At 53.1% G+C, this 57,671-nt stretch carries 53 protein-coding genes (2 of these 53 running past the window's edge); 27 read left to right on the plus strand and 26 right to left on the minus strand.

Annotation, left to right across the window (positions count from 1 at the left end):
* On the minus strand, window positions 1–1,193 hold the start of the coding sequence (locus E1162_RS16155; protein WP_155133274.1) for an SH3 domain-containing protein. Its footprint begins 1,525 nt before the window's first position; the window shows 1,193 of its 2,718 coding nt (coding positions 1–1,193); its start codon is at window positions 1,191–1,193; the stop codon falls past the left edge of the window.
* A 286-nt stretch (window positions 1,194–1,479) separates the two neighbouring features.
* Between E1162_RS16155 and E1162_RS16160 the strand changes: the two genes are divergently transcribed.
* On the plus strand, window positions 1,480–2,289 hold the full coding sequence (locus E1162_RS16160) for an ion transporter (RefSeq protein ID WP_155133277.1): 810 nt from the start codon (window positions 1,480–1,482) through the stop codon (window positions 2,287–2,289).
* 118 nt (window positions 2,290–2,407) lie between these two features.
* A complete protein-coding gene (locus tag E1162_RS16165) occupies window positions 2,408–3,025 on the plus strand; it encodes a CDP-alcohol phosphatidyltransferase family protein (RefSeq protein WP_155133280.1) in 618 nt (205 codons plus the stop codon).
* On the opposite strand, the gene E1162_RS16170 is transcribed toward E1162_RS16165, so the two are convergent.
* Window positions 3,015–4,388 (minus strand): MFS transporter, encoded by a 1,374-nt coding sequence (locus tag E1162_RS16170; protein WP_257099056.1) that lies wholly within the window; start codon window positions 4,386–4,388, stop codon window positions 3,015–3,017. The genes E1162_RS16165 and E1162_RS16170 overlap by 11 nt on opposite strands.
* Window positions 4,389–4,582: 194 nt before the next feature.
* On the opposite strand from E1162_RS16170, the gene apaG reads away from it, so the two are divergent.
* A complete protein-coding gene (apaG, locus tag E1162_RS16175) occupies window positions 4,583–4,975 on the plus strand; it encodes a Co2+/Mg2+ efflux facilitator ApaG/CorD (protein ID WP_155133287.1) in 393 nt (130 codons plus the stop codon).
* A 111-nt stretch (window positions 4,976–5,086) separates the two neighbouring features.
* The gene (locus E1162_RS16180) at window positions 5,087–6,058 is read left to right on the plus strand and encodes a phosphotransferase family protein (RefSeq protein WP_155133290.1); all 972 of its coding nucleotides are present in this window, start codon (window positions 5,087–5,089) and stop codon (window positions 6,056–6,058) included.
* A 43-nt stretch (window positions 6,059–6,101) separates the two neighbouring features.
* Here E1162_RS16180 and E1162_RS16185 read toward each other — a convergent pair whose 3' ends face one another.
* Window positions 6,102–6,533, minus strand: a complete 432-nt coding sequence (locus E1162_RS16185) for a tellurite resistance TerB family protein (RefSeq protein WP_155133293.1) — start codon at window positions 6,531–6,533, stop codon at window positions 6,102–6,104.
* A 221-nt stretch (window positions 6,534–6,754) separates the two neighbouring features.
* Between E1162_RS16185 and E1162_RS16190 the strand changes: the two genes are divergently transcribed.
* The 4 genes from E1162_RS16190 to E1162_RS16205 all read left to right on the plus strand — a co-directional run bounded on the left by E1162_RS16190 (window position 6,755) and on the right by E1162_RS16205 (window position 10,263).
* Window positions 6,755–8,413 (plus strand): lysine--tRNA ligase, encoded by a 1,659-nt coding sequence (locus E1162_RS16190; protein ID WP_155133296.1) that lies wholly within the window; start codon window positions 6,755–6,757, stop codon window positions 8,411–8,413.
* Between the two features lie 38 nt (window positions 8,414–8,451).
* Entirely contained in the window at window positions 8,452–9,210 is a 759-nt protein-coding gene (locus E1162_RS16195) for an SGNH/GDSL hydrolase family protein (protein WP_155133299.1), read from the plus strand.
* Window positions 9,211–9,498: 288 nt separating this feature from the next.
* Complete coding sequence (locus E1162_RS16200; protein WP_155133301.1) at window positions 9,499–9,798, plus strand: hypothetical protein; 300 nt, start codon at window positions 9,499–9,501, stop codon at window positions 9,796–9,798.
* A gap of 21 nt (window positions 9,799–9,819) precedes the next feature.
* Window positions 9,820–10,263 carry a cysteine rich repeat-containing protein gene (locus E1162_RS16205; RefSeq protein WP_155133304.1) on the plus strand — a complete coding sequence of 148 codons (444 nt, stop codon included), beginning with the start codon at window positions 9,820–9,822 and terminating at the stop codon, window positions 10,261–10,263.
* Between the two features lie 76 nt (window positions 10,264–10,339).
* Here the strand turns inward: E1162_RS16205 and E1162_RS16210 are convergent, their stop codons facing one another.
* Genes E1162_RS16210 through E1162_RS16225 form a run of 4 tightly spaced genes read right to left on the minus strand, consistent with a single transcriptional unit; the run spans window position 10,340 to window position 13,575 of the window.
* A complete protein-coding gene (locus E1162_RS16210; protein ID WP_155133307.1) occupies window positions 10,340–10,831 on the minus strand; it encodes an FUSC family protein in 492 nt (163 codons plus the stop codon).
* A 16-nt stretch (window positions 10,832–10,847) separates the two neighbouring features.
* On the minus strand, window positions 10,848–12,017 hold the full coding sequence (locus E1162_RS16215; RefSeq protein WP_155133310.1) for a calcium:cation antiporter: 1,170 nt from the start codon (window positions 12,015–12,017) through the stop codon (window positions 10,848–10,850).
* A gap of 19 nt (window positions 12,018–12,036) precedes the next feature.
* Window positions 12,037–12,864 (minus strand): thermonuclease family protein, encoded by an 828-nt coding sequence (locus E1162_RS16220; RefSeq protein WP_155133313.1) that lies wholly within the window; start codon window positions 12,862–12,864, stop codon window positions 12,037–12,039.
* A 30-nt stretch (window positions 12,865–12,894) separates the two neighbouring features.
* Window positions 12,895–13,575, minus strand: coding sequence for a S24 family peptidase (locus E1162_RS16225; RefSeq protein ID WP_155133317.1), 681 nt, complete (start codon window positions 13,573–13,575; stop codon window positions 12,895–12,897).
* Between the two features lie 87 nt (window positions 13,576–13,662).
* On the opposite strand from E1162_RS16225, the gene E1162_RS16230 reads away from it, so the two are divergent.
* Both E1162_RS16230 and E1162_RS16235 read left to right on the plus strand, forming a co-directional pair.
* Window positions 13,663–14,004: a DUF952 domain-containing protein gene (locus E1162_RS16230; protein WP_155133319.1), complete on the plus strand. Its 342-nt coding sequence runs from the start codon at window positions 13,663–13,665 to the stop codon at window positions 14,002–14,004.
* Window positions 14,005–15,108, plus strand: a complete 1,104-nt coding sequence (locus E1162_RS16235; RefSeq protein WP_155133323.1) for a quinone-dependent dihydroorotate dehydrogenase — start codon at window positions 14,005–14,007, stop codon at window positions 15,106–15,108.
* Window positions 15,109–15,126: 18 nt separating this feature from the next.
* Here E1162_RS16235 and E1162_RS16240 read toward each other — a convergent pair whose 3' ends face one another.
* The gene (locus tag E1162_RS16240) at window positions 15,127–16,407 is read right to left on the minus strand and encodes an MATE family efflux transporter (RefSeq protein WP_155133326.1); all 1,281 of its coding nucleotides are present in this window, start codon (window positions 16,405–16,407) and stop codon (window positions 15,127–15,129) included.
* Window positions 16,408–16,606: 199 nt separating this feature from the next.
* Between E1162_RS16240 and E1162_RS16245 the strand changes: the two genes are divergently transcribed.
* Window positions 16,607–17,542, plus strand: a complete 936-nt coding sequence (locus tag E1162_RS16245; RefSeq protein ID WP_155133329.1) for a histone deacetylase family protein — start codon at window positions 16,607–16,609, stop codon at window positions 17,540–17,542.
* Here the strand turns inward: E1162_RS16245 and E1162_RS16250 are convergent.
* From E1162_RS16250 to E1162_RS16285, 8 genes are all read right to left on the minus strand, one after another.
* Complete coding sequence (locus E1162_RS16250; protein ID WP_155133332.1) at window positions 17,529–18,041, minus strand: cytochrome b; 513 nt, start codon at window positions 18,039–18,041, stop codon at window positions 17,529–17,531. The genes E1162_RS16245 and E1162_RS16250 overlap by 14 nt on opposite strands.
* An 82-nt stretch (window positions 18,042–18,123) precedes the next feature.
* Window positions 18,124–18,396 (minus strand): DUF6460 domain-containing protein, encoded by a 273-nt coding sequence (locus E1162_RS16255; protein WP_155133335.1) that lies wholly within the window; start codon window positions 18,394–18,396, stop codon window positions 18,124–18,126.
* Window positions 18,397–18,601: 205 nt separating this feature from the next.
* Window positions 18,602–20,818, minus strand: a complete 2,217-nt coding sequence (locus E1162_RS16260) for a 3-hydroxyacyl-CoA dehydrogenase NAD-binding domain-containing protein (protein WP_155133338.1) — start codon at window positions 20,816–20,818, stop codon at window positions 18,602–18,604.
* 8 nt (window positions 20,819–20,826) lie between these two features.
* Window positions 20,827–22,035 (minus strand): acetyl-CoA C-acetyltransferase, encoded by a 1,209-nt coding sequence (locus E1162_RS16265; RefSeq protein WP_155133341.1) that lies wholly within the window; start codon window positions 22,033–22,035, stop codon window positions 20,827–20,829.
* A 24-nt stretch (window positions 22,036–22,059) separates the two neighbouring features.
* Complete coding sequence (locus tag E1162_RS16270) at window positions 22,060–22,698, minus strand: glutathione S-transferase family protein (protein WP_371311988.1); 639 nt, start codon at window positions 22,696–22,698, stop codon at window positions 22,060–22,062.
* Between the two features lie 111 nt (window positions 22,699–22,809).
* Window positions 22,810–24,606, minus strand: a complete 1,797-nt coding sequence (locus E1162_RS16275) for an acyl-CoA dehydrogenase C-terminal domain-containing protein (RefSeq protein ID WP_155133344.1) — start codon at window positions 24,604–24,606, stop codon at window positions 22,810–22,812.
* Window positions 24,607–24,875: 269 nt separating this feature from the next.
* On the minus strand, window positions 24,876–25,550 hold the full coding sequence (locus E1162_RS16280) for an SDR family oxidoreductase (protein ID WP_155133347.1): 675 nt from the start codon (window positions 25,548–25,550) through the stop codon (window positions 24,876–24,878).
* Window positions 25,551–25,665: 115 nt separating this feature from the next.
* Window positions 25,666–26,124, minus strand: coding sequence for a MerR family transcriptional regulator (locus tag E1162_RS16285; protein ID WP_155133350.1), 459 nt, complete (start codon window positions 26,122–26,124; stop codon window positions 25,666–25,668).
* Window positions 26,125–26,580: 456 nt separating this feature from the next.
* Here E1162_RS16285 and E1162_RS16290 point away from each other — a divergent pair, with 456 nt between their 5' ends.
* The 3 genes from E1162_RS16290 to E1162_RS16300 all read left to right on the plus strand — a co-directional run bounded on the left by E1162_RS16290 (window position 26,581) and on the right by E1162_RS16300 (window position 32,573).
* Entirely contained in the window at window positions 26,581–30,735 is a 4,155-nt protein-coding gene (locus tag E1162_RS16290) for a peptidoglycan-binding protein (RefSeq protein ID WP_155133353.1), read from the plus strand.
* 126 nt (window positions 30,736–30,861) lie between these two features.
* Window positions 30,862–31,791, plus strand: coding sequence for a sulfite exporter TauE/SafE family protein (locus E1162_RS16295; RefSeq protein ID WP_155133356.1), 930 nt, complete (start codon window positions 30,862–30,864; stop codon window positions 31,789–31,791).
* The gene (locus tag E1162_RS16300; RefSeq protein WP_155133359.1) at window positions 31,788–32,573 is read left to right on the plus strand and encodes a TIGR02186 family protein; all 786 of its coding nucleotides are present in this window, start codon (window positions 31,788–31,790) and stop codon (window positions 32,571–32,573) included. The genes E1162_RS16295 and E1162_RS16300 overlap by 4 nt, the downstream gene beginning before the upstream one ends.
* Window positions 32,574–32,638: 65 nt before the next feature.
* Here the strand turns inward: E1162_RS16300 and pdeM are convergent, their stop codons facing one another.
* Both pdeM and E1162_RS16310 read right to left on the minus strand, forming a co-directional pair.
* Window positions 32,639–33,385: a ligase-associated DNA damage response endonuclease PdeM gene (gene pdeM / locus E1162_RS16305; RefSeq protein WP_371311989.1), complete on the minus strand. Its 747-nt coding sequence runs from the start codon at window positions 33,383–33,385 to the stop codon at window positions 32,639–32,641.
* Window positions 33,382–35,928 carry a ligase-associated DNA damage response DEXH box helicase gene (locus E1162_RS16310; protein ID WP_155133362.1) on the minus strand — a complete coding sequence of 849 codons (2,547 nt, stop codon included), beginning with the start codon at window positions 35,926–35,928 and terminating at the stop codon, window positions 33,382–33,384. The genes pdeM and E1162_RS16310 overlap by 4 nt, the downstream gene beginning before the upstream one ends.
* Before the next feature lie 102 nt (window positions 35,929–36,030).
* Here E1162_RS16310 and E1162_RS16315 point away from each other — a divergent pair, with 102 nt between their 5' ends.
* From E1162_RS16315 to E1162_RS16335, 5 genes are all read left to right on the plus strand, one after another.
* Entirely contained in the window at window positions 36,031–37,026 is a 996-nt protein-coding gene (locus E1162_RS16315; RefSeq protein ID WP_155133365.1) for a ligase-associated DNA damage response exonuclease, read from the plus strand.
* Between the two features lie 135 nt (window positions 37,027–37,161).
* A complete protein-coding gene (locus E1162_RS16320; RefSeq protein WP_257099057.1) occupies window positions 37,162–37,572 on the plus strand; it encodes a YybH family protein in 411 nt (136 codons plus the stop codon).
* Window positions 37,573–37,593: 21 nt separating this feature from the next.
* Window positions 37,594–39,177 carry a DNA ligase-like domain-containing protein gene (locus E1162_RS16325; protein ID WP_155133368.1) on the plus strand — a complete coding sequence of 528 codons (1,584 nt, stop codon included), beginning with the start codon at window positions 37,594–37,596 and terminating at the stop codon, window positions 39,175–39,177.
* 73 nt (window positions 39,178–39,250) lie between these two features.
* Window positions 39,251–39,871 (plus strand): 2-hydroxychromene-2-carboxylate isomerase, encoded by a 621-nt coding sequence (locus E1162_RS16330; RefSeq protein ID WP_155133371.1) that lies wholly within the window; start codon window positions 39,251–39,253, stop codon window positions 39,869–39,871.
* 64 nt (window positions 39,872–39,935) lie between these two features.
* The gene (locus E1162_RS16335) at window positions 39,936–40,445 is read left to right on the plus strand and encodes a hypothetical protein (protein ID WP_155133374.1); all 510 of its coding nucleotides are present in this window, start codon (window positions 39,936–39,938) and stop codon (window positions 40,443–40,445) included.
* Between the two features lie 77 nt (window positions 40,446–40,522).
* Here E1162_RS16335 and E1162_RS16340 read toward each other — a convergent pair whose 3' ends face one another.
* Together E1162_RS16340 and E1162_RS16345 are read right to left on the minus strand one after the other, a co-directional pair.
* The gene (locus tag E1162_RS16340) at window positions 40,523–41,278 is read right to left on the minus strand and encodes an acyl-CoA thioesterase family protein (RefSeq protein ID WP_257099058.1); all 756 of its coding nucleotides are present in this window, start codon (window positions 41,276–41,278) and stop codon (window positions 40,523–40,525) included.
* A 185-nt stretch (window positions 41,279–41,463) separates the two neighbouring features.
* On the minus strand, window positions 41,464–42,438 hold the full coding sequence (locus tag E1162_RS16345; protein WP_257099059.1) for an alpha/beta hydrolase: 975 nt from the start codon (window positions 42,436–42,438) through the stop codon (window positions 41,464–41,466).
* A gap of 134 nt (window positions 42,439–42,572) precedes the next feature.
* Between E1162_RS16345 and E1162_RS16350 the strand changes: the two genes are divergently transcribed.
* Window positions 42,573–43,055, plus strand: a complete 483-nt coding sequence (locus E1162_RS16350) for a secondary thiamine-phosphate synthase enzyme YjbQ (protein ID WP_371311990.1) — start codon at window positions 42,573–42,575, stop codon at window positions 43,053–43,055.
* Window positions 43,056–43,120: 65 nt separating this feature from the next.
* Here E1162_RS16350 and pip read toward each other — a convergent pair whose 3' ends face one another.
* From pip to E1162_RS16375, 5 genes are all read right to left on the minus strand, one after another.
* Window positions 43,121–44,065, minus strand: a complete 945-nt coding sequence (gene pip, locus E1162_RS16355; protein ID WP_371311991.1) for a prolyl aminopeptidase — start codon at window positions 44,063–44,065, stop codon at window positions 43,121–43,123.
* Between the two features lie 69 nt (window positions 44,066–44,134).
* A complete protein-coding gene (locus E1162_RS16360; protein ID WP_155133379.1) occupies window positions 44,135–44,500 on the minus strand; it encodes a hypothetical protein in 366 nt (121 codons plus the stop codon).
* Between the two features lie 140 nt (window positions 44,501–44,640).
* Window positions 44,641–45,600: a lysophospholipid acyltransferase family protein gene (locus tag E1162_RS16365; RefSeq protein ID WP_155133382.1), complete on the minus strand. Its 960-nt coding sequence runs from the start codon at window positions 45,598–45,600 to the stop codon at window positions 44,641–44,643.
* A 102-nt stretch (window positions 45,601–45,702) separates the two neighbouring features.
* Window positions 45,703–47,526: a VC_2705 family sodium/solute symporter gene (locus E1162_RS16370; RefSeq protein ID WP_155133385.1), complete on the minus strand. Its 1,824-nt coding sequence runs from the start codon at window positions 47,524–47,526 to the stop codon at window positions 45,703–45,705.
* Window positions 47,526–47,804: a DUF4212 domain-containing protein gene (locus tag E1162_RS16375; protein ID WP_371311992.1), complete on the minus strand. Its 279-nt coding sequence runs from the start codon at window positions 47,802–47,804 to the stop codon at window positions 47,526–47,528. Before E1162_RS16375 ends, E1162_RS16370 begins: the two co-directional genes overlap by 1 nt.
* Window positions 47,805–48,305: 501 nt before the next feature.
* Between E1162_RS16375 and E1162_RS16380 the strand changes: the two genes are divergently transcribed.
* On the plus strand, window positions 48,306–48,968 hold the full coding sequence (locus E1162_RS16380) for a response regulator (RefSeq protein WP_371311993.1): 663 nt from the start codon (window positions 48,306–48,308) through the stop codon (window positions 48,966–48,968).
* A 107-nt stretch (window positions 48,969–49,075) separates the two neighbouring features.
* Here the strand turns inward: E1162_RS16380 and E1162_RS16385 are convergent, their stop codons facing one another.
* Complete coding sequence (locus tag E1162_RS16385) at window positions 49,076–52,600, minus strand: PAS domain-containing hybrid sensor histidine kinase/response regulator (protein ID WP_155133391.1); 3,525 nt, start codon at window positions 52,598–52,600, stop codon at window positions 49,076–49,078.
* A 148-nt stretch (window positions 52,601–52,748) separates the two neighbouring features.
* Between E1162_RS16385 and E1162_RS16390 the strand changes: the two genes are divergently transcribed.
* From E1162_RS16390 to E1162_RS16415, 6 genes are all read left to right on the plus strand, one after another.
* Window positions 52,749–53,477: a hypothetical protein gene (locus E1162_RS16390; protein WP_155133394.1), complete on the plus strand. Its 729-nt coding sequence runs from the start codon at window positions 52,749–52,751 to the stop codon at window positions 53,475–53,477.
* Window positions 53,478–53,612: 135 nt separating this feature from the next.
* Window positions 53,613–54,791: a pyridoxal phosphate-dependent aminotransferase gene (locus E1162_RS16395; RefSeq protein ID WP_155133397.1), complete on the plus strand. Its 1,179-nt coding sequence runs from the start codon at window positions 53,613–53,615 to the stop codon at window positions 54,789–54,791.
* Between the two features lie 105 nt (window positions 54,792–54,896).
* Entirely contained in the window at window positions 54,897–56,018 is a 1,122-nt protein-coding gene (locus tag E1162_RS16400) for a two-component system sensor histidine kinase NtrB (RefSeq protein WP_155133400.1), read from the plus strand.
* A 28-nt stretch (window positions 56,019–56,046) separates the two neighbouring features.
* On the plus strand, window positions 56,047–56,649 hold the full coding sequence (locus E1162_RS16405; RefSeq protein ID WP_155133403.1) for a response regulator transcription factor: 603 nt from the start codon (window positions 56,047–56,049) through the stop codon (window positions 56,647–56,649).
* 154 nt (window positions 56,650–56,803) lie between these two features.
* Window positions 56,804–57,151: a response regulator gene (locus tag E1162_RS16410; RefSeq protein ID WP_155133406.1), complete on the plus strand. Its 348-nt coding sequence runs from the start codon at window positions 56,804–56,806 to the stop codon at window positions 57,149–57,151.
* A 206-nt stretch (window positions 57,152–57,357) separates the two neighbouring features.
* Window positions 57,358–57,671, plus strand: partial view of a Crp/Fnr family transcriptional regulator gene (locus E1162_RS16415; RefSeq protein ID WP_155133409.1) — the start only. Its footprint extends 406 nt past the window's final position; only the first 314 of its 720 coding nucleotides appear in the window; it begins with the start codon at window positions 57,358–57,360; its stop codon lies beyond the right edge, outside the window.

Raw genomic sequence — 57,671 nt, forward strand, 5'->3', positions numbered from 1 at the left:
ATTTGCAGGAAGTCCTGCGGCAGGTCAGTCGTTGCAAAGGTCCAAGGACCATCAAGGGAGGCGGAAGAGAACCAGCGGCCTGATGTCAAGATAAACCACTTGTTCTCGTCCGTATGGAAAAACACATCGCTGTCAGAGTTGGAAGCCCATTGCAGCTTGGTGTTTGGCACATCCTCAAGCTTAGGTTCGCCGTCAAACAACAACAGTTCCGACGGGCGGTCCGCATAAAGAACCTCAGGAACCGGCCGGTCCCCAAACCCCTTGTTGGGGACAGCTTCACGCGCTGCATTCAGGCTCTCGTCCTGTGGCAGCTTGGAAAAGACGGTAGGCAATTCTTTCGCCGCAGACCATGGGCCTTTAAGGTCACTAGCGCTCAGCCAAGCGCCGTCATCCAGAAGGTAATAGGTGTTGGTGCTTTCATCTCTAAACAGATCCCAGTTGGTGTTCACGATGAAAAACAGCCCGTCTGCACCTGTCACCGGCGCTTCAATAGCTTCGCCATCGGTTTGCAACAGAACGGTAGGTTTGCTTGCATGGTAGATCGGCGGCGGATCCGCTTTAATGCCTGCAACGTTCACCATCTGCTCAGTGTCGGCAAGGCTTGCTGCAAGTGTTGACTTAGAAAGGGTAATCGCCTCCACTGGCAGAAGTTTTCCAACTTCCAAAGACAGCTTTGCCAGCTCATCCTTTGAAAGCGTAGAGAAGTTCAATCCCGCAAGCTTTACATCCGTGACCATAACTTCATCGGAATCGGCATTGCTGAAGGTTTTGCCTTCAACGTCCAGTATTCCAAATATGGGAGCAGCTTTCGCATCGCTCCGGTACTCGGTTGCTACCAGAGCTTTCAGCGTGCTGTAGTCTGTCCACTCGCTTATCTGCGGTTCGTAAAGAACGAGAACCGCGCCATCCTGCGTTTGGAAGGTCCGCGGCCAGCCGCCTTCTTCCTCACTCATTGTCAGGTATTCGCCGCTGATAAAACCGTTGGCCCCTTCGTGGGAGATCGCACACCAGCTTCCACTCTCGTCACAGTTGTCGACGCTGACCTGTGTTCCTTGAGGGATGGTGTTGACGACCGGATAGGTGGTTCCCGGTCCCTGTCGCAGGTTCACATTGGCTGTCACACTACCGGTGTAGGCAAGTGCGCTGGGGGAGGTAAGCACAGTGCAGATAAACAGGCTGGCAAGTTTGTTCATGCCGTATTGGCTCCTTACTGGAGTGCCCACTTCATCCGGCGCACCAAAGGCGGCGCTGCCAGTCGTGGATCTTGCGGCATACTATAAACTACATATCTGAGATTTTCTAAGAATTGACCTATATAGTTTTCGTCGGTGCGGCTAAAACGTTGGCAAGGGTAAAGAAAACTCTGAATTCTCGGTAAAAATCTTTGTTTCTGCCAAACATTCGCGCCACATTCTAAAACATATTGAACTTGGTCGCTTCCGTCTTAATTACGAAAGTCATCGCACTACAGGAACTACTATGCGTGAACAGTTGCGTACGCTTATTGAAAGCCGCGAGTGGGAATACACAATTGTTGCAATTATCATTCTCAATGCCGTAACGCTCGGTCTTGAAACGAGTAATTCTATGATGGCCGCCTATGGCGGACTGCTGACAACAATTGATCGGGTGATCCTCGCCATTTTTGTGGTTGAGCTGACAGTGCGTATCTACGCGTTTGGTCCAAGCTTCTTCAAAGGCCCGTGGAATATTTTTGACTCGGTGATTATCGGCATTGCACTGGTACCAGCTGCTGGCCCTGCCGCCGTTCTCCGTTCCCTACGTATCTTGCGTGTTCTGCGCCTTATCTCGGTCGTTCCTTCGCTGCGACGGGTTATCGGCGGCTTGATTGCAGCACTTCCGGGGATGGGATCAATCGTCCTGCTGATGACATTGGTCTTCTACATCTTCTCGGTTATGGCAACAAAGCTATATGGCGAGGCGTTCCCTGAGTGGTTCGGCAATATTTTCTCCTCAGCTTACACGCTCTTCCAGGTGATGACCCTTGAAAGCTGGAGCATGGGTATTGTGCGTCCTGTTATGGATGTTTACCCACTGGCTTGGATGTTCTTCCTACCGTTCATCCTCTGCACCGCTTTCACGGTATTGAACCTGTTTATTGGTATCATCGTTTCTGCCATGCAGCAGGAGCATGAAGAAACCGCTGAAGCTGATCGTCAGGCGATCCATTCAGAAACAGAGCAGGTGCTGCTGGAGGTAAAGGCAATGCGTGAGGAAATCTCCGCACTGCGCCAGCAGCTTAGCTCCAAAGAAGGCGCAGGCTCCTAACGCAGATAGGGCAGATACCTCCCGTACACAAAAAGTTGCAGGGACTTTCTGACCAAATTCTGGAATTGTCTTCCCGTTGGCTTCATGATGCCAGCGGGAGATAATTGAGGACGCTGCGATGTTTGACGCTCAGGCGCGCAAACTTATAGACCCACCGCTCAACGCTATTGGAAAACAGCTTGCCAATCTTGGAATTCGCGCCAACTGGGTGACGGTTATTGGCTTGGGGTTTGGCCTGTGCGCAGCGGTTTGTATCGGCTATGGAGCGTTCGTTGCCGCACTGGGGTTTGTTGCTCTCAACCGCTTGTGTGATGGGTTGGACGGCGCGGTCGCACGGGCGACCTCTGCAAGTGACCTCGGCGGCTTTCTGGATATCATCTTCGACTTTGTATTCTACGGCTCTATTCCGCTTGCCTTTGCCATTTACGCGCCGCAGGAAAACGCTCTACCTGCAGCTCTTCTCCTTTTCAGCTTCTACCTCACAGGCGCAAGCTTTCTCGCCTTTGCAATCCTTGCGCAAAAGCTCAATCTGACAACGGAAAAGCAAGGCAAGAAGTCTTTCTTCTACCTCAGAGGGCTAGCAGAGGGCGGAGAGACAATAGCCGTCTTTGTGCTGTTTTGCCTGTTCCCACAATGGTTCGCAGTTATCGCCATATCCTTCGCCGCCCTGTGCCTTGTGTCTGCAGCGGTGAGGGTCGTCGATGTTTATTCGATACTAAGCGAAATCAGGAAGTAGCTTGTTCTGTCTTGGGTATCCAACGAAGCCCAAGAAGAATGATCACAATCGGTATGATGCAGGTACTCAGGAACAACGCACCGTAGCTGTTGGTCTGGGCAAGGATCGTTGACGCAAAGCTGGTGTAAATCGTTCCGCCAAGTAGCTGCATAGCCTGACATATTCCACTTGCTTGCCCATGCTTGCTTGGGTCGACAGCCGTCGTTATCGCTCGTCTTACCGGCACATAATAAAACGGAAGCGTGAAACCCCATACGAACATGGGTAGCACAAGCACCCAATAGGTGCCCAACTGCGTTCCAAGCGCGATAGCTGCCGCCGCGCCGCAACCAACTGCAAGGGCGGTAAGCGATAGCCGCCGTGCGCTATACTTGTCCGCAAGTGTGCCGCACCAAAGGGATGTGAGGCTGAGATGAATGACGGCAGGCAGCATTGCAATGCCCGTCATAAGGGGCGAAAGCTTGAGTACTTGCTGCATGTAGAGCGGCAGAAACACTGTGAAGGCGATATTGATCATCTGACCGCCAAAGACCATGAGGTTTAAAGCGGTAAAGCTGCGACTTTTGAAAAGATCGACTTCGAGAAATGCTCGGGGGTTGCCAAGACCATCCTTGATGAACCACCAGACAAGCAAAATGCCGATAACAAGAAACGGCAGGGAGAGCGAATAGCCCCACTCAGGCACTTGCATCACAGCAAACACAAACGCGCCCATGCCGAAGGTGAACAGCGCCATACCTTTTGCATCCAGATAGCTGGCATCTGATCCTTTTTCTGGGCGTGCATCATCACCGGTTTTTGCGCCCGTAATGATAACAATCGCCGCGATTACCAGAACAATGGGAATGTTGATCCAGAAGATCGCACGCCATGTAATCAACTCGGAAAAAGCACCTCCAACGAAGGGGCCAAGAGCCATCGCGGTTCCGCCCGTTGCGGTCTGGATACCATAGGCAAGGCCACGCTGCTCTGGAGCGAACGTATTGGCAATAATGGCCATGCAGCAGGGAAAAATGAGAGCAGCCCCAAACCCTTGCAGCAGGCGAGCGGCGATGATGGTGGTCTCGTCAAAGGCTAAACCGCAGCCAGCTGATGCAACGCCAAAGCAAATAAGCCCGATATGGAAGAGCCGCATTCGGCCAAACACATCGGCAAGTCTGCCGCCAATTGCAACGCCAACGGCGATAACGAAGAAGTAGGCGTTGATGACCCAGTGGGCCTCGATTGTCGTGAGCGAGAGGTCTTTTTGTATCGTCGGCAGGGCAACGCCAACAACAGTCTGATCGAGAACGATGAGCGAAAGAACTCCGCCCATAGCGCCCAAAACCCACCAGCGTTTTGTATCTTCAGACTGTGCTGCCATTTGTGCTCCTCGGCCCGTCGTTCTATGGCGACGATAGTTGAGTGGCGCGAACCTGCTTATCTGCGATATTCTACTTATAAGTTCGGTTTGCTTTACCAGTTGGTACTGAAGCACTTGCCGGTAAAGGCAAAACTGGAATAGCATATAAGTATTAAGTAGTCCTTTGAGGCGAGCCTAGCGCAGAGGAATGCAAGATGTATCGGTTAACGACACGATCTATAGAAGTCACTGTTGAGCCATTTTACATGGCTGAGGAATCCCATCCTGAAGAGGACCAGTATTTTTGGGCCTACACTGTCGCTATCCATAATAAAGGCAGTGACCGCGTACAGCTGCGCTATCGTCATTGGAAGATTATCGATGGCACGGGCAACACTCAGGAAGTGCGCGGCGCAGGCGTTGTGGGTGAAGAGCCGGTCATCGAGCCGGGAGGTTCGTTCCAGTACACCTCTGGCTGCCCGCTAAACACCCCCTCTGGCATTATGTCCGGTGACTATAAGATGCAAAAGGACGATGGTGAGTATTTCGAAGTCGAAATTCCGGCCTTCTCACTAGACCTTCCCAATGCCAAGCGTACACTGAACTAGCCAGCCAAGGTTCGTGCAAAGTCGTGAACCGCGCTGAATGGCAGCTTTCAGCCAGCAATTGCTTCAGGTTATAGTGTCTGCTGTTACAAAGCAGGCATTGACTTATCAGGCATGGTTTACCGTTTATCCAGCAAGCAGCTTTCGCAAATTCTGGCGGAACATCACCCCGTTTCCAGAGGTGCGATCAATAACATCTACAGCGTAGAGATTGACGGGCGGCATTGCTGTTTACGCGTTCGGGCACGGCCGGAAATTTTCGCCTATGAGCACGATATGCTCAAAGAGCCTGTCCTGCTGCACTTCTGGCAGGCAATTGGTGATGAAATCGACGCCGAAGCTGCCCTTGATCTAGCACTCCTAAATCGCACTTCAAGCCTGCCTAATCTTCAGAACAGCATAATGCCGACGCTTCATGTGGCCGATGAAACCAAACAGGCCATTGAGCACCTTTACACCATAAGCGATTGGGTAGAGGGGCAGGGGCTTGCTAGAGCCAACGAGCTAAACAACTATCGGCAAGCCGGTACTTATCTCGCCCGCTTGCATGACGTTAGCTTCAAGCGTTTCCGCAATCGGTTCAACGAACCGTGGTTGGAAGCTCCTGCTTGGAAAGACACCATGCTCGCCTCCCTAAAGCTGGTTCCCAATGTCGATATGGCGAAGGTCGAGGCAGCAGCAGACTATCTTGAGGAAGTGCCGAGCAGCTTCACACTGGTGCACAACGACTTTCACCCTATGAACCTCATCGTGGGTGAACAAGGCTTGAGTGTTGTTGATTGGGATAATGCCGTCATCAGCGTGCCAGAAATGGATCTGGTAAAGATGAAGTATTGGACATGCGCAGGTGACGATGGCGTGTTCAAGCCTTGTGCAGAGCGCTACAACGCTTTCTTGAATGCATACCGAGACAGTGGCGGCTTTTGTGATGCAAAGCGCCTGCGCTTTTGTGAAATCATCTGGCTCTTGCGAATTATCGCCTTTGACGGCACCCGCAAAGCGCAAGGGGCAAATCTCTTCCCATTCCCAGACCCGCAAATCTATGTTGAGGCGCTGGGCGCTCTCATGGCGCAGGAAGCAGCTTGATAGGGCAGGGTGAGAGCGGCGCACAGCGGCGCCGCAATTTCTTTTAGATCGTGCGGTAACGAGCCTGCACGCCGCGTTCAATCGCAGCAATTGTCAGGCGGTCCAGCTTTAGACGGTCGCGCAGCATTTGCAGCATGCGTAGCTCTTCCTGCTTCAAGGAGAGGTCAGAAGCTGCAACTTCCACACCCAGTGCATAGGCAGTATCGTGCAGTTTTTCAGGAAGGGACGCTGCGATCAGGTCAAGCGTATCGCTCAGGCCGTTGTCCGCGCCCATACGCTCGGCGCATTCCTGACTCACGGTTACAAGGCGGTCCTTGTCAAAGTTACGGAACACTGGAAGTGTTTTAACAATCTCGCCAATGGCTAGGAGTTCAGCATCGTTCATACGGCTGTCAGATGCGGAAACCATAACCATAACGTGGATGAGCGCCTCGGTGGCGGGTAGCTGCTTGGACATCATAAAACTATCTTTCATTTCAAGCGCAAAACGTTTTTGTCCGGTAAAAACGCCCCATTGGAGCACGGGTAGTTTTCCAGCGACAACCATTCAATTCGCAGAATATGGTGTCGATCATTGACGAGCGCTAGTTATTTCCTTAAGTTTCGCGCGCTTTGGTATGGCTTCACTCCGAAAAATAAGCCATTTTCAAAGCTCTTCTTATCATTTTAACAACAGAAAGCCGATGGTTTAACGCCATGACCAATACATCTTTGCCGCAGCTTGATCTCAGCCCCGAACTTATCGAGGCGGCCCAGGTTTCTAAAGCCTGGCCGTTTGAAGAAGCGCGCAAATTGGTCAAACGGTTCAAAGACAAACCCAAACAGGGGCCCGTCTTGTTTGAGACGGGCTATGGTCCATCCGGTCTGCCACACATGGGCACATTCGGTGAAGTAGCGCGTACCACCATGGTGCGTACCGCATTCCGCTTGCTTACCGAAGACAAGATCGAGACCAAGCTCCTGTGCTTCTCTGACGATATGGATGGTTTCCGCAAGGTGCCAACCAACGTGCCAAATCAGGACCTGCTTGCCCAGTACATCGGTAAGCCGTTGACCCGCGTGCCGGATCCATTCGGTGAATACGAGGGCTTTGCACAGTCCAACAACGCAAAGCTGATGGCGTTCCTCGACCGTTTTGGTTTCGAGTATGAGTTCGCATCTGCTACCGATTACTACACCTCCGGCCGCTTTGATGCTGCGCTTCTGCGCATGCTGGAAGTGTACGACGAGGTGATGGCAATCATTCTGCCAACGCTTGGTGAAGAACGTCAGGCAACCTATTCTCCGTTCCTGCCAGTTTGCCCACGCACCGGCGTGGTACTGCAGGTGCCGATGGTTGACCGTAATGTTGAAAAAGGCACCGTAACCTACATCGATCCGGAAACCGGTGAACGTGTGGAAGTGTCTGTAACCGGCGGTAACGTGAAGTGCCAGTGGAAGGCAGACTGGGCGCTGCGTTGGTACGCGCTTGGCGTTGACTACGAAATGGCCGGTAAGGACTTGATCGACAGTGTGACGCTGTCCAGCAAGATCTGTAAGGCTCTGGGAAAACCTGCGCCTGAAGGCTTCAACTACGAGCTGTTCCTAGACGAAAAAGGTCAGAAGATCTCCAAGTCCAAGGGCAACGGTCTCACCATGGAAGAGTGGCTGGCTTACGCTAACGAGGAAAGCCTTTCGCTGTTCAACTTCCAGAAGCCGAAAACCGCGAAAAAACTGTACTTCGACGTAATCCCTAAAGCGGTTGACGAGTACTTCACTTACCTCGAAAAGTTCGAGGGTATGTCCGCAGACCAGAAGCTGCAGAACCCTGTTTGGCACATTCACTCCGGCAACCCGCCGAAAGTGGACATGCCAATCAACTTTGCAATGCTGCTTAACCTTGTTTCTGCTTCTAACGCAGAAAACAAAGGGGTTCTGTGGTCGTTCATCTCCCGCTACGCACCAGGTGCTAGCGCTGCAACCCACAAAGAGCTGGACGCTCTCGTTGGTTACGCAATCCGCTACTACGACGACTTTGTTAAGCCGACCAAGCAGTTCAAAGCGCCGGATGAAGTTGAAGTTGCAATGCTTGAGGCGCTGGATAACACCCTCAGCAAGCTGGAGCCGGGCACTGATGGTACCGATATCCAGAACGCAATTTACGACATTGGTCGAGGTATTGAGCGTTACCAGAACACCCAGAAACCTGGCCCTGATGGCCGACCTGGTGTGGCGCAAACGTTCTTTTCCGCGATCTATCAGGTACTTCTGGGACAGGAGAAGGGCCCACGCTTTGGTTCCTTCGTTGCCCTCTACGGCATTGACGAGACCCGTGAGCTAATTGCAAAAGCTCTTGCAGGAAAGCTCGGAAACTGATGAATTAGCCCCCTCGGTCATGCGAGGGGGCTTTTTTAATGTACTTACGCGCACTTCTATCGCTTCCACTATTCCCGCTCTACGCGGTTGAGGGTATCCGCACCCGTATGTCTACTCCTCGGCTTAGGCCCGGGAGAGGCACTGTCTATGGAAGCATAGCAGGTAACGGCGAGGCGCTACGCCTGCTGGTGATTGGCGATTCAACGGTGGCTGGCGTTGGCGTTGATAGCCTTGAAGATGCATTGCCCCACCAAATCGCAAAGGCATTGAACGCGCAAACAGGCCGCCCTGTTCATTGGCGTGCTGCCGGATGCAACGGAGCAACCTCCACCCAAGTCCGAGACCATGCTCTGCCTCATACCCCTCAGGACGATTACACCCACGTCTATTTGAGCTGCGGCTTTAACGATCTGAAGAATTTCAAGACAAAGAAAAAGTGGAAAGATGGCTTCGGCGGGCTGCTTTATGCCGTTCGTGTGCGATATCCGAACGCCAATGTTTACTGGTCGCAGATGATGGAGCCGCATTTAATGCCTGCTCTTAAACCGGGTCTTGCCTTCGTGCTGGGTCTTCGCCGCCAGATGATCAACGATATGGGTAATGCCTTGTGCGAGGAACGCGGTGCCCATTGGATTGCTCCTATGCCCGATACTGGGCCGCAGCACTTTTCAAGAGACGGCATTCATCCATCTCTTGAAGGTAATATAGCTTGGGCCAATCACGTGACCGAGTTCATCTCCGCAAATGAAGCTGATGAGCTGCTACCGGAAAATGAAGAGCGGAAACTGAGCGTTTAAGCTGCCCCCGTGACACTTCGTTAAGCCCAATACACGTTCTTTGGTAGGGCAGCGGCATTGTAGCTGCCTTACGCTCAACTTCATTCAATCTGACCAATACGCGAAAGAAAGGGCTAAACCTTTTCTGGAAGGGTTTGCTTGGATAGATGACTGGCCCCTTCCGGCTTACATCATGCCCGCCTTTAAAAGGCGATTAGGCTCAATGGGCTAGTTGCATCTTTTCCATTTCGGCAAGGCGTTCAGCACCTCGTGTGCGGCTACAGCTTTGCCCAATAATGGAGAATAACAATGAATGCCAAGCCAGTCGTAGCTGCGGTAATCGCGTTTTCTATGGGCTATGCCGCCCAAATCAACATCCCCGTTAGTTCCTCTCACGCGCCTTTGCGTATTTCTGTGCCAGAAGTAAATGCAGACCCTGCAGTGCGCGGACAAGCCCGCCGAACCTCCCGCAGAACCTCGCGGCGCGTCAATCGCCGCCAGTCAGTAGCTGGCTGTACGCCATACAACGCCTATTACAACTGCGGCGGTGTTTATTACCGTCCTGTCGTAGAAAACGGCACCACCGTATACGTCGTTGTGAACCCATAAGCGCGATTGCAGGAGGAAGTTATGAAGCAATCCCTTTTCATTAGCGCACTCAGCGCAGGCTTACTTATCATCGCATCAATCGGGGCAGCATCATCGCAGCCAAAGGTCAAAGGCGTGCTGGAAGCTTGTGAAACAGAGCGTGCGACTTTCTGTGAGCAGGTGGAGCCGGGCAATGGTCGCCTGTTTGCCTGCCTTTATGCCTATGAAGACAAAATTGGCGATGAATGCTCGGCATCCATTACGGATATGGCTGATGCAATCGATCTGCTGTTTGCGAGCGCAAGCGAGGCGTTGGCAGTTTGCGCGCCGGACATTGAAAAGCTCTGCTCAACCGTGGAAGCAGGCGGCGGCCGCATTATCTCCTGCCTGAGCGAGAAGGCAGAAGAGGTTTCTCCAGAGTGCAAAAGCGCCGCTGGATCGTTCGCTAAGAAATACGGCCTTACTGATACTGATAAAGCCAAGTGATGTAGTTGCCCTCTCTCCCAACCAAAAGAGGGCACTATGCTTTAATCAAACGGCTGCGGAGTAGTTCTGCAGCCGTTTATTTTTGCAGCTTTGCCGCCCACTGGAACAAAAACGCCACGAACACGCCAGCGATAATGCCAAGGATCGACTCGACAAGACGCAGGACGGAGTTGAGGACTGGGTCTATGTTGGAAACTGTCGAGACGATGATAATCACCGCTAGGGTGATGTTTGCTAGTTTAACGTGGCGGGTAAGGCCGAAAATAACGCAGGTACAGGTGTTTAGCATAACCAGCATGGCAAAGCTTGCTGCGCTGAAGGGCAGATAAAGCAGATAGGGCGCTGCGAAAATACTGCCAATAATCGAGCCGATTATCCTGTCTCTGGCTGCTTGCATGTTCTGCGCAAGGATATCTGGATCAGAAACCACAATGGCTGAAATTACCGCCCACAATCCGCCGATGAGAGCTGTTTCGGGGTGCATTGCAAGGCTGAAATAATAGCCTGCCAAATACGCAAGAAGCGCTGTTAGACCGAACTTAACGCCGGTCCGCAATATCAAAGCCATTGTGTACCTCCACAGGTCACGGCAAGAACAAAAGCACAAAGTAGACGATGAACAGCACCAGATGGACGGCACCGTTCAGCACATTTGTTCTATTACCGCTGAATGTGATGAGGCTAAGGACAAGTGTAAGAATAAGCAGCAACATGTCTGTATTCTTCACGCCTAGAACAACATGGATGTCGACAATCCACCCAACGACAAGCACAGCGGGCACAGTCAGGCCGATGGTTGCCAAAGCCGAGCCAAGGCAGATGTTGACCGAGCGCTGTAACTGGTTTTTAAGCGCTGCCTGAAAGCTGCCCAATCCTTCCGGTGTCAGTACCAGCAAAGCGACCAGAACGCCGCCGAGAGCCGCTGGCATTGCGTACATATCGATCGCTTCATCCACTAGTACCGCGAGCTGCTTGGAGAGCAGAACAATGGGCAGCATGCTCATGATGAGGAAGATCGCGTGGTAACTCGTCGAGTGTACCTCGTCGATATCGTGATCATCGTCCTCTTCAAAGCGCAAAGACCCTTGTTCCTCTTCCTCTCCTAGAAGGAAGGGTAGGGCGATGTTTTTCTGGCTTCTGGGGTCCTTGAAGAAGGCCGTATGCCTAAGGCTCTGGGTTGCGAGAAACACCCCGTAAAGCGCCATAATGATGAGCGCAAAGGCAACCTGCTGCCCCGTTGAAAGGGAGGCATCTGGCGTGGATGTGGTGTAGCGCGGCAGAATGAGCGAAAACGCGGCAAGTGGAATGAGTACCGCAAGGAATGAGCGGGCCCCTTGCGTGTTGAAGGGCTGTTCGCCGTAGCGCAAGCCGCCAAGCACCAGAGATAGGCCAACCATCCCGTTCAAAACGATATTCAGCACTGCCAGCATAGTATCGCGGGCCAAAGCGGCGTTGCTTGCGCCTGTCAGCATTATCGAGACGATCAGCGAGACCTCAATACCAATCACCGACAGGGTGAGGATAAGCGTGCCGTAGGGCTCCCCCAGCTTGATAGCAAGGCAGTCGGCGTGGTGCACGACCCGAAACGCGCACCACAGCATGGCGATAAACAGCCAGATGAAGCTGAGGATCTTCGCAGTATAGCTTGCAGCCTCTCCAACGAGAGACGCGGAGAAACTGTAAAAAATGGCTGTCGTGATAATTCCAAAAAGGAAGCAGGCTTCATGCCTTGTTATTCTTGTTAGTGTGCGCATACACAGGAAACTCCTTGCGCTATTGGGTCGTGGAAGTGTTTTCCCCCGCAGGCTTCCAGAGAATAGGTGGCTCTGTTTGAATGAGAATTTGGTTTTCGTCCGCTGTGGTGGCTATTGGCGGATTGGTTGCCGCTGGTACGATGAATTCGGAGGACGCAACTGGGCTTTGCCGTGCTTGCCAGATGCCTTTTTGTCCGTCCTTGGCGACTTTGGACAGAAGCTTGACCTTAAGTGGTGCGCTCTCGCTGGCATGAGCCCAGCCTTGAGATAAGAGCCACTCCGTCACGTCCTGCTCCCCACGTTTGCAGCGAACGTAGATGTGCGCATCTGTTGGGCTGTCTGTTTTGGAGCAAGAGATAGCCATTTGCAGCAGGAAAGCGCGAAGGGCCGTACGGGCTCTCATGCCACAGGGCCACTGGCCACCCATGTAGCTCTTGCAGGTTTCCTCGATTGTTAGCGGCTCTGCATTGATCAGGCGGTAACGCTTGTTTTTGAACATAAACGTCGCCCCATCCAGCACCATTGGGCGGCGAACAACAAAGGTGTCTTGCGGCTCTTCCTCTACCTTTTTGCTGGCAGCTGAAATGCGCATCAAGCCATCGGTTGTTGGAGGGGGAGGAGATATGCCATCGCCAGTGATCTGCCGCAGCTGATCAGGCTTTTGCACCATCTGGGGCATGCGAGCCTGTTCCTTTTGCGGTTCCGGCTCTGGCAAAGTGGAGGGCTTATATAGGATTACGGCGGAGCCGTCTGGCTGAATGGGCTTATCAGTGCTTTGCAGGGCAAGGGTGCCAAGGGCGGCTATGCCTACTGCGCAAACAAAAAGAGGAATGATAACCCGTTTCATGGTTGCGGTGACCCTGCCTTCTCCAACTCATCATTGGCTGGCCCACCGAACCCTAAGCGCCCATTCAAGCTGCGAGGTCTCGATCTCCAGAGGCGGATCACAAGACTGAAGTCCTCGGAACGTGTAGGCGCCCAACTTTTCGCTTAAGAAAACACGAAGAAGCGGATCGCGGCCTTGCCGTTTAAAAATGACCTTGTCGCCCCGCCGTAAAGATGTGTCCTGCGAAACGATCAGAATCTGTCCATCAGCGTAATATGGCTCAAAGTTATTACCGTAAACCTCAACGGCAAAGTATTTTTCTGCGTGTTTAACCGGAAAAGCTATGTAGCTAGCAGTATTTACAATGGTTATATTTGCAGTGCCTTGGGTTTTTATATCAGTAATATCTTGAGATGATATGCAGGGTACCGCAAGGCTACCGCTTGTTGGCGCTGTCTCCGCTTCCGGCTGGGAGCAAAGGCCAAGAAATTGGGCGAGGGTTGTACCGGTAACATCCAGCACCTTGCTGAGAGACTCTGTCGATGGCCACCGCTTCCTGCCATCAGCCGTTATGCGCTTCGACTTGTTGAAGGACGTGGTGTCAAGGCCGGCAAGCTTTGCAAGGCCGGAGGGGCTTAACTGGTTTCGCCGCGCAACTTCATCAATACCCTGCCAGATAGCCTCGTGTGAAAGCATGGAACCTGTCGTGTCTTCATCCATATTTCTACTCATTAAGGGCTTGCATTTGGCAGGAGTTTGCCAGTAGGAACTCTGCAAACGGGGACTCACGCAGCCCCGATAGACAGGTTAAGGACCAATATGTCCCTGATTTACAAGATTTCAACCGTTGATCTTTGGCAAATTGCTGAAAAGACGAGGGTTTTTGAAGGTGCACCCATCGATTTTCAAGATGGGTATATTCATTTTTCCAGCAAGGACACAGTTAAAGAGACGGCTGCCAAGCACTTTGCAGGGCAAGACGATCTGCTGCTTGTCGCGATTGATGAAGATGATCTGCCAGAGGGGAAACTCGTTTGGGAGACCTCTCGCGGCGGCGCATTGTTTCCGCACCTTTATGCCCCGCTTTCGCTTGATGCTGTGAGGTGGGTAAAGCCGCTGCCATTGGGCGCGGATGGTCAACATATCTTTCCGGAGCTGTAAATGTCCCTTAGCCGTCTCGCCAGTAAGGTTGGCTTAAAAGCCCTGCATAGGTTGGATGCCGAGCAAGCACACAACGCCACGATCTCTTTGATGAAAAAGGGGCTGGTAAAAGGCTGTTCGCCTAAGGCTGATCCTCGTCTTGCCTACCAACTAGGGGACCTTAGCTTTGCCAATCCGCTTGGCATGGCGGCTGGCTTTGACAAGAACGCAGAAGTTCCTGCTCCGCTCTTCAAACTCGGGTTTGGTTTCGTGGAAGTGGGCACAGTTACGCCCAAGCCTCAGGTCGGTAACGAAAAACCGCGCAACTTCCGCCTAGCTGCCGACAAGGCTGTCATCAACCGCTACGGCTTCAACAATGATGGGCACGACATCGTTCATGCTCGCCTCAAAATGTTGAAACAGCGACAGGGCGTGTTGGGCATCAACATCGGCGCAAATAAAACGGCAGAGGATAGAACTGCTGACTATGTGCTGGGTGTTCACCGCTTTGCAGAGCTTGCGGACTATCTGACGGTCAATATCTCCTCACCGAACACACCGGGCCTTCGCGACCTTCAGGCCAAAGCGCCTCTGCTTGACCTTGCCAAGCGCGTTCTGGAAGCCAGGGATGAGCAGGCGCAGAAAATTGGGCGCAGTGTGCCTGTTTTCCTAAAAATCGCGCCGGATAACTCCGAGGAGCAACTGGAAGATATTGTTTCTGTCGTGAAAGAGAGCGGCATTGACGCAATGATCGTGTCCAACACCACGATTACCCGTCCAGACACCCTCATCGAGAAGGCGATTGCAAAACAGGCAGGTGGCCTTTCAGGCGCTCCGCTCTTCCGCCTTTCAACGGTAACGCTGGCAAAGGTTCGAAAGCTGGCAGGCCCAGAACTGCCGATTATCGGCGTTGGTGGCATCAACAGCGGCCCTACCGCTTGGGCCAAGATCACCGCAGGTGCAAACCTGCTTCAGCTATATTCCAGCCTTGTGTTTGAGGGTGCGCCGCTTATCGCAGACATTCTTGAATACCTGTCCAAGCAGGTGGAAGCAGAAGGACTTGGCTCCCTGCAAGAAGCCGTCGGCAAAGACGTTGATGTATGGGCCAATGAAGAGCTGGTCTAAGTTAGCCCATTTCCCAAATTATCCTGAAAGACCAAGGGCGGCGTAGTGCCGCTCTTCTCGTTTGAAGCAGCGGAACGTCAGCGTTATGCCGCGCATGCTTAGGAAAACAAGCAGGCTCAACCAAAGGCCGTGATTTCCAAAGAGCGGAAAGAGCACGTAGTAGCAAACGAGGAACAGGCCGAGGGAAACCAGCATCATGTTGCGCATGTCGTTTGACCACGTCGCACCAATGAAAATGCCATCCATCTGGAACGCAAGGTTACCCGCAACGGGCGTGAGAACTGCCCACATCATGTAGGTGGCAGCCACTGCACGGACCTGCTCGTTGACTGTCATCAGGCCGACGATATTCTCGCCAAACAGCCAGAAGAACAGCGTTAAAACGCCTGCTGTGCCGAAGCCCCACTGGATTGATAGACGAACGGATTTGCGGAAGGCTGGTCTGTAATTCGCGCCAATTGCCCGCCCTACAAGCTGCTCTGCTGCAACTGCGCTGCCGTCGAGAAAGTATCCGGCGATGAGGAAGAACTTCTCCAAAATAGCATTGGCCGCCAGATAAACGTCGCCCTGATCTGCGCTTCTTGCGGTGAAGAACGAAAGCGCGAACAGCAGCGTGAACGAGCGGATCATGATGTCTCGGTTAAGAGCCATCACGGAAAACAGCTTGGAGCGATCCAAAATTGCAGCCAGCGGTGCTTTGGGAATGCCGCCAAGACGGTGAACCACCACGGCTATGCCAAGCAGAAGTGTGAGCCCTTCACTGATTACGGTAGCATAGGCAACACCCGCAATGCCAAGGTCTAATACCAGCACAAACAGCACGCTGAGGCCAATGTTGAGGCCGTTCAATACCGTTTGTAGTAGCAAGCCGGTCTTGGCCATGCCTAGGCCTAAGAACCAGCCAAGTACAACGAAATTGGCTAGCGTCAGGAAGGCGAAGTAGACACGAATCGAGAAGTATTCACGCGCGGCAGTTTGCACCTCCGGCGAGCCGCCAAGCAGCTCTAGCCCAACTGTTAGAACAGGGGGGTGGATAACTGCGATAAGTAATCCAGCACCCAATCCAACCGCCAAGGCGCGTAACAGAACCAGCTTTAACTCGTCGTTTTCATCTGCTCCATAAGCCTGCGCTGTAAGGGCAGTCGTGCCTGAACGAAGGAAATTGAACGTAACGAAAACAAGGTCAAACAGCACGGAGCCGACCACAAGGCCGCCGAGTAGCGCAGCGTCACCCAATTGACCAATCACAGCGGTATCCACCAAGCCGAGCAAAGGCGTGGATAGGTAGGCGAGGGTCATTGGGATGGCGATCTTTAGAAATTCACGGTTCGTAACGCGAAAAGGACGCTGTATCGGCCTTGTCAAGCAGGTCACCACACTTACAATCTAAGTTAAGGGCCACTGCGTACAATGAGAGGCTTTGAAAGACAAGCTCTAACTGACGCGAGGAAATTCGAATTCGGGAAAACGCTTAAGTGCGTTGTCATTGGGTGAAATCATGCGGCTGCCTATCGTTCATCATCCTGCATACACGGCGGATATCCCAGCATCCCATCGCTTCCCCATGCTCAAATTCAAGGGTGTCGCAGATTGCTTGCGCAGCAAGGGTCTACTGGATGGCACCAATGAGTTTCAGCCCGAACCAGCCAGCAAAGAAGATCTCCTAAGAGCGCATAGCCCATCTTATGTCGATCAGGTTTTGGCAGCTGACGTTCCCGAGCTTATCGCTAGGGAAATTGGCTTTCCTATGACGCAATCGGTAGGCTTTCGCGGCCGCTGTGCGACCGGCGGCACGATCATGACGGGCCGCCTTGCGCTGGTGTATGGCATGGCCTGCAACACTGCTGGCGGCTCCCATCATGCCCGCTACGAGCACGGCGCTGGCTTTTGTGTCTTCAATGATGTTGCTGTCGCAATCAGAACCCTTCAGGCGGAAGGGCTGATTGAGAGAGCCCTCGTTATTGATCTTGATGTACACCAAGGCGATGGCACCGCTCAAATTTTTGAGCATGACCCCACGGTGTTCACTCTGTCTATCCATGCGCAGAAGAACTATCCGGTCCGAAAGGTGCCGAGTACCTTCGATATTGGCTTGCCCGATAAGACGGGAGATGAGGCCTATATGAAGGAGCTCGGCCTGACGCTGCCATTGGTGCTTGAGCGGGCACGGGCTGACATCGTTTTTTACAACGCGGGCGTTGATCTTCATAAAGACGATAAGCTGGGAAGGCTAAGCCTCACTGATGAGGGTCTCGCGCGTCGCGATGCCTACGTTATTAGCCTTGTCCGCCGTCACGGCTTGCCTCTTGCGGGCGTACTGGGTGGTGGCTACGACGAAGACATCGACAGGTTGTCAGAGCGGCATACGATTTTGCACCAAACCGCCATGCAATACATGCAGACCCGCGAGGATGATCGCGTCAGTCCACTTTGACCTTGGCGCCGAGAGAGCGGCACAGGATCTGGTCCTTGTCGATGAGTTGGTGCTTGATCGTACCTGCTACATGAAGCGCGATGCAGAATATGAGCGTGTATGCGCAGTACCAGTGTAATGACATATAAAACTGGCCGTTCGCCCGATCTCCATTACCAAACGCATTGCTTGCCCATTCACCCATCAACGGGGTGATGATAGCGAGCAGAAGCAGCATAGTGTGAACCAGATGCGATATACCGGTGAGCGCAGGATGTTGTGAGCCAAGCGACTTGGGATAGCCATTCACACCGCGCCATATAAGGCGGAAGGAAGCTGCCCAAATAACCCAGTACCCGATTGTCTTATGAATACCCATAATGGCTGATCGCTCCGGCGTGCGAGGCTTCAGAAAGAAATCAGCATAAAAATACAAGCAGATAGCGGCCAATATGCCAGCGGCTATTCCCCAGTGCAGCAGAACTGTCAAAGGTGAGAAGCGTGCTTTCCTATCAAACATTTCGACTCCCGAAGGTACGTTTTCGGGAGTATCCACCTAGTAAAAGTGCAGTGATAGACGCGCTACTACCTATGCCTGCACGTCAATCCCGACGTGCCTGCAATATGCGCGACAGCAGCCAGATTGGCACAACAATCACAGCGCCTAGCAGGAAGTAGGAGCCAAGACGCTCGATTGCATCAAAGCCCATATGCCAGATACGCATCACAAAATCGCGGATGCCGTAGAGGAGATCTATCGGATAAAGGTTCAACGCAGATAGGATGATGCCAACGATAAAGGACAGAAATAAAAGGCGCAGTGCCACACGGCCCGGAGAGCCTCCAAGAAAACGGTTTAGTTGGTTTTTGTCCATTGTCGTAGCCTAGCGCAATTCATGTTACATGAAACTATATAGGTCTGTGCAGCACTATTGCACCCCTTCAAAGCGTAATCCTGAAAAGTTCTCGAGCGTTTATAGCAAAGCGCGGCGAGCAGTCAGAATTGGGGTTGCAGCAAAAGCTGCGCATTCCTGCAAGACCCCATGCTTGGCAAATGTGGCAGCGATACGCTCAAGCAACCTATACGGGTTGGTCGGCGAAATCTTGTTGTGCAAAACGCTCGTAGAAGCGCTCATCTCTGCGCACCATCTCCCGCAAAAGCCGCGTTGGCTTGAACCGGTCACCCCAGCGCTTTTGCAGCGTCTTACACAAATCAGCAAAGGCTGGTGTGCCCATTGCATCGATGTAAGAAACGGTGCCGCCGGTAAACGGTGCAAAGCCGTAGCCCAGAATGGAACCCACATCGGCTTCGCGAATATCTGTTACGCGCTTTTCTTCAATGACACGGGCCGTTTCCAGTGACTGGATAACAAGGAACCGCTGCTTCAATTCTTCAAAGTCGAAATCTTCGGCAGGGCGGAAAGGACCGCAGATATCGGCAATGCCGCTCCACAAGCGCCGCTCTCCGTTCTCTCCGTAATCGTAAAAGCCCTTGCCGCACTTCTTGCCAAGCCGCTTGCGGTTAACAACCATCTCTTCCAGAAGCTCATGCGGAATGATGGAGGAAAAGCGCTTGCCAAGGTCCTGTCGTGCCGCCTTGGCAATATTGAGAGCATGATCCAGCGCGACCTCATCAGCCAGTTGGAATGGCCCCATAGGCATTCCGCTGGCCTTGCCTGCGTTCTCGATCAGGGTAGGGGGCACGCCATCGCGCAGCATGTGCGCAGCTTCCCCCGCATAGGTCATAATCACGCGGGATGTGTAGAAAGCGCGGCCGTCTTCCACCACGATTGGAGTTCGCTCAATAGCACTTACAAAGTCCATCGCCACAGAAAGCGTTTTCGGACTGGTTTCTTTAGAGCGGACAATTTCTACCAACTGCATTTGATCAGCAGGCGTGAAGAAGTGCAGACCAACAAAGTTCTTAGGGCGCGGGAAGTAGGTTGAAAGCGATGCTATAGGCAGCGTTGAAGTGTCAGAAGCAAAGGTTGCCCTTGGCTTCATATGCTTTGCGGCCTTCTCTGTAACAAGGCGCTTAACCTTCCGGTCTTCAACAACGGCTTCGATCACGAGGTCGCAGTCGGTGAGAACGCTGTAATCAATACCCGTTTCAATATGGGCAAGAAGCCTGTCCATCTGCCACTGGCTCAACTCACCGCGCTCGATAGCTTCTCGCGACATTGCCTCGCAGCGGGCTTTGCCTGCGTCCGCAGAGGCTTGATCAACGTCCAGCATGTGAACGCGCATACCCGCCTTGGCGCTAATAAAGGCAATGCCTGCACCCATGTGGCCTGCACCCAAAATGCCAACGCGTTTGATATGGTTGTGCCGCTGTCCAGATGGCCTTCTGGCTCCCGCTTGTAATTGCTTGCGGGAGAAGAAGAGCGTGCGCACCATGGATGCCGTTTCGGCCTGTTGCATCAGGTAGCTCATCCAGCGGGCATCGTTCTGCAACGCCTGATCAAATGGAAGGCTGAGCCCTTCATAGATGGAGCTGAGAAAAGCCCGAAGGTGCGGATAATTATCGTAAAACTTCGCCCGCTGTTTAGCGATGAGTGACGCCCACATCGCCGCGCCAGCCCCTTGCATAAACGGGTTGAATGGGCGAGGGGCCTTTGGCCTGTCCCAAGCCTTCAGAGTTTCAACACCGTGGCTTAAGCGTCGCTTGGCAGCTTCCAGAAGGCGCTTTGCTGGCACCACTTCATCTACCAGACCCAAAGACTTGGCTTCGCGGGCGGAAATCTCTTGCGCACCCATCAAAAAGTCCAGCGCGCCTTGTTGGTCGGATGTCATACGCAGCAATCGCTGTGCTGCGCCTGCTCCAGGGAAGAGGCCAACGCGGGTTTCAGGGTGCGAAAAACGTGTTCCAAAGGTATCGGCTGCAATGCGTGCGTGGCAGGAGAGCACCAGATCCACAGCGCTTGCCATCGTCGCTCCGGCAATTGCCGCCACAATAGGCTTGCCGCAGGTCTCAAGCTCTCGCAGGCCCGCAGAAAGTCTGCACACCTCGCCAAACAGAGCACCGTCGTTCTTCTTTTTGGAAAGGCAGCGCGGTTTGCCGTCCACAAACACAAGCTCGCGCACCAATGCCATATCTACACCGGTAGAAAAACTTGGCTTTGCGGAGGTGAGGACGATGCCCTTAACACGGTCATCATTAGAAAGCTCGCGCACATGCTGGTTCAACTCCGCAAGTGCAGCATAGCCCAAAAGGTTGACGGGCTGGTCCGGCGTATCCCAAGTGAGGATTGCGTGGCCATCATCATCAATGTCGAGCGTGAAATATTCTTGGCTCATAATGCCCCCTAAACCCGCTCGATAAAGGTCGCTGTGCCCATACCGGCACCAACGCACAAAGTCACAAGGGCTGTCGATAGATCGCGTCGTTCCAGCTCGTCCAGTACCGTTCCAACCAGCATAGCGCCAGTTGCGCCAACAGGGTGGCCCATGGCGATGGCACCGCCGTTCACGTTTACCGTCTCTGGATCAAGATCAAACGCCTGCATATAACGCAGCACGACGGACGAAAACGCCTCGTTGATCTCGATGAGGTCGATGTCAGACCACGTTAAGCCAGCGTGTTCGAAGAGCTTTTGGGTAACATCAACCGGACCGGTCAGCATTAGCGACGGGTCGGACCCGATGCTGGAGAAGGAGCGGATACGAGCACGAGGCGTCAGGCCAGCTTTTCGCCCTGCAATGCGGGAGCCGATGAGAACACCAGCCGCGCCGTCTACAATGCCTGATGCGTTGCCCGCGTGATGAACGTGGGAAATCATTTCCAATTCTGGATGAGCCTGAATCGCCACAGCATCAAAGCCGCCTTCAACGCCCATGCGCTCGAAAGCAGGGCGAAGGCCGCTGAGCGTATCCATTGTTGTTTGGGGACGCATATGCTCGTCTTGATCAAGCAACGTCTGTCCGGTCACATCAACAACGGGAAAAACCGAGTTCTTGAAGTAGCCGTTCTCCCAAGCCTTAGCTGCGCGCTTTTGGCTGGAAACGGCATAAGCATCAACGTCTTCTCGGCTAAAACCATACTTGGTAGCAATGAGGTCAGCACTCACACCTTGCGGCATGAAGAAGGAAGGTATGGCAACGCGCGGATCAATAGACCATGCACCACCGGAGGAAAGCAGGCCAACGCGGCTCATACTTTCCACGCCGCCCGCGATAATCATCTGCTGCTGACCAGCCATCACTTGCGCAGAAGCTAGATTAACCGCCTCAAGGCCGGACGCGCAGAAGCGATTGACCTGAACCCCCGCAACAGAGCGGGCATAGCCAGCGCTAAAGGTTGCGGCGCGCGCAACGTCCCCGCCAGCTTCTCCAATAGGATCAACGCAGCCGAGGATCACATCGTCTACAAGGGCGGTGTCGAGGGAGTTTCGCTGCCTCAACTGGCGAAGGACTTGAGCGGCGAGTTCCACACTCGGAACCGAGTGCAATGAGCCATCAGGTTTTCCTCGCCCTCTGGGCGTTCTCACATGGTCAAAAATATACGCGTGCGCCATAGTGAATTTTCTCGCGGTCCTCGATCAGGAAACACCCGAAAGGACAGAATGCGGAATGAGCTCTTCTGGAGATTTCCAGTTTTCTATGGTCTTTACGTCATCTAGCCAGCGTTTGATATTGGGGTAAAGGTCCATATCAATGCCAATCTGTTCGGGCCAGAAAAGATAGCCGCACAGAGAAAAATCAGCAATTGTAGGATCATCGCCAACCACAAAACGATTGGTGGAGAGCTGCTTTTCAAGAATAGAAAGGGCAGCGTGACAGCGCCCTTCAAGAAACTCGGTTACCTGACTTTCATCCATTTTCTTGATGTAGCGAATGAACCGCAAGATAGAGATGTTGCCGGTTAGCTTGTGGTTGTCAAACAGGATCCAGCGAAGAACTTCATAGCGCTCTTCCTCTGTTTTTCCGCCAAACTTTCCGAAGGTTTCTGCAAGGTAGGTGAGAATAGCCCCGCTCTGCGTCAGCTTTCTATCGCCCACAACGAGAACCGGAACTTCGCCCATGGAGTTGAGGTCCTCACGGTACCGCTCGCTTCGCGCTGCCCCCTTTAAGAAGTCAACGTAAACAGGTTCCCAGTCAGCACCGCATAGCTCCAGCATTAGAGCGACTTTGTACGCGTTACCGGATTCTAGAAATGAATGCAGAACATATTTTGCCACGGCCCTGTCCCCCCTCAGTACCTCGACAGCCTATTGATATAATTGGGATTCGCCAATTATCAAAAAAAAGAAAGCTCCGGCGAAATGATCCGCCGGAGCTTTGAACTTTTCTTAAAAGTCCTCAGCAGCAAGGCTCATCATAGTCGCTGAGCCTGTGGAGATGCGGGCAAGGTGTGCGCCGGTCTCTGGCATCAAGCGCTCCATGAAGAACTGGCCAAGTATCAGTTTGGTCTTCAGCCACTCTTCCTTGTCGCCTGCGCCTTCAGCAATCTTCGCGTTTGCTACAACGGCGATCTTGCCCCACATGTAGCCAAGCGCAACAAGGCCAAACAGGTGCATGTAGTCGGTAGAAGCTGCACCTGCATCATCAGGGTTCTTCAAGCCGTTCTGCATCAACCACATGGTTGCGCCTTGAAGATCATCGAGGCCCTTTTTGAGCGGCTTGATAAACGGCTTCATAGCCTCATCATCGCCATGCTCTTTAAGGAATGCGCCAACTTCTTTGAAGAAGCCGGTTACAGCGCGGCCGCCATTTGCACCAAGCTTACGGCCTACAAGGTCCAGAGCCTGAATGCCGTTAGCACCTTCGTAGATCATGGTGATGCGAGCATCGCGCACGAACTGCTCCATGCCCCACTCGGAGATATAACCGTGGCCGCCGTACATCTGCTGCGCCTGAGCCGCATACTCGAAGCCCTTGTCGGTGAGTACGCCCTTCAGCACTGGGGTAAGCAGCCCCATGATGTCGTCGCCGCGCTTCTGGTCAGCTTCGTCTTCGCTCAGGTGACCAACATCCCCCTGCAAAGAGGTCCACAGGTAGAGCGCACGCGCTGCCTCGTTAAAGGAGCGGATCGTCATCAACGTGCGGCGTACGTCCGGATGAACGATGATCGGGTCAGCCTGCTGGTCCGGCGCTTTAGGGCCGGTGAGTGAGCGACCCTGAATGCGATCACGGGCGTAGTTTGCAGCGTTCTGGTAAGCCACTTCGGAAAGTGCCAGACCCTGAACAGCAACACCAAGACGGGCTTCGTTCATCATGGTGAACATGGCCCGCAGGCCTTTGTTTTCTTCACCCAGTAGCCAGCCGGTTGCGCCGTCGTAGTTCATTACGCAGGTCGAGTTGCCGTGAATGCCCATCTTCTCTTCAAGAGAACCACAGGAAACAGCATTGCGCTCTGCCGGGTTGCCATCGCCATCCAAGGTGAACTTTGGCACCACAAACAGGGAAATGCCCTTTGTGCCTTCTGGAGCGCCTTCGATACGCGCCAGCACCAGATGGATGATGTTCTCCGACATGTCGTGTTCACCGGCGGAGATGAAGATCTTGGTGCCGGAGATCTTGTAGGAACCATCAGCCTGTGGGGCCGCTTTTGTGCGCAGCATGCCAAGGTCCGTACCGCAATGCGGCTCGGTCAGGTTCATGGTGCCTGTCCACTCGCCGGAGGTCATCTTCGGCAGGTAGGTGTCCTTGATCTCGTCATTGCCGTGAATGAGCAGAGCGGCCATCGCGCCAAGGGTCAGGCCCGGATACATGGTGAAAGCCACGTTGGCAGAGGACATGTATTCGTTAAGCGCAACAGCAAGCGTGGTTGGCAATTCCTGCCCGCCATACTGCGCTGGAATTGCAAGCGTTCCCCAACCGGCTTCGCAATACTCGCCATAAACTTCTTTAAAGCCTGTTGGCGTTGTTACGCTGCCGTCCTCATTGCGAACGCACCCTTCCTTGTCGCCGACCTGATTAAGGGGCTGCACGCGTTCTTCGCAGAACTTTGCGCCTTCCTTCAAAATGGCCTCGACTACATCGCTGGAAGCCTCCGAAAAGCGGGGCAGGTTGCCGTACTGGTTTATGTTCAGTACGTCATTCAGCAAGAAGAGGGTATCATCAACGGGTGCACTATAGATTGGCATTTGTCATTCCTTCCCGATCGGATGGGCTTTCCCTATCCTGACGTTTTCGTAAGCGTAAACCTCTACTCATCTATACGGTTTTAATTCTGCCATATTCAAGGCTGGAGTCCTTGAAAAATAGCGGGTTTTAGCTGTTTTACGGCAAACTTAACCCAAAGGATGACTAGTGACCTAGCCAAAGGGATAACTTGAAAACCTAAGGGTAGGAGCCCGCGACAGCGCTCCGTCACAGGCTGGTTTGACCTTGAGAGAATGGTGCTGATTCCACCCTAGAACGGGTGCCGGGTACCGCTGTAGGTCTCAAAAGTACCGGTTGTCTCCAGCGACAGCGCCTCAAAGCGTTCAATCAAGCCAACAGCGCTTTCTTCAACGTCAAGATCTGCCGTGCCGCCGCCCATATCGGTACGCACCCAGCCCGGATCAAAGGCACCAATGGCAATGCCGTATTGTGTCAGCTCAAGTGAGAGATTAACAGCAAGGTTAGTGACTGCTGCCTTCGAGGCGCGGTAGCTGTAAACACCGCCGGACTTTGCAAGTCCGCTTGAACCCATGGAAGAAGAAATGAAGGCAACCTTGCCCTTGGTTTCTTTGAGGTTTGGCAGGAAAGCGCGTGTGCAGTTGAAAGGGCCAGCAACGTTGGTTGCCATGGTCGTAGCCCAGCTATCTACAGTGTAATTGTCGTCATCTAGCAGCCCTCGGCCAATCAAAACGCCTGCGTTGCAGACCAGAAGATCGACAGGCCCAGCAGCTTTTGCAGCTGCTTGGCAGCTTGCAGGGTCGGTAACATCCAGCGCCACAACGCTTACATTGGCGAGTTCCTTAAGCGCCTCTGCCTTTTCGGGCGAGCGCACACAAGCCAACACACTGTGCCCTTTGCGTGAATAGCGCCGCGCCAGCTCAAGTCCAATACCGCGGTTAGCGCCCGTAATAACAATAGTGCCCATAAAAACTCCTGAAACAAAAAAACACCCGACAGAATCTCTGCCGAGTGTTTTCAAGTCTAGGAATTCCGAAGGGGCGGGGCAATGCCAAGCCGCCCCTTCTCAAACGGCGTAAGTGCTAGGCCATTTCCTCTTTCGCCTTCAGCAGACCGCCGACGATGGATACGGTGCGTTTCAGTTCCTCAGTCGCCTGATCGATGTTACGGCGCTGTTCTTCCAGCACATCGATCTGGCTCTGGAATTTCTCCAGCGCTACACGCAGCTGTAGAACCTGACCGTCGCGCAGATCATAAAGATCAAGCATGCTGCGGATCTCGGTCAGAGAAAAGCCAACGCGTTTGCCCATCAAAACCAGCTTCAAGCGGGCGCGGTCGCGTCGGTTATAAATGCGGTTCATGCCGTCACGCTTCGGGTTCAGCAGACCTTTGTCTTCGTAAAAGCGCAATGTGCGAAGTGTAATGTCAAACTCACGGGCCAGTTCACCGATGGAGAACGAGGTCTTCACGGTGTTGTCGTGCTGGTTAACAATAACATCGACAAGCGTATCTTCATTGTTGATCATCAGTGCTTCGCTCATCGTACTTCCTTCCCTAATCCAATGTTCAGTTGCCCCTTCTAAACAGGCGGGGACATTAACAGGGGCGCCGGCTTCTATGCAGGTTTGTTTGCATGGTGCCGTTGCGTCATCTGGTAATCCTCATAGGCTGCCCTATACGGAACATACCAGCGCGTTTCGGTTTGCTGAGTGTAATCCGCCGCTTTTCCCCTAATTCTGATTACTCCCTTGAAATACGTAGGGATATCCTAGGATCTGCCCCTTTATTGCCGCACAGGTACAGGGCTTTCTAACTAGGGTTGTAAAGAATGTTGAAGCAAAATTAACGTGCTGTTTACCCTAACGCGTAAAATCCTCATAGAGAAACTAATTAGATTAGCGATCAAAATGTCCAAGTGATTCGCGCATTTAGCAAGGGTCACCCTATGGGGATAGGGAATTGGCAGTTGATCAGAGCACAGGTTGGAGCGCTCTGAAATGTCGTGGAATGCCGCAAAAACGGACTATAGGGAAAGGGACCGCCTTCTCGACGCTGTACGCGAAAGTGGTATTTCCGCTGAGGAGCTGTTCGACCTTTTGAAGTCGAAGGACTTTACCCGTAATCCAGACGACAATGTTACAGGTAATCACTCAGAATCTGATGATGATTACGGTAACTTGCGTCGTTCCATGCTTTCAAGCAGCGCAAAGACGCCTCCTTCAAGACGTCATGCAGCGCCTGATGACGGTTTTGACGGCGAGGAAGACCTCGGTGAAATCGCTGCCGCTCTTTCCCGTTTGATGGACCGCCGCGACAACCAGCAGCGTTCGCCAGCACCCGCTCGCTCCCGTAGCAGTGAAGAGCGCCGCCGTGATTATTATGAGGCAGAGCAGCCTGTTTCCCGCCGCCCTCGTGAGCGCGCTCAGCAGCGCGAAGAACAGGTGCGCAGGTCTGCCGGTCCAAAAGACCAAACTCCAAGATCCCGTCGCATCGGCTCGGTTATGGAAGCGCTCAATGCTCTAGATAGCCGCTTGGACCAACTTTCTTCAAATGCATCGGCGCAAAGATCACGCCCTTCCGAGAAGCGAGTACAGCCAGAGCGGGCTGAAAGCCGGTATTCGCGCACTGAGCAGTATGAGCGCCGTGAGCGTCCCGCACCAAGCCGCGCTGCGCCTGAGAAAGGCGTACCGAACGAGCACGAGTTCTCCCGCATTCTGCGCGAGTTGAACCGCTCCACCGGTAGTGAAGCGGCTTTGGCGGAACTGCGTCAGGAAATCACCGAGATGAAAGAGGTTTTGGCAGGCAGTGACTTGCAGAACTCTCTCGGCACTCTTGAAAGTAAGTACAAGGATATTTCCCAGCGCCTTGGCGTTTTGGCCGAACGCGATGTGGATCCTAAAATCTACAGCAGCCTTGCTGCGCGTCTACGTGAGTTGGAAGGCTTCTTGCAACAGCTCCCACGTCTTGACCAGCTTGAAGCACTCGATACACGCATCACCCAGATGGGGCAGCGTTTGGAAACGCTCGTAAACCAGTCTGGTGAAAGCGGCCTAGCCGTTGTGCGCGATGATATCGAGAAGTTGCGCTCCGTTGTTTCCAAGATGGACGCCAACAAGATGATCCATGAGGTGGACAAACGCATCCGCTTTATGGTGGCGCGTATGGATGAACTGGAGCACTTCTCCTCCATCCAGAAGGACATTCAGTCTCGCCTGACAACGGTTGAAACGCGTCTGCCAGACGCTGATATGCTGGACCAGCTTCAGGGCCGTTTGGAAGAAATCACCGGCCTGCTTGCAGAAGACCAGCAGAAGTCGAACCGTGATGCAAACCAGCTGGACCGCGTAGAGCAGTTCATGGAGCATATCGACGACCGCTTGGAGCATTTGGCAAGCACTGGCCTTAAAGCGGGCGATGAAGCGTTTCAGGCTATTGAAAGCCGCTTAGAAAAAATCTGCGATAAGATCGGCTCTCTAGAAGGCCATGTAGCCAATCAGCCAGAAGAAATCAGCCTGAGCGCTGGTGATCAGGCTATGCTCATGCGCATGGAAGGCCGTATTCGCGAGCTGGCAACCTCTATCGAAGAAGGTCTGAAGCAGGGCGCATCGGCTGAGTCCGTTGACGAGCTGCGCGAGCAACTGCACGATCTGCGCGTTCAGGTGGCTGGTCTGGCGACTGCCGAGGATATGGAACTGCAGCTGCAGGACCTTGCTTCCTCTCTTTCCCGCTCCACAAACGATTGCGATGACAAGGCTCTCGACCAGATCGAGCAGCAAATTCGCGAGCTGGCGGTAAAGCTTGACGTAACCAAAGACCAGTTGGACAGCTTCTCCGGTCTTGGCGACATCGTTTACAACGTTGATCGTCAGCTTCAGGAAGTGCGTGAAGACGTGCGCGAAAGCGCTCGCTTGGCTGCCCAGCAAGCAGTTGAGGCTGCAACGCGCAACCCAGCGCATTCTGACGAATGGCTCGATCCGGACTCTCTCGATCAGTCGATACAAGAACTTCGTTCTGATCTCCAAAGCCTGTTGGACAGCGCGAGCGAGAACAGCCGCTCAAATCATGATGGCTTCCTCACTGTTCAGGACGTTCTGGGTGGTATTGCCGACAGACTGACAGCCCTTGAAGAGCGTCGCCCTGTTATCGGCGATACGCATCTTTCACGAGAGCACGAGAACATCGTGGGGGATGATGAAGCCCGTGGGTTTCTAAGCTCCATTACCCGTAGCCACCTGCGCTCCAAAACCGGTGCTGCTGAAAAGCGTTCCTATGAGAACGAGGCAGCAGAGCAGCCAAAGCAGGATCGGGATAGAAAAGCAGACTTTATTGCAGCAGCTCGCCGTGCAGCCCAAGCTGCAGCAGCCGAGGCAGCTAGTGAGCTTGGCGATGAGCATCTTGTCTCTCAGCCGCAGAGCAAAGGTCCGGACCGCGCAAAACGCCTTCGCGATTATCTGAACGCTCACAAAGACGAAAGTGGAGATGAAAAGACAGCGGACGCTGAACCAAGCAAAAAGCGTAAGCGTGATAAGCACGCTGATGCAAACTTGGGTGGTCTGTCTGCTGATGAAGCGACAAGCGCAAAGAATATTGCCGAGCGCATTGTTAAGGGCATGCGCCCTGAAGAAGCGATCGAGGCTGAAGAGGGACCTGCACCAAACAAAAAGCGCCGTGCCATCATCATGGCCGCTGCAGCTATTTTGCTGACAATCGGCACCCTTCAGGTTTTTAAATCCGGTATCCTGTCTTCATCATCTGATAGCGCAAATGTTGTTGCAGAGCGCAGCATTTCTGTGACCGAGAATGTTGATGCGGTTTCTGGCGACATGGGCGTAGCAGGCGCAAACGACGTTGCAATTGCTCCTCCACATCGCGGTCCGTTTGAGCGGCCATCGCAAGATGAGTTGCCTGCCGAAATCCTGTTTGGTGATATCACCGGCATGGGTCCAAGCCCGACTGCCGACACAGTTAACGGCCAGCTGAGTTCAGTTGACGCTGAAGGGTCCGCTTATGCCGAGATGCTAAGCGCTGATGCTCTCCCACTGCCAGATGGACAAAACTATCTGGGTGAGGGCAACGACCAACCTCTACCGTCAGGCAACACAGCTGTAGCTGAAGTGGACGAGCCGACAGGTTCTGTTGTAGATGCTCCTGAAGCATTGGCAGCCGCCGCAGTACCGGTAGAAAGCACACAAAGTATCCCTGAAGTCGCTTCCCAGAGCACGACACTTGCTTCCCTTAGTGAAGAGGTTGGCGACGAACTACCTGAAATCATCCTGCCAAAAGTTCCACGGGCAGAGAGCACCTATCCACCAGAGGCAATTGGTTCTAGCGCTCTGCGTGATGCTGCCGCAAACGGTGATGCATCCGCTCAGTTTGTTGTAGGTGTTCGCTTTACAGAGGGTGAAATCCTTCCAGCTAACTTGGAGCTTGCAGCGCAGTGGTACCGCAAGGCCGCCGCGCAAGGTCTGGCACCTGCCCAGTATCGCCTTGGCAGCCTTTACGAAAAGGGTCGCGGTGTTGACCGTGACCGTGAACAGGCTCGGGACTGGTATTCACTGGCCGCAGCACAAGGCAACATCAAGGCAATGCACAATCTTGCTGTGATGTTTGCTGAAGGCATCACCGGTGCTCCTAACTTTGAAGAAGCTTACCGCTGGTTTGAAATTGCAGCCCGCCACGGCGTTGCAGACAGCAACTACAATCTTGGTATTTTGAGCGCCCGCGGACTTGGCGTCCAAAAGAACCTTCTGGAAGCCTACAAGTGGTTTGCCCTTGCTGCAGAGCAGGGCGATCAGGATGCGGCTGCAAAGCGTGATGAAGTTGCTGGCATGCTGGTTAAGGAAGATCTGAATGAGGCACGTAGCCTTTTCGAGAACTTCAAGCGTCAGCCGGTGGATGAAGTTGCTAACAAAGTCGAGATTCGCGACGAGTGGCAGGCACCAATCCGCAGCGTTTCCCACAACGCATCCGGTGACATTTTGAAGGTCCAGCAGATGCTTTCGTTGCTCGGATACGACACCGGCCGTCCGGATGGTCACATGGGACCAAAAACGGAAGGGGCTATCCGTGCATTTCAGCAGCGTGCGGGCTTGAAAGTGACTGGTAACGTCGATAATACACTGCTTCGTGCACTTGCAGGCCGCTCGATTTAATAAGAAAATTAGATTATTGGGTAATGATGTAAGAGCACCGGGGTTACGGCACTCAAGGTAACCCCTGTTCGTCGTCTTGTCCCATCGTCCGGTCCTTGCTTAAGGCCATAGTGGTTTGGTGTTGCTTTGCAGATTTACCTACCCATAGCCGAAATTCCCATCAACATGTTCATGATCTTTGGCATGGGCGGTACAGTTGGGTTCCTTTCTGGGTTGTTTGGTATTGGCGGCGGCTTTCTTCTTACACCTCTTCTGATTTTCTCCGGCATCCCACCTGCTGTTTCTGTTGCAACGGTCACAACGCAGATTGTTGCATCGTCTGCCTCAGGCGTACTTGCCTATTGGCGGCAGAACGCGATCGACTTCAAACTTGCCTTCTGTCTACTGTGTGCAGGTGTTGTCGGCTCGGCCCTCGGTGTGTGGCTGTTTGGTGTATTGAAAAGCCTCGGCCAACTCGATCTTGTTATTTCCCTCAGTTACGTTACTTTCCTTGGCACAATTGGCGCTTTGATGCTTGGCGAGTCTGTCAAAGCCATCTCGCGCAGGAAGTCAGGGGCTGTGACCAGTGCCCGCCGTCCGGGACAGCACAACTGGGTGCACGGCCTGCCTTTCAAGGTCCGTTTTCGCCGTTCCAAGCTTTATGTGAGCATCATTCCTATCATCGGTATTGGTAGCTCCATCGGCTTCCTCGGCTCGGTCCTTGGTATTGGCGGCGGCTTTATGATGGTGCCCGCGCTCATCTATCTGCTGCGCGTACCAACCAGCATTGTTATTGGTACTTCGCTGCTGCAGATCCTTGTTACAATGGCAGCGGCGACCATCCTGCACGCTATCAATACGCAGACGGTTGATATCGTTCTGGCGCTGACTTTGATGATCGGCGGCGTGATTGGTGCGCAGTTCGGCGCTCAGGTTGGGCAGGGTATGCGCGGCGAACATCTTCGCCTGCTGCTAGCTTTGCTCGTTCTTGGCGTAGGCCTGCGATTTGCCTACAACCTCGTTGTTGAGCCGGAAGACAAGTATTCCGTCGTTGTCGAGGAGGTGCAAAAGCCATGATGGCCGCTCGCTCTCTCTTCGTAACACTAGCTGCGCTTGTTTTGGCGCTTGTCTCCAGCCTTCCTGCCTTTGCAGAGCGCCTTGTTTCGGCGATCTCGGCAGAGGAGGTGAAGATCAGCTCCAACTTCACAGGCGCTGATATTCTCGTCTTTGGTGAAATCGGCCGCGATGCAGCAACTGTACCGCGCCCTGGCAAGTACGATATTGTTGTGACTGTCGAGGGCCCGCCAGAGCAGGTCACCACATGGCGCAAGGAACGCGTTTTTGGTCTATGGATCAACGTAAACTCCAAGACCTACGCGAACGTTCCAAGCTTCTACGCTGCGCATTCTTCAAGCCCGCTGGAAGAAGTGTCGCCGGATAACATCCTCAAGCAGGAGCGAACCGGCCTTGATAACCTTCCAATCGCGCCGGTAGGCATCCGCTTTACCAACAAGGAAGAGCGTGAGGCTTTCCGTGAAGCGTTCCTGCGTGAGCGAGTGGAAGACGGTCTTTATGCAGAGCGTTTCGATGCGGTGGAGTTCTTGAGCCCGACGCTGTTTGCCACCAACGTTCCGCTTCCGGCGAACATTCCGACTGGAACGTTCACGGTCACAACGTTCCTTTACAAGGACGGTGTGAAGCTGTCGGAAGTTGAGCAAACCCTATCTGTGGCCAAAACAGGTTTCGAGCAGTTAACCTACTCATTGGCCTACGAGCAGCCAGCACTCTACGGTATTATGGCCGTCATTCTGGCACTGTTTACCGGCTGGATGGCAGGTATCATCTTCCGCAAGAACTAATAGGCTCCGAAAGGCAAATACCCTTCGGATAACCCTGAAAGACTAAGAGCGTCGCGGTGACCTTTTTATACCGCAGACGCTCTTGCTGTATCTGGAGTGAGCTTACTTGCTGCAAACGGATAAAGCCGCCCTGTACCCAGCATAAAGACCGAGAACCGGCTCTGGCTGAAGACTGGCTGCCATGCAGCATCAAGAACATTAAGCCCGCCAGTCAGCGCACCAAAGGCTGGCAGAACAAGACGGCGACCATCTGTTGCAAAGCATGGACGGCGAATGCTGCGGCCCTTGCGACGAACCTTGGCTGCCGGGTGCAGGTGTCCGCATATTTCGCCTGATACGACGCCTTCGCTTGGCTCGTGGCAGAAGGTGAGGCTGCGGATTTGCAGCGTCTCGACAACATCACCGCAATAGCTCGCTGGAATGGTCTTGTCGTGGTTGCCCGTAATCCATACCCATTCACGGCCGATCTGCATGGTCTTCAACATTGCGCGATAGGCAGCTGGTAAACAGTCAGCGCCTTTCTCGTCGTGGAAACTATCGCCAAGAGCGATCACGCGCTTCGGTTGGAAAATGGTGATAAGGCCGGAAAGGCGTTCCAGCGTAGCGCCGGTGTCGTAGGGTGGCAGCATCTGGCCACGGCGGGCAAAGCTTGCCCCTTTTTCCATATGCAGGTCTGAAACCACAAGCGTATGCTCTTCCGGCCACCAAAGGGCACCGCCATCATGCAGGCCAACGGTTTCATTGCCGATAGATACGTCGTGACAAACAGGCACAGGTAGACTCAAATATGACTGGGCGGTTGAGAAACTCACGCCATGGCCTCCTCGATCAGGTCATCCGCTGCTTCTAGTAGAAGCGCTTCATTTGCATCTCCTGAAACCGATACGCGGCCAATTTCTAACAGTACTGGAACAGCCAATGGCGAGATACGACTAAGAACACTATGGTCGATTCTCCCCTGAATTCTACTAAGAAACACACCTAGCCTCGAAATATCCAAATGTCCTGATGCCGCATCGTTCCAAGTGGCTTTCAGCAGCAAGTGGTCGGGTTCGTGGCCGCGCAGCACGTCATAAATCAAGTCTGAGCTGATGGTGAGTTGACGCCCTGTCTTCTCCTTACCCGGATGACGTCTCTCTATAAGCCCTGCAATAATGGCACAATCACGGAAAGAGCGCTTCAAAAGCGCGCTTTCAGCAAGCCACGCATCCAGATCATCGCCAAGCATGTCTTCGTCAAACAGTCCCGTTAGTGAGAAGCGCCCCGCTTGGATAGCAAGCCCTACATCCTTTAGGGACCATATGGCGAGGGAGTAGTCCGTCGCGCTGAAGCCAAGTGGTTGTAGCCCCGCGCGTTCCATGCGCCGTGTTAGCAACATGCCAAGGGTCTGGTGGGCAAGCCGCCCTTCAAACGGGTAACAAACAAGGTAATGCTTGTCGTTACGTGGGAAGGTTTCCACCAGTAGTCGCTCTTTATCCGGCAGACGTGATTTGAGCTGCTGGATTTGCAGCCATTCCTGCACCTGCTCGGGCAGACCAGACCAGCGCTTCGGGTTTGCCAGCATAGCCCGCACCCGCTCTGCCAGATAAGTGGAGAGGGGAAACTTGCCACCGGCAAAGCTTGGTATCTTCGGCTCACTGGAATTGCTGCGCGAAACGTAGGCCTCGTTTTCGATGATCGTTTCAAAGCGCACAATCTCACCGCCAAAGACAAAGGTGTCGCCGGGTTGAAGCTGTTCCAAAAACCACTCTTCAACTTCACCGAGGTAACGCCCGCCACGCCCAAGCGGGCGCTTGCGAGCAGCTCCGCCTTTGATCAGGCGAACCCTTAGGACGGGCGCTTCTACAATCGTGCCCACGTTAAGGCGGTACTGCTGTGCAAAGCGTGGATGGGAAATGCGGTAGGTGCCGTCTTTGTTTTGGCGTAGCTTGGAGTAATGGTCATAGACCCGCAGCGCGTACCCACCGGTTGAAACAAACTCCAGCGCCTTGTCAAAGTCCGCTCGGCTGAGGTCACGGTAAGTTTCAGCGCTGGTAATCTCGCCGTAGAGAGCATCAGCCTCAAAAGGCTCTGCGCACGCCATACCCCATATATGCTGGGCTAGCACATCCAGAGCACCAACACGAAGGGGCGGGGTATCTTGATATCCTTGGCTGGAGGCCTCTAGCGCCGCCTGACACTCCAGCACTTCAAAACGGTTTGCTGGAACGAGCAGCGCCTTAGACGGCTCGTTCATGCGGTGGTTGGCGCGCCCAATGCGCTGAGCTAGGCGGCTGGCGCCCTTTGGCGCTCCCACGTTGATAACGAGGTCGATGTCGCCCCAGTCGATGCCAAGATCAAGGGAAGAGGTACATACAACACCTTTCAAGCTACCCGAAGCCATAGCTGCTTCCACCTTGCGGCGCTGGCCTACATCCAGTGAGCCATGGTGCAGGGCAATCGGCAACGTATCCTCGTTTATGCGCCACAGGTCTTGAAACAGCATTTCCGCTTGCGAACGCGTATTAACGAAAACTAGAGTTGTGCGGTGCTCTTTGATCTGCTCGTAAATCTCATGAAGGGCATAACGGGCGCTGTGTCCAGACCACGGCAACCGCTCGCGGGTCTCAAGAATGTCGATGTGCGGCTTTGCGCCCGCTTCGGCAACAACAAGGGCGCTGCGCTCGCGCTTGCGGCACTCACCCAAAAAGGCGCTCGGTTGGGCAACAAGGTAGGCGCGCAAGGCATCAGGGTCTGCAACGGTTGCAGAAAGGCCCACACAGCGCACGTTTGGTGCAATCCTTCGCAGTCGCGTCAGGCCAAGCGCTAGCAAGTCTCCGCGCTTGGAGGTAACAAGCTCGTGCAGCTCATCAAGAACAATCGTTTTCAGCCCCTTGAATAGGGTCTCGCTTGCCTTGTCAGAAAGCAGCAGGGCGATCTGTTCCGGTGTTGTGAGCAGAATGTCAGGGGGAAGGCGCTTCTGCCTCTGCCGCTTATGGGCAGGCGTATCACCCGTACGCGTCTCGACAGAAATGGGAAGCTCCATCTCCTGAATAGGCGTTTCCAGGTTACGGGCAATATCCGTCGCCAATGCCTTCAACGGGGAGATGTAGAGCGTGTGAACAGAGGTCGGTAGGCCTGCCTTCTTACGTTTGGCTTTTGCCTCTTGCCCCTGTCGTTCATTGTAAAGGTCTATAAGCGTTGGCAGAAAACCCGCCAGCGTTTTACCGGCACCGGTTGGAGCAATAAGAAGGGCAGAGCTGCCGTCTCTTACCGTGCTAAGCAGCTCGCTCTGGTGCGGGCGAATGTGCCAGCCGCGAGAGGTAAACCACTTGTCAAAATGCTCAGGGATCACCTGATCTGCCTCGCTGCTCAGCTTGCCGTTAGCCTGAATTTACGCTGTTGGGGGTTTAAACGACCACCTTACTCTGTCATAACCTTATTGGGGTAAAAAGGGAACAGACGAGCGGGGTATGGTGTGTACACACCTTCAAAACAGGTAAGGGCACTGCTGCAAAACACACCTGCTGGTCTTTACTGTCCGCTGGGCGACTTCTTCATTGACCCCATGCGCAAGGTGCACCGCGCTGTTGTTACCCACGCCCATGCCGACCATGCACGCGCAGGCCATGATACCGTATTCGCAACACCGGAAACTTTAGCGATCATGGAAGCGCGCTTGGGGCGAAAGTTTGCCGCAAACCCAATGCCCCGCGGATATGGCGAAACGCTGCAACTGGACGATACGGCGGTCTCCCTTCATTCGGCAGGGCATGTGCTTGGTTCCGCTCAGGTGCTCATAGAGCATGACGGCTTTCGCGTTGTCGCTTCTGGTGACTACAAGCGAAGCGACGACCCAACCTGCGTGCCCTTTGAAGTGGTGCCCTGTGATGCGTTCGTTACTGAGGCGACTTTTGCCCTTCCTGCGTTCAGCTTTCCGCCAGCGCTTGAGGAGATGGATAAGCTTTTGACGTCCCTCAGGCTCTTTCCTGATTATACGCACATCATTGGCGCTTATTCCTTCGGAAAGACGCAGCGAATGATGGGATTGCTACGCCAGAAGGGATGGCACGAGACGATTTACGTTCACCCGACTTTGATGCCGATCTGTAAGCTTTACGAGTGCTTTGGCGTAGACCTTGGGCCACTTGAGATACTGAGCGACAAAGCCTTGCCTAATCACGTGCCGCTCGCGTTTTGCCCGCCATCGGCACTGACTTCCGGCTTTGCCGACCAGTTCGCCAAGCATCGTATTGTTGCAGCGTCCGGTTGGCTTCATGGTGGACCGCAGGCACGTGGCAGCAATGCTCAGGTCAAAATGGCAATTTCAGACCATGCAGGCTGGCCGGAACTTTGCGAAACCATAGAGCACACAGGAGCTAGAGAAGTGCTTGTAACCCATGGCGACGAGACGGCGTTAAGCCTGTGGGGGCGCAAAAATGGCGTGAATGCCTACGCTCTCTCCAGCTTGTGATGGATTAGCGCTTACCAATTGCGGGGAAATGCTGTTCCCCTTCAACTCTTGTAGTGACAAAGCTGCATTTTTCTTGTTTCTTTCGAGCCAAGAATATTTTCCCTTCACGGGCTGGGATTAACAAGCGCCGCCCAAATGAAGAAAGCAATACCGATGACTGATGCTGAGGATCTTGAACTGGCCGTAAACGAGCTGTTTGACCGTTATGCAGATGGCTACGAAGATTACGACCCGCAGGCAATCGCAAGCTGTTTTGCCTACCCGACTGTTATCTGGCAGTTGGAAGAAGGCCACATCTTTCGCGACAACGAAGAACTGATTGAAAACCTCGACGCTCTGCTGGATGTTCACCGTGAGTACGGCATCATGCAGTCCGTCTACGAAGTGGTATCTGTAGACGTAAACGGTAACTCCGCTTTCGTTACTCTGGACTGGCAGCAGGAAGATGAAGAAGGCGATGTGGTCTTTGATTTCACTTGCCACTACGTTCTCATGCTTCTTGAAGGTGAATGGAAAATCGCAACCATCATCAACGAGCCTAACTAAAAGGCTCTAAGGGGAGGGGACATGAAGGCCTTTTCAGCGCTGGTTGAAGCGCTTGAGAGTGACAAGTCCCCCACCGCACGAGAGCGGTACCTCGCTGCCTTTCTGGCGGAAAATGATAGGTCTGAATGTGAAGTAGCGCTGGGCGTATTGTCTGGCGCTTTTTCTTTGTTAAAGGCCGTTCGCCCTAAACTTCTCGAAGCCGTGTCGTCTAAACGGCTTGATGCTGAGTACGCGGCTCTTTCCAAAAGCTTCTTGAAGGACCAGCGCGAAACCATCGCGCTCAACTGGCCCGTAACCTCTTTTGATGACGGTTTGAGCCTTTCAGATGCTTGGCAGCGATGGCAGACCGCAGCTAAGGGCGACCAGGAGGCAGCACTAGAAGCTCTGCTGGATGAATGCGCCCCGCAAGCGCGACTTGTATTGATAAAGCTCCTTTCCGGTTCCCTCAGTGGGCTAATAGCTCCGCGAGATGTATGGGCAGCGCTTTTCCGTTACAGCGGAAAGGGCATCTCCGAGATCGCGTGGAATTGGCATTTTCTGAACGGTGACCTTGCCGCCATGTTCTCATGGCTAGAGGATAAAGCGGCCCTAGAGATGGAGAGCGATCACGCTGGCTTCGTCCAGGCATCCCAATGGGTTGAAGGTGAGGCACGGGCGATCCTCACAGCGGGTAGTGAACGCGATTTCCTCCACTGTGAGCCTCTACCGGAAGGCGTTGATCTCGTTATTTCAATCAGCGCGAATGGCAGATGCCGTATCTATACAGAAGAGGGCTCAGAGGTAACCGCTGCCTTTGATGAAATGGCTGGGGTCTTGAGGGGAGAAGCGGTCATCTTCGCCCGCTTGAGCCTTGAAAGGGACGGGCATGCCGTTGTTGCATCCGACCTCCTAAAGCTACTCAGCAAGAAAAAGGTAGAGTTGCTTTCTCAAGGCGAGGTCACAATTACTCTTCTGGATCGACTATTGCCGCCGGTTGGTGATCTGCACCACCAGCCTTTCTTGCAAAGGCGGCAGTTCCTCACAGGTTGGCAAGAGCAACAAACGCCTGAGTGGCGGCAGTTCCTTGTTTGCTCGCCTATCAGGTCGGGGGAAGATGCAACTCACTCAGCAAAAGGAAACAGCCTCAATCGCCTCGCGCTTTGGGCGGAGGAGCCAGATACGAATGGCGATCTTACCGAGGTTCGTTACACGCTCAAGCCAGCGCCGCTTCTTCTTGTCGGGCAAGTGATGCATGTAAGCTTCATGGGCGCACTGAACGCTGGCAGAGAAGTGGAGATAACCATTGGCCTTTGGCATCAGGTGGAGGGCGAGCAGACTGCCCTTATGCCCGTGGCAAAAGCCAGTTACCGGCCAGAAAAAGAAATCGCTGCCCAGCTTGCTGCCTATGTAAAAGCGCAGAGCGTTGGCCGTTTCGGCCCCCTGCGGGAACTTCACCAAAAGCCGGATCATTTGCTCGCTGCCAGAATCAGCTACACCGGCGCGGCCAAAGCTCCGCGCAGAAAATCCGGCCTTCAGCTTCATGACGTGCTTTTGGAAGAGCTGTTCTTCTCCATTGAGGCGTTGGATGCACCAAATCTGAACGATCTGCATTCAACTTTGTTCTAAGGGTCATCTTGGAGGGATAGACACGTCACAGCCGCTTGTTCAGGATTGAGCCCAAATCTCTAAGGAGCGACCAATGACTGCCCGTATCGACTATTTCTACACCTGCATTTCGCCTTGGGCCTACCTTGGCCATCGTGCGCTACTCGATATGGCAGCAAAACACGGGGCAGAGGTGTTCTTCCGTCCGGTTGATCTTTCCAAAGTCTTTGAAGTGTCCGGTGGTCTGCCGCTTGGCCAGCGTCATCCGGCGCGCCAACGCTATCGCTTTATTGAACTTCAGCGCTGGCAGGAAAAGCGCAATGTTCCGCTAAACTTCAAGCCGGAGTTTTTCCCGACAAGCCCTCGCCTTGCAGACCTTGTTGCAATCGCTGTGCAGCAAAACGGCGGTCCGGTTGGCGATTATCAGGAAAAGGCATTTCAGGCTGTTTGGGCGCACAACAAAAACGTGGCTGAAGAAGGCGTGATTGCAGAAATCCTAACCTCTCTCGGGCAAGACAGCGATGCGCTTATCGAGCAGGCTGGAGCACAGGCAACGGTGGACCAGCTGGCAGCAAACACGCAAATGGCTATCGAACAGGATGTGGTCGGCTCGCCGGGTTACCTTCTGAATGGTGAGCCATTCTGGGGGCAGGACCGGTTGGATCTGCTGGCAGATGCTCTCGAAAGCGGCCGCGCTCCGTTTCACACTTTATAAGCGGGCCGTCCTGTGCTTGAATGTATGAATTAACACTTATGGTGGAATTCAGAAGTTATTGCGCATGACCTTGCTCTCAAAGCCCGTCAAACTGGCTCTATTGCCCTTCCTATTCATGGCAGGCGCTGCGGTTGCGCAGCCCGATGCCCGCTTTACCCTTGTACAAACGGAAAAGGGCATGATGCGGCTTGATAAGGAAAACGGGCAGGTTTCCTATTGCCTAGATAAAGGCGGGCAATTGGTTTGCGAGCCATCGGTTGATGCCATTCTTGCTTATGAGGCGGAGATTGAGCGGCTGGAGCGCGAAAACAGCAAACTTAGGAAAGACCTTTCCGGCCTGCAAAAAAAGTTGCAAGGCCTCTCGGAATTAGCGGGGCAGGCAGCAGAGCGTGAAGAAAAACCTTTGCCGCGAAAATCCAGCGAGCAGTCCAAATGGCTCGGGCCAGAGCAGGAGCAACAGTTGGATGAAGCCTTCGACTTTGCAGAAAACGCAATGCGTCGCTTCTTCAATATGGTTGAAGGGTTAAAGCAGGATACAGAAGACGGTGGTTCTAACAGTGATCAGGCCAACTAGCTGACTGATTGGGAACGCCGCTTACAAAAAAGCCACCGTTTGTAGCGGCGGCTTTTTTGTTTAATGCTTTGAGGTAGTTATACGCCCTGTACCTGAAGGGCGAGAAGTGCCTCACGATGCTCTTTAGACAGAGAAACCATAGAGCGCTTGTCCAGATCCATTGCCAAAAACACAGAGTCACAAATCGCAATGAAGCGGTTGGTCTTGGCTTCAAAAATGTAATCGCGAATGTTGAAGGTGTTTTCCTGCACGCTGGTAAAGGCGGAGAGATTGTATAGAGACTCGCCAACCTTCAGTGGGCTGACCCAAGAAAGTTTCTTTTCCAGCACAACGCGGCCGAACATGTTTTCATCCAGCCATTCGGTGGTCATTGGCGTGCGCTCCCAAGTATGGGCGCTGGCATCGCTCAAAAATCCGGTCAGGAAAGCATCATCTGCACGACCTTCCGGCCCTGCATCGCGTGGCAGTATGGTCGAGCGTCCGGTAATGAACGCGCCGGACTCCATAAGGCTTTCCGGTGTCGGGCGGCCTGCATACGGGGTCGGTGTGATGCCGCGAGGTGCAGCCTTTGCAGACATGCTGTCTTCAAATTCCTGAAAACGGGAACGCAGCTGCTTGGCAGCGCTCGGGTTAGGTGTGTAACCGTCAATAGCGGTTGCAGCGACCTCGCCGGTGGAACCCTCGGTCATCTCATGGACAACGCACAGCATATGTGGCCCATCAAAAGCCACGTAAGAACGAACCTTGATAAGGGCCGCAACGCGAAGTTCTGCATGGAAACGTACATGACGAACACGGCGGGCGCCTACAATAGATTCACTAAAACCGGTCATTAAACGGAATTGCCGGTCCGCTTCTTCAAACTTGGCAAAGTAAAATTGGACGTTAAGGTGATCATTCTCATCACATTCCCATGTATTGACGAATGACAGTAACGTTTCCAAGGAAGGCATTGCTTGTCCTTTGCACAGATAAAACGAATAGTTTGATGCAGCCCTCAATGCCGCATAAACGCGAACTAGGCGTGCTTTTTCACTCTGTTCACCAAAAATGTATCTATCCGCTCACGGCTTATCTTGGCAAGGGCAAGATCAAAACTCTGGAAAACATGGCAGCCTTCCTCGTAGATTTCCACGTATACTTCGCCTCCTGCCAAGCGAAGGCGTGCGGCCATAAACAAGCTATCATCAATAAGAGGGTCTTGTGTACCCACGCTAAAAAGGGTGCAAGGTAACCCGCTAAGGTCTGCATACAGCGGTGAAGCATCTGGCGACTGCTTGTCTTGCCCCATCAAAAGGTAGTGTCTGGAAAACAAGTCTAGGTCGCGGGTGTTGAGCAACAAACGTTTGTCACCCCAGTTACGTGCAGAAGGCGTAAGATTTAGGTCAAAGAACCCTGCGGCAAGTACCGCGGCGCAAAACGGGCTCGCGCTATGCTTGTCGCGCAAGCGCAGCATGGTCACCACAGCAAGGTTTGCCCCTGCGCTTTCCCCTGCTATGCAAAAGGCCTCCCAGCCATAACGCTCTGCGCCTTCGCCAATGAGCCAGAGGGCAGCGGCTTCACAGTCATCCGGCGCACACGGGTAAGGGTGCTCTGGTGCCAAACGGTAGTCGACAGACACAACATCCATATTCGTGTTACGGGCAATCTCTTCCAGCCGTGGGTCCTGATAGCTGGAGGAGCCGTAAACAAAACCGCCACCGTGTATGTAAAGCAAAACCCCTTGCGGCTTACCAGATGGCGCTCGCAGTAAACGCAAACCCAGCGGCCCGCCGGAACCGTCGATTTCAAGGTCTTTGGCAACCTGACTGTATTGGGGAATTGGAAAAGCCCCTAGGCCCTGTAGGCGGCGCTCACGGGTAACCGGCAAAGGAAAGCTCCAAGGGTCCGGCAAAGCAGCGAAGCGCTCCATCAGCTCCTCATTGAAGCTACGGGCTTCATCCACATGTTGCCTATCAACCTTTACCCATTCAATCTGTGAGGGCATTGCCATTCCACATTTCCCTTGATTTACCTAGGTTACACATACTGTTCTAACATAGTGCCCCTTTCATTCAATCTCCGCTAACCCCTAAGGAACCAGCGGACTGCCACTTGGGTTAAGGGACAGCTAAAGGATTTATCGCCATGCGCCGCTACAGCCGCGGGACCGCCCGCATCAAGAAGATCAATGATGGTGATAAGGAAGAAAGCCTGCGGCAAGCGATGGCACGGCTTGAAGTTGCCACACGCGGCAAGAGCCTTGCTGACATCACCGCAGACGTCGATGAGTGGTTAGCGGATATTGATGCCAATGAAGGTCTGGTGACTTTGTTTGTACGCCATACATCAGCCTCTCTCACCATTCAGGAAAACACAGACCCACGCGTGCAGATGGATTTGGTCACGGCTCTGGATCGCATGGCGCCGGAAAACTTCAACTGGCTGCACGATGATGAGGGGGCGGATGATATGCCAGCGCATGTCAAAACCGTCGTAACCGGTGTCAGCCTGCCAATTCCGGTTTTAGGGGGCAGGATGGACCTTGGTATGTGGCAGGCCGTGTACTTGATTGAGCATCGCAGGCGCGATCATACACGCTCGCTTACGCTCCATTACAGCGGCACTTAAGCCCATAATTGGGCGGGCAGGGTGGAGCGGGCCGGCCCGCGCCACCTTGAAACGGGCATAAGTGGCTATTTGAATGCCTCGGTTGCCGCCAGCAAAGCTTGGGTTATGCCCGGCTCGGTCATGGTGTGTCCGGCATCCTCAACGACGACAAATTGCGCTTCTGGCCAGCGGTTTGCCAGCTCCCAGGCCGTGCGCATTGGGGTAACAACATCATAGCGGCCTTGAATGATCTGCGCCGGTATGTGGCGAATGCGGCCCACATCTTCCAGCAGTTGTTCTTGGCGCTCGAAGAAGCCTTGGTTGCGGAAGTAGTGGCATTCGATACGGGCGAAAGCCAAGGCAATCTGTGGCTCTACAAGGGCTTCAACCCGCAGCGGATCAGGAATAACGGAGAGGGTCGCAGCTTCCCATCTTGTCCAGCGGCGAGCGGCTTCAAGTCTCACAGCCTCATCATCACAGGTAAGGCGGCGGTGATACGCTTCAACAAGGTCGTCTTGCTCGTCACCGGGGATAAAGCTTTTGTAGAGCTCAAATTCATCAGGGAAGAGTTCTGACGCTCCCCATTGGTTAAACCACTGTACCTCCGAGCGCCTTACAGTGAAGATGCCTCGCAAGATAATCTCGGTTACGACCTCAGGGTGCGACTGGGCATAAGCAAGGGCAAGAGTGGAGCCCCACGAGCCACCGAAAACCTGCCATTTGTCTACGCCGAGGAACTTGCGTAGCTTCTCAAGGTCTTCGACAAGATGCCAAGTGGTGTTTTCTTCCAGCTCCGCAAACGGGGTCGAGCGACCACATCCACGCTGGTCGAGAACAATGATGCGGTAGTGCTCAGGATCATGAAACCGGCGCATAAGCGGGCTGGAGCCAGCTCCGGGACCACCATGAAGAATGACGACCGGCTTACCGTTTTTATTCCCGCTCTCTTCCCAGTAGATCCGGTGAAGCTCGCTTACTTGCAAGTGCCCGCTGGCATAAGGTTCAATCTCTGGAAAAAGCTGGTGGGTCACGCGGTTTGATCCTGCTAACACATTGATTGGAAGGGATATAAAATCCCTGTGCTAGCAGGAGGTATAGGGTCAGTTCGACATGCCCGCAATGAGGCTTACCACCCACAACACAACGGCAAGTGACATGGTCCACTGGCTGAAGGTTATGTAGGCGATCTCGATTGTATCGCGCTGGTGGTGCATGAGAACAGAAGCGCGCTGGCTTTCCTGTTTATGGGCAGGAACTGCACTTTGGACAGCTCTAACCATTCTCTCTGGAATGCGGCCAGACTGGTAAAGCAGTATACCGCTGAGGAGGATAGTCATAAGGGCGCCGCTGCGTAGCGATGCGCACGCGTCAAAGCTAAGACCGGCCATAATGAAAAGCGTACCAAGGGTATACAAACCGCAAAACCGGGCGATTGCCCAATATGCTGCCTGAGTGGTGCTATCCATCTGCGAACTCCTTACAAAGCGCTTTGGTTTGCATCCATTATACGGGCTTGGTCCTTAGGGGATTTATACGGACGTCCCGTTTTTTACGTATACCGTAAATAATCGGCAAATCTGCAAATCTCGTGGCAAACCCGAAAAACTCAGGCATTTATTGTTTCTCTAGGCGTTTCAATGCCCTGACTTGCCTTTGCTTCAATGTCCCGCCACCGCCTATGAGACCAGAGCCACAAATGAGGGTGTTCTCGCACCCACGTTCCAAGCAGTGCGTTGATTGCCATAGTGGTGATTTCTACATCCCGATTTAGGTCTCCGGTCTGCGAAACCGGCACTTGCGTACAGATCATCTTGAACCGCGCGCCCTTTTCGCGAAGCACCACTCCGGCCAGAATGGGAGCGTCATGGCGACAGGCGAGAAGCGCAGGTGCATGTGTCGTCTCCGCAGGTAAACCAAGAAACGGAACTGTAAGGCCGCCGGATGTTCTCTGATCCACGAGCATACCAACCATCTGTCCCTTGCGCAGGGCGCGCATGGCATGCAGCAAGCTATGGTTTCCTTTAGGAACCAAGCCATTGGGGCAGATCTTCTCTCTGTAGCGTTTCAATATGCCATCAAGGATCGGATTGTTGATCGTGCGATAGAAGTTGAGCTGAGGGTGAGGGATGACGAACGAGGGAGCTGGTGTCAGCTCCCAATTGCTGAAATGGCCGGATATGGCGAGTGCTCCTCGTCCTTCCGCCAAAATGCTTCTCGCTTCCTCCAACCCCTCAAAGCGAAAGCGCTCTTTGTCCGATGCAATTCTCGTGAGATTTGGGATCTCGCCGAAAACGCGGCCCATGTTCTCCCACATGGAACATAGGATCTCTTCCCTTTGCTCCTTGGAAAGCTCCGGCATAATTGCACTAAGGTTTTTGTGGGCCCGCTTGTGGCGATGGGTTAACGGTGCAATCCAGCGCATAAGTTTGCCGGGAATTGCTGATGCCACATCGAGGGGGAGAAGCCGAAGCATGCCAAGTAGCAATAGGATTGCGCCTGCCTCAGCCCAGAAACGCACCTGCCTGAGAGCCTCCCCAATGTTTTTCCAGAATTTATGTTGACCCACCGGCCCCTCGTCTCAGATCTCTGACCCAGTCGTGTATGAGCTTGAGATTAAGGGGCAGCTCGATTCTCTTAAAACCTTGGAATATTGGAGGTTAGCGGAGGGTTAGAAAACTGCCCTCTGCTCCTTCTTCACTTCAGGGCCGGAAGGCGTACGCATCAGGTCCACTTGGTCGAGGCTGTCCGATGAAGGCGCTCCGCTAACGAGAGATATGCCAACGGCCGCGATAAACCCAAGAGGAACGGCAAAAATGGATGCTGCTTCCGGCACAACTCCAAACCACAGCGCTGCTCCGTTCATATGTGACGCGACGAGGTAATAACCTGCAAGCCCTCCGCCAACAATCATCGCGCCCAAGGCTCCATATTTGTTGCACTGCCGCCACCAGATGGCGCAGATGAGGACTGGAAGAAAGGCGGAACCAGCAATCGTTAGCGGCCATACAGCCACTTCCATCACAGACTGACCGAAAACAAGGCAGAGATAGGCGGCTGCGAATGCAAAGAAGATGAGCAGCGCTCTGGCAACGGTAAGGCGGTGGTGAGTTGCGGCATTGGGCACCGCGACGGAAAACACCAGATCCTGCGTTATCGCATTGGCAAGAACCAGTAGGAGCGCGCTGGCCGTTGAAAGCGCTGCACATATTGCACCCACTACTACGAAAACACCAAGGACGTAAGGTAGACCGCCAATCTGGGGCAGAGCTAGCACCATCGCCTCAAGGCTAAAGCTGATGTTCTGGGCAAGCAAAAGCGGCGAGTCTTGCCCGATTGCAGAACATGCGCCCCAAGCCGTGTCCACGCTCAAGGCTGGCTCACCACAAATTTGGACCAAACCCAAAGAGCCGAGTTCAAACAGCCAGTTAGGCAGATCAGAAAAGCTTGCTCCAACGACGCTTTTGAAAACTTCCAGCTTTACGAATGCTGCATATGCAGGGGCGGAGATGGCAATGATACCCACGAACACCAGTGCCCACGCAGCTGACCGTCTTGCGCTGTAAGCGGAAGTGGCCGTGCTAAACCGCATCAAAAGGTGAGGAAGGCACATGCTGCCAACCGTAACCGTGAGAGTGATGGCAATGAAGTTTAACAAGCCCAACTGGCCAAATGGTGCGGTAAAGCCAATGGCTTGATCGGCACTTACAGGTGAAACCGCCTGCTGTAACTCGGCAGCTTCCTTTAGCGCGATTCCATAGGTTACTTGCGGCAGTGGCAGGCCATAAAGCTGGGCTGAGACGAGAATGACCGGACCTAAATAAGCCAGAAACAGAACGATCAGCTGCAGGGCCTGAGTACGTGTTACAGAGCGCATCCCACCCGTCAGCGTACAGGCAAGCGCAAGGCCGCAGGTAACGTACAGCGCAAAGCTTGGCTCCAAACCTACGATAAACGATAGGAGCTGGCCCCCGATATAGATCTGCGCAACCAGAAACAGGAGGGAGCAGACCACGAGCGCGAGCAGAGCCACCAAGCCAACACTGGTGCTTTGGAAACGGATCTCCAAAAACTCCGGAAGCGTGTAAGCACCGCTTTTGCGAAAATACGGTGCGATCAAAACAGCGACGAGAACGAGCCCACCTGTCCAGCCGAGAATGTAACTTAGCCCGTCAAAATTATAGAGATAAATAAAGCCCGCCATGGCCAGAAACGCAGTGCCGGATATCCAATCACCGGCAAGGGCCATGCCATTATAAACGGCGGGGACATTTCGATCCGCCACGAAAAACTGGGGCACTGTCATGCTTCGTGTGCCAGCACCGATAAGCGCGATCACACCAAGGACAATAAAGACGAGAAAGCTTCCGCTAATTCCGGTTGAAATGCCTGCCTGCTCCATAACCGCTAGAAAGGCGAGGAAGACAGTCAGCAAAACGGTGACGACTATAAACAGAGCCAACGGTCTGTGGCGGAAGGATTTGAGTCCCGACATCAGTGCCAATCCTTCTCGTCGTATTCGTGATCTTTAAAGCCGAAAGTTGTGTCCGTTCGTTCTTGATGGCGGCAGAACCAGAATGCCAAGCCGATAAAAACGACAACCGAACCATTGGCGGCCATGAAGTAGCCAAGGGGAAGGTTGAACACCTGCCAGTCACCGAGCAGCGGGCTAAGGAGCGCAAATCCAAAAGAAAAAAGCGCGAGCAAAATAAGTGTCGCGAGCATGAGCGCTCTTGTACGCCGCCACCACGCAATCTGGTTCGGACTGGGCACGATACGGGCTCCTGAAACTAATTATCTACAACTTCTACGAACTAGGGCTTTTATATATTCCCTTGGGTTAAACAGAGAATACCCGCAGGTTCAATAGGAAAGCTTGCTCCCAAAGATATTACAGAGAGCCGCTTTGGTAATCCGGTAAGTTCTTTATACTGCTACGTCAAATTGTAATAATGAAAATATTTCTGGCATTGGTTGCGGTGCCGAAAAAGGTGTCAAGGCATTGTGTGATATGAAAGAATTTTTCATCTATCGGGCCTGCGGCGGTACAAAATAGCCAGCTTTCCCTTGCCTAACAGTCTTATCTGCGCCTATTCTACTAATAAGAAAGTGTGGTGCGTTGCAAAAATAAAAGGCATCACAATTGAGGAACGCTAGTTGTCGCCGTCGTGCAGCCGCATGGTACTTCGGCGCAGCTCCACCTAATTAAACAGGTTAAATTCTTGCTCTGAGAATTCACTTGAAGGTGGAGACAATACAAAGGAGGAGCAAGGCGTGCAAAACGCAGCCCATAGATTCATTATTGCTGATGATCACCCTCTTTTTCGTGGTGCACTGCGACAAACAGTAGAAAAATTCTTCGAAGGCTCATCAATCATTGAGGTTGGTACGCTTGAGGATGTGTCCGCAGCGCTTGAGCGTGAAGATGATGTAGATCTCATTTTCCTCGATCTCACCATGCCGGGTATGCGTGGGTTCTCTGGTCTTATGTACCTTCGTGCGCAGTATGCAGGCGTGCCGATTGTTATCGTATCTGGTAACGAAGATCCGGCAGCAATGCGCAGCGCAATTGAATTTGGTGCAGCAGGTTACATTCCAAAATCCCTTGGCATTGAAGTAATCAATGATGCGGTAAACACCATCCTGACCGGTGGTATCTGGACGCCGCCTGATGTCGATATCTCTGGCGAAAGCGATGCAGCCCGTATGGCGCAGCGCATGGCCAGCCTGACACCGCAGCAGGTCCGCGTATTGATGATGCTCTCACAGGGCTTGCTCAACAAACAGATCGCCTATGAGCTTTCTGTATCTGAAGCGACCGTGAAAGCGCACGTTTCTGCGATCTTGCAAAAGCTCGGCGTAGAAAGCCGCACACAGGCGGTTATCGCTGCAGCTAAAATAGAGGCTGGTCAGTGGAACGCTGCTGAAGTGGCGTAATCCCAGTCGACAGTTTTGATAAAAAAAGAGCCGGTTTAACCGGCTTTTTTGTTGTCTGCGTTTTGAAAAGGAATGAAGCGCGCAGTGCTGGCGCGCTCCTTCTAACTTCATACGCTGCTTTTGGCCCTTGTAAGGTGACCGCGAAGAGCGGCTGGCTTAATAGGCTTGTTCAGCACTTTCATGCCAAGCTCAGCCGCTGCATCTCGCACCTCTATACTGCGATCTGCGGTAATAAGCAGGGCAGGGATATTGATACCGAACTTCCAGCGAAGGCGGGCAATTGCTTCAAGCCCTGTGCCTTGATCGAGATGGTAGTCGATCAGCACAATATCTGGCATGCGGCCTGCTGCATGGATTGCCTTTGCTGCGGTAATTTCATCTGTGGCAGCAATAACTTCACAACCCCAAGTGCTAAGCAACGCCTCCATGCCTTGTAGAATTTGGGTTTCGTTGTCGACGGCCAGAACAAACAGTTTGTCGAGTTGACCAACGACCGGATTTTCCTTCTTTTCCGGTTGTTCTTGAGGCAGTTCGCCAATGCTCTGCAATGCCACTCGGAAACATGAGCCCTTGCTCTCTGCGCTTTGCAGAGAGATTGGTAAATGAAGCACCTTACTGATGCGTTCCACAATCGAAAGGCCAAGGCCCAGACCTTGCGCAACGCGAGCACCGTCATCCAGTCGGCTGAATTCCTTGAAAATCTGTTTCTGCCGGTTTTCCGGAATGCCGATGCCGGTATCATAGATCTCAAGGGAGAGGGAGCCATTGGCTCGCTTGCGGCAGCCAACCAGCACGCCACCCGACTGGGTGTACTTTACCGCGTTAGAAATGAGATTCTGCAGCAGACGGCGCAGAAGGCGTCTATCAGAACGGACTGCTGCATCTGTTGGTAGTATTTTGAACTTCAGCCCTTTTTCAGCGGCAATCGCCTCGAACTCTCGTCGCAGTGGATTAAGGATTGCATCCAGACGGAAGACGGAAAACTCCGGCTTGAATGATCCCGTATCGAGGCGCGAGATATCCAGCACCGCGCCGATGATCTCTTCCACCGACTCAAGAGAAGCTGCAATGTTGTGCACGAGGCTAGGGTCAGCTGGCGCATCCGTTGCGAGGCGTTCAAGCAGGGTTGATGAGTAAAGACGGGCGGCATTGAGTGGTTGCAGAATGTCGTGACCCGCAGCTGCCAGGAAGCGGGTCTTATCCTGATACGCCAGCTCCGCATGGTGGCGGGCGCGGTCCAGTTCTTGATTGACGAGAGTGAGCTGTTCGGTTCGGTCACGAACGCGCTTTTCAAGCGTTTCGTTTGCCCGCGATAAAGCTTCTTCCGCCATAACGCGCTCGGTGATGTCGTTGTACGTAGTAACGATACCGCCATCAGGCATTGGGCTCGTGCGCACTTCCAGTACAGAGCCGCTTACATGCATGCGCTGCTGATAGGTAACCTGCGCCCCAATAAAGTTATTGAAGCGCTTTTGAACCAGCGTTTTCGGCGATCCGGTGCCGAATTCACCACGCTCAGCGCAGTCCATGAGAATATCGCGCATCGGCACGCCCACTTGTCCGTACTCCGGTGGTAGGTCGAGCAATTCTCTGAACTGGCGGTTCCAGCATATGAGCTGCATGTCAGGATTATAAACGGCGATACCCTGCCGAACCTGATCGAGCGCGATCTGCAAAAGATCACGGTTGTACTGGATTGCTTCAGTCGCATCATCAAGAAGCTGGATAGCCTCCTGCGTATCAGGGTCTCGTCTTTTCACCAGCAGGGATAGAACAAGACGAGCAGAGGCCGATCCAATTGCAGAGGCCAAGAGCTGCTCTGAGAAGCGAAGCGTTGCAGCGTTTGCTTCTTTTTCTGGATAAAGCTGCTCGTCATATGTGCGGGCGAACGTATCGAAAGAGCGCTGGGTCCGCTCTTCACCAACATAGCGGGCAATGGTTGCTTGAAGATCGCCAATCGTAACCGTTGTGCGCCAAGAAAATGGTGATGGTACCGCTGTGAAGTCCGCAGGAGCGAAAGTGTTTGCCTGAAGTCGCTCAATGGAAGTCGGCGCCTTGGACAACGAGAAGACGAAGTAGCACAGGACGTTGATGCCCAAACTCCAGATCACGCCGTGAATGAACGGATCGAGATTTGTGTAGAACAACGCCTCTGGCCGGAGGGCTTCAATTCCAAATGGCCCATCGCTAAGCAAGGTCGCACTAAAGAACCCTTCCTTTGCAAAAGCTGGAATGAAGAGGGTGTAGCCCCAAATAGCAAAGCCTGAAAGCATGCTGGCTAGAGCGCCTCGCGCTGTTCCTCTGCGCCAGAAAAGGCCAAGGAAAAAGGCAGGAGCAAACTGGGCGATAGCAGCGAAGGAAAGAAGGCCGATTGCAGATAGCGCGGCGCTGTCACCAGCTGCGCGGTAGTAGGCATAGCCTCCCAACACCACGAGGAAAATCGAGGTGCGGCGGATATTCAAAATGAGCTGCGATACGTCTTCACCCGAAGACGAAATGATCTCATCCTCTGATCTTCGGCGCAAAATCAGCGGCATAACCAGATCGTTAGAGACCATGATGGAGAGTGCCACCGTTGTAACGATGACCATCGCCGTTGCTGCCGACAAACCGCCGATAAATACGAGCAGTGTGAGGATTTCCGCCCCTTCCACTCGTGGCAAAGCCAGCACGAACATATCAGGCGTGTAGTCGTAACCAACCAGCAGAACGCCCGCAACGGCAATAGGAACGACAAAAATGTTGATGCCGATCAGATAGGCCGGAAAGAGCCACTTGGCTTTCTTTAGCTCTTCTTCGCTGTTGTTTTCAGTAACGGTTACGTGGAACTGGCGTGGCAGTAGCAAAATCGCGATGAGAGACAGCGTGGAAATGGCGATCCAGTTGCTGGTGCTACCCATGTTGGTCAAAATGCTACCGGCTTCGTGAACGGCTAGCGCTTCTAAAAAGAGGTCTACTGGCCCATCGAAAAGCCAGTAGGTTACCCAAATGCCAGCGGCTAGGAAGGCCACAAGCTTTACAACTGCCTCAGTCGCAATGGCGAGCATCAACCCTTCTTGGTGCTCTGTTGCATCAATGTGGCGCGTGCCGAAAAGCCATGTGAAAACGGCCATGAAGACTGCAATCAGCAGCGTTTCGTCTCCAAACGCCCCGAAATCATTGTAAGCCGGAATAAGGGATGGTTCGGCGACAATGGTATCGACGGAAAGAGATACCGCTTTTAGCTGAAGGGCGATGTAGGGGATCATGCCGACTACGGCGATCAAGGTTACAACGGCAGCTACGGCCTGATTTTTGCCGTACCTAGCAGCAATAAAGTCAGCAACCGAGGTAATGCTCTCGGTTTTGGCGAGGCGGATAACCCTGCGTATGATCGGGTAGCCGAACAGGAAGAGCAGAATAGGGCCGAGGTAAATAGCAAAAAACTCGAAGCCCGAACGCGTGGCACTTCCCACAGAACCAAAGAATGTCCAGGACGTACAATACACCGAAAGGGAAAGGGCGTAGATATAAGGCCGCCCCGATGTGCCCGCCGGCCTTTGTTTCGCAGCATTGTCACCATAACTGGCGACAAAAAACAGCAGGATAATATAGGCAAGCGCTACTAATACGACGACCCAGCCTTCGAGCATTGTTCCCCCATGCCGATACGCGGCACTGTGTTCTTTTAGTCCCTGATTGTAAGAGTTGACCAACCGGAGACGAAAGGCAAGACTGAGCGGAAAAACTGGGTGTTCAAGAAACGCTCTTTAGCGCTAGCAAACTAAAGGGAATGTCGATTTGGGTGAGCATCAAGATCCGGTCGAGAAGCAGTTAAGTGGTATTGCCGAAGGCTTCGAGGCACAGGAATTGCGTAAACTTGGCTTTTGGCAACGGGTCATACCCTTTTTTCGTGGTAAACCTGACATAGCATCGCCGGAAGATATACGCGGTTATCTGGATCAACGGGCAGCTTACCTGCTGCAAAAGCATATCTACGAGTATACCCGCAGCAGGGCTGGCGCTTTATGGCAGCAACTTTTATCAGAAACTGATTTTAAAGAAGCGCTGGAAAACTCCAAGTGGCAAAGCCTTCCCATTACGCTGGACTATGTCGGCGAAGTCATGATGATTTACCTGCGCAAGAAAACGCGAGCTGATGCGCAGGATATCGCAGGCCTACTAGGTCACTCCATCCGGTCTATTATGGTGAGCTACGAGGGGCGCACGACTGTTCCTGAAAAGGAATGGGCACAAGCTGCGCTAACCTCCAGCCAGCGTTTGCGTACCGCGGCGATTATTCCATCCAGAAGCCTCTCGGATATTCCGCATTCCCAGTTCGCAGAGTTCTTTGAAAAGCTGCCGAAGCACAAAAAGCTGTACCCTCACGACGAACTCATCTTCCTAGGAGATTTCCGAAACAATCTGCAAGCCATACACGATGAATTCAAATGGCGCAGCTATGCCAAGGCCATTGAGCATCATGCAAAGGTCCTTCGCAACCACAGCCCTGATCCGGATGAGGGGTAAGGCTTGAGGCGCCTTTAAAGAGGTATCTGGGTACTTCTAGCACCTTCATGGCAGTGGCGATCCAAGGACTATTGACACCACAAAAGACTTCAGAACGAATTAGGTAGTTCTTGTTATCTTTTGATTGGTTCGGCAATGATTGAAGCGCAGCATTTTCTTAACCAGCTTTCCAGCTCTTCCCGACTGGCGCCAGAAAGCGGGATCGTTGAACTCGTAAATATCGGAAGAGAGCGCTCAGACCTCATCCCGTTGTGGGCGGGAGAGGGACAACTCAGTACTCCCTCCTTTATTGTTGAGGCGGCCGCCCAGTCTATGCGGGCAGGCGAGACGTTCTACACCTACCAAAGAGGTCTTCCTGAACTTCGCCAAGCATTAGCCGAGTACCATGAAGGGCTCTATGGCAAGTCGTTCTCTCACGAACGCTTCTTCGTAACGGGCTCGGGAATGCATGCCATTCAACTTGCTATTCAGGCAGTTGTCGGTCCGCAGAAAAAAATTATCGTCCCAAGTCCTGTCTGGCCTAATCTGGCCGCAGCTGCTCAAGTGAGCGGCGCTGTCCCGGTTCCGGTAAAAATGGAACGTTTTAACGGTCGCTGGCAGCTCGATATTGACCGGATTAGATCCGCAATAACACCTCAAACAACCGCAATTTTCATCAATAGCCCTTGCAATCCGACTGGCTGGGCAGCACCTCTCGAGGAGCTACAAGCAATACTGGATCTGGCACGGGAGAACGGCCTCTGGATTATCGCGGATGAGGTATATCACCGTTTCGTCTTTAACGGGCAGAAACGTGCGCCTTCGTTCTATGATATAGCCTCTGATGACGACCTTATACTTTGGGTTAATTCGTTCTCGAAGAACTGGGCAATGACTGGTTGGCGTGTCGGATGGCTGTCTGCGCCACCCCAAATTGGTCAGATAGTGGAAAACCTTATCCAGTATTCAACATCTGGGACTGCGGCATTTATGCAGCGTGCAGCCACGGTGGCGCTTCGAGATGGTGAAACGTTTTTACAATCTCAGATTGATAGCGCCGCCCAAAACAGGGAGATGTTGGTGAAGTGGTTCCGGCAGTGGGATTCCATAGATTTATGTGAACCTGACGGAGCGTTTTACTTGTTTTTCTCTCCTAAAGACGTTCCGGATGTTCGCCAGTGGGCCATCGATTTGCTCCAGTCTACGGGAGTGGGTTTAGCGCCAGGTACCGCTTTTGGTTGTGGTGGCGAGGGCTATGTCAGGCTCTGTTTTTTGAGAGATTACCATACGTTAGTTACGGCATGCGACAGAATGGCAGAGTGCCTTGGTAATTGACCGTACGCCTCTCATACTATAGCACATAGGCAAAAGCCCCATCCTGCACGAAAGTCGTATATCAGGCGTTCGGAGCAAGTATAAAGAATCCATAAGGACGACCACATGGACTCCTATGCGCGATTGCACAGTGTGCTCGCTACCGCTGTAGATGGCATTGTTGTCATTGATGCAGACGGGAAGATTCTCGTCTTTAACAAGGCGTGCGAGGACTTGTTCGGCTATAAGGCCGAAGAAGTTGTCGGCAAAGACGTCGGCATTATCATGCCCGGCAAGGATGCGGACCATCACCAGCAGTTTGTGCAGCGTTATCTGGATACGGGCGACAAACACATTATCGGCAGAGGTCGTGAGGTTATTGCCTGTGATCGTAACGGTGTGAACTTTCCATGCGAGTTGAGTGTTGGTGAAGCCAACACTCCTCATGGTCGTCAGTTCATTGGCATCATCCGCGATCTGCGCTCTAAGAAGGAAGCCGATGCGCGTCTAAGCACGCTGCAGGCTGACCTTATCAAGATGACCCGCGTTAACGCTCTTGATGAAATGGGGGCTGCAATCGCACATGAGGTCAATCAGCCTTTAACTGCTATTATGCTATACTTGCAAACGGCCGCCCGCCGCGCAAAAGCAGTTGCGCTGGAGGATGACCTACTAAATTCGCTGATGGAGAAGGCTGTAGCGGAAGCTGCAAGAGCCAGTGAAATTATCCAGCGGATGCGCAGTTTCGTAGAAAAGCAGACGATCTTTCGCGAAAAGCGTTACCTGAAAGAAGTGATCGACGAGTGCGTCGAACTTGTTTCAGCAGGCTACCAGGGTAGCAACGTGGTTATCGCGAACGAGTTTGCGAACGCAGAATATGAATTTGCCCTCGATACGGTTCAGGTCCAGCAAATCCTGATTAACCTGATCCGCAACGGCGTTGAGGCAACCAAGAACAGTGAAGAGAGAAAAGTAACTGTTCGTGCCAGCGACGACGAGGACAACGTTTACATCGAAGTTGAGGATTCTGGTCCGGGTGTCACTGATGCCTCGGCCCAGCACCTTTTCAAGGCCTTTAGTGGAACAAAAAAACGAGGCCTAGGCGTGGGACTGGTAATCTCAAGAAGTATTGCCCAGAACCACGGGGGCGACCTGACGGTAAAGCCCTATGAAGAAGGTAGGGGTGCGGTATTTGTCTTACGCCTCCCAAAAGAAATAAGTGAAATTGGCACCGAAAGTGCCGAGTAATATAAAGTAAAAACGAAGGACCTGTGCAATGACGTCTTTGCCGTCTGTGATCCATATTGTTGACGACGATCCTGCGGTTCGTGATGCTCTCTCTTTGCTTTTCGAAACAGAGGGTTTCACTGTAGGAGCTTATGCAAACGCGGAAGAATTCCTCGGCGCAGTAGAAGAAGAAAAGCCAGCAGCAGTATTGCTTGACGTGCATATGCCTGGTCGCTCCGGTATCGACATCTTGAAAGAACTGAACGCGGAAAAATTCCCTGTTCCGATCTTCATCATTTCCGGTCAGGGTGATATCCCGATGGCCGTTGAAGCGATCAAAAACGGCGCTTACGACTTCTTCGAAAAGCCATTTGATGTTGAAGGTGTGATCTCCCGCGTTCGCGAAGCGATCTCCAGCTCCAATAAAACAGGCAGCTCCGGCAACTTCAACTTCCCAGGTGCAGAAAACCTCACTCCGCGTGAGCGTCAGGTTCTGGGTGAAATCACTTCAGGCGCGTCCAACAAAGAAGCTGGTCGCAACCTCAAGATTTCCCCGCGTACCGTTGAAGTGCACCGCGCACGTATCATGGAAAAGCTCGGCGCGCGCAACGCTGCTGACCTCGTACGTATTGTTCTGACCGGCCAGAACTAATCTTTTCGCCATTTGGCACAAAATACGGTGCGTAGCTACGTAAGTCTTAGGTAGCTACGCACTACTCCTTTCTCGTCTTTGATCTAATTGTTGCAGATTGCCGCATGCGTTATTTTGACACTCGGGTCGGGTATTCCTATTCGAGGTTCAAGCCATGCGTACAATTCACATTGTTGAAGATGATGCTTCCGTCCGTGAAGCAATGCAGATGCTCATAGAGAGCCACGGCTTCTCCACCGCGACCTATGGTTCAGGCGGAAGTCTGCTGGAAAGCAGCGATCTAGATAGCGACGATCTCGTCTTTCTTGATTTGGTTTTGCCGGATATGACCGGTTTCGATCTTGCAGAAACGCTTTCATGCCGCAGCGCACCACCAAAGGTGGTGGTAATGAGTGGATGCTCCCGTGTTGATCTAGATCGATTGATGCGGCGCAATAGGCCAGCCAATTTTATCCGTAAGCCATTGGCCGAAAAAGATATTTGCGGGTATTTGGAGGCTTGAAAATTAGCCTTCATCGGTTGTTCTATATCAATGACAATCGCGCCTGCGACACTTTGGCAGCTTCGGAGGCATTGCAAAATCTCTCCAAAAATTCAAATTTAGGTTGTTGGCCAATACACGTGATGGTCCGTAGAAAGTATTTCTAAGGTTGTCCGGTTTTCGGATAGGCTGCGGACTGTGAGTGTTGATTGGACCTAGGAGGGATCATGGATAACCTGACCTATTCGCAGGCCAGTTCGAAGACTGTTGGAAACGAAACCAGCTTTAACGAAGAAAGCATGCATAGCGCTGCCCCGTCTGTAAAGAACGGAGCGCGCAAGCAGCAGCTGAAGCCGCATGAGGTTCTCTTCTTCGAAGGCGATAAAGCCGACAAGATCTACGAAGTTATCAGTGGCGTTGTAATGCTCTATAAGCTTCTGCCGGATGGGCGCCGTCAGATTGTTTATATTGTACGCGAAGGCGACATGCTGGGTTTCTCTCAGCGTGATATCTTCGATTGCACCGCCGAAGCGCTTACCAA

The organism is Pseudovibrio flavus (genome assembly GCF_009711345.1).
GTDB classification, from domain to species: domain Bacteria; phylum Pseudomonadota; class Alphaproteobacteria; order Rhizobiales; family Stappiaceae; genus Pseudovibrio; species Pseudovibrio flavus.

Coding starts and splice junctions, on each gene's coding strand:
- E1162_RS16290 (WP_155133353.1), top strand. CDS start 26,581: ATGTCGTGGAATGCCGCAAAAACGGACTATAGGGAAAGGGACCGCCTT.
- E1162_RS16395 (WP_155133397.1), top strand. CDS start 53,613: ATGATTGAAGCGCAGCATTTTCTTAACCAGCTTTCCAGCTCTTCCCGA.
- E1162_RS16275 (WP_155133344.1), bottom strand. CDS start 24,606: ATGCCAATCTATAGTGCACCCGTTGATGATACCCTCTTCTTGCTGAAT.
- E1162_RS16185 (WP_155133293.1), bottom strand. CDS start 6,533: ATGAAAGATAGTTTTATGATGTCCAAGCAGCTACCCGCCACCGAGGCG.
- E1162_RS16230 (WP_155133319.1), top strand. CDS start 13,663: ATGTCCCTGATTTACAAGATTTCAACCGTTGATCTTTGGCAAATTGCT.
- E1162_RS16330 (WP_155133371.1), top strand. CDS start 39,251: ATGACTGCCCGTATCGACTATTTCTACACCTGCATTTCGCCTTGGGCC.
- E1162_RS16300 (WP_155133359.1), top strand. CDS start 31,788: ATGATGGCCGCTCGCTCTCTCTTCGTAACACTAGCTGCGCTTGTTTTG.
- E1162_RS16385 (WP_155133391.1), bottom strand. CDS start 52,600: ATGCTCGAAGGCTGGGTCGTCGTATTAGTAGCGCTTGCCTATATTATC.
- E1162_RS16195 (WP_155133299.1), top strand. CDS start 8,452: ATGTACTTACGCGCACTTCTATCGCTTCCACTATTCCCGCTCTACGCG.
- E1162_RS16400 (WP_155133400.1), top strand. CDS start 54,897: ATGGACTCCTATGCGCGATTGCACAGTGTGCTCGCTACCGCTGTAGAT.
- E1162_RS16240 (WP_155133326.1), bottom strand. CDS start 16,407: ATGACCCTCGCCTACCTATCCACGCCTTTGCTCGGCTTGGTGGATACC.
- E1162_RS16360 (WP_155133379.1), bottom strand. CDS start 44,500: ATGGATAGCACCACTCAGGCAGCATATTGGGCAATCGCCCGGTTTTGC.
- E1162_RS16285 (WP_155133350.1), bottom strand. CDS start 26,124: ATGAGCGAAGCACTGATGATCAACAATGAAGATACGCTTGTCGATGTT.
- E1162_RS16340 (WP_257099058.1), bottom strand. CDS start 41,278: ATGACCGGTTTTAGTGAATCTATTGTAGGCGCCCGCCGTGTTCGTCAT.
- E1162_RS16320 (WP_257099057.1), top strand. CDS start 37,162: ATGAAGAAAGCAATACCGATGACTGATGCTGAGGATCTTGAACTGGCC.
- E1162_RS16225 (WP_155133317.1), bottom strand. CDS start 13,575: ATGAGTAGAAATATGGATGAAGACACGACAGGTTCCATGCTTTCACAC.
- E1162_RS16255 (WP_155133335.1), bottom strand. CDS start 18,396: ATGGACAAAAACCAACTAAACCGTTTTCTTGGAGGCTCTCCGGGCCGT.
- E1162_RS16210 (WP_155133307.1), bottom strand. CDS start 10,831: ATGGCTTTGATATTGCGGACCGGCGTTAAGTTCGGTCTAACAGCGCTT.
- E1162_RS16165 (WP_155133280.1), top strand. CDS start 2,408: ATGTTTGACGCTCAGGCGCGCAAACTTATAGACCCACCGCTCAACGCT.
- E1162_RS16405 (WP_155133403.1), top strand. CDS start 56,047: ATGACGTCTTTGCCGTCTGTGATCCATATTGTTGACGACGATCCTGCG.
- E1162_RS16215 (WP_155133310.1), bottom strand. CDS start 12,017: ATGCGCACACTAACAAGAATAACAAGGCATGAAGCCTGCTTCCTTTTT.
- E1162_RS16180 (WP_155133290.1), top strand. CDS start 5,087: ATGGTTTACCGTTTATCCAGCAAGCAGCTTTCGCAAATTCTGGCGGAA.
- E1162_RS16235 (WP_155133323.1), top strand. CDS start 14,005: ATGTCCCTTAGCCGTCTCGCCAGTAAGGTTGGCTTAAAAGCCCTGCAT.
- E1162_RS16325 (WP_155133368.1), top strand. CDS start 37,594: ATGAAGGCCTTTTCAGCGCTGGTTGAAGCGCTTGAGAGTGACAAGTCC.
- E1162_RS16370 (WP_155133385.1), bottom strand. CDS start 47,526: ATGTCGGGACTCAAATCCTTCCGCCACAGACCGTTGGCTCTGTTTATA.
- E1162_RS16245 (WP_155133329.1), top strand. CDS start 16,607: ATGCGGCTGCCTATCGTTCATCATCCTGCATACACGGCGGATATCCCA.
- E1162_RS16160 (WP_155133277.1), top strand. CDS start 1,480: ATGCGTGAACAGTTGCGTACGCTTATTGAAAGCCGCGAGTGGGAATAC.
- E1162_RS16265 (WP_155133341.1), bottom strand. CDS start 22,035: ATGGCGCACGCGTATATTTTTGACCATGTGAGAACGCCCAGAGGGCGA.
- E1162_RS16280 (WP_155133347.1), bottom strand. CDS start 25,550: ATGGGCACTATTGTTATTACGGGCGCTAACCGCGGTATTGGACTTGAG.
- E1162_RS16200 (WP_155133301.1), top strand. CDS start 9,499: ATGAATGCCAAGCCAGTCGTAGCTGCGGTAATCGCGTTTTCTATGGGC.
- E1162_RS16410 (WP_155133406.1), top strand. CDS start 56,804: ATGCGTACAATTCACATTGTTGAAGATGATGCTTCCGTCCGTGAAGCA.
- apaG (WP_155133287.1), top strand. CDS start 4,583: ATGTATCGGTTAACGACACGATCTATAGAAGTCACTGTTGAGCCATTT.
- E1162_RS16260 (WP_155133338.1), bottom strand. CDS start 20,818: ATGAGCCAAGAATATTTCACGCTCGACATTGATGATGATGGCCACGCA.
- E1162_RS16220 (WP_155133313.1), bottom strand. CDS start 12,864: ATGAAACGGGTTATCATTCCTCTTTTTGTTTGCGCAGTAGGCATAGCC.
- E1162_RS16345 (WP_257099059.1), bottom strand. CDS start 42,438: ATGGCAATGCCCTCACAGATTGAATGGGTAAAGGTTGATAGGCAACAT.
- E1162_RS16250 (WP_155133332.1), bottom strand. CDS start 18,041: ATGTTTGATAGGAAAGCACGCTTCTCACCTTTGACAGTTCTGCTGCAC.
- E1162_RS16190 (WP_155133296.1), top strand. CDS start 6,755: ATGACCAATACATCTTTGCCGCAGCTTGATCTCAGCCCCGAACTTATC.
- E1162_RS16170 (WP_257099056.1), bottom strand. CDS start 4,388: ATGGCAGCACAGTCTGAAGATACAAAACGCTGGTGGGTTTTGGGCGCT.
- E1162_RS16350 (WP_371311990.1), top strand. CDS start 42,573: ATGCGCCGCTACAGCCGCGGGACCGCCCGCATCAAGAAGATCAATGAT.
- E1162_RS16205 (WP_155133304.1), top strand. CDS start 9,820: ATGAAGCAATCCCTTTTCATTAGCGCACTCAGCGCAGGCTTACTTATC.
- E1162_RS16335 (WP_155133374.1), top strand. CDS start 39,936: ATGACCTTGCTCTCAAAGCCCGTCAAACTGGCTCTATTGCCCTTCCTA.